Below are 57671 nucleotides of genomic sequence, written 5' to 3'. Positions count from 1 at the left end.
TCGAAATAACGATAATGGCAAAAACAATTGGGATAACGATTTGCAGAGCAATCCCCAAAATCTTATAAATCGCATAGGCGCCCATCCGGTTAAGATCCTTTTTCATATTGCCCGGTGAAAAGGAAAAACCATTAATCCCTACTGCAGCAAATACTAATATCGTAATAACGCCCGCATAAGAACCAATATGTTCGGAAAGCGGCAAAATATTTAAAAAACTGGGTCCCAATGCCAGACCCAGAAATCCCGCCAGCAAACTTGCAGGAATAAAACTTCGTTGAATAAATTTCAATTTTGCGCGCAGAAACATTCCTAATAAAATAAGAATACTTGCACACGCAAAATCTACTAATAATGTGTTTATCGTCATCTAGTCTCCCCTTTTCTTGGTTGTATTAAATCTTTAAAAAGTTAGTTGATCTTGTCCGCGTTGCCGGCGGCGCAAAGTCTATTTCTTCCTCCTGCAGCTGGAGTACATCTTCCGGACGTGCCCATGGCCGATTTTGAATAGCACTTGTTTCTTCATGTGTTAAGTAGCCTTTATAGGCTGTTAAGCTTCTTCTCAAAAAGCCGTCACGAATGCAGGCCTCCTTCACGCCATGGTTTAAAATAGAACGAATATGCGGAAGCACGGAAGCTGCATAAGCTACTGAGGTAGAATTCGCAATCGCTCCCGGAATATTACTTACACAATAATGCACCACACCATTTTCAACATACATCGGATCTTCATGTGTTGTTTCGCGGAAGGATTCAATGGCACCATCTTCATCATTACTAATATCTACAATAACAGAACCCTTTTCCATTAAGTGAAGCATCTCCCGGTCAATTAAATAATCTTTATTTTCTTTCGGCCACTTCACACAGTTAATCACCATATCAATTTCTGGGAGCAGTTTTTTAATATTCTGCTTTGTGGATAGTTGCGTATTTACCTTTTCGTTATATGTCCTGCCGATATCTCTAAGTACCCCGTAATTTACATCCATCACTGTACACCAGGCGCCTAAAGATTGCAGAACCTGCAGGGAAGACCTTCCAACTAGTCCGCCTCCCAGGATAAGTACCTTCATGCCGGGAGCGCCAGCTAGACCGCTGACAAATTTTCCTTTTCCGCCATTGATTGTCAGCATCGCATTTAACCCCATCAACGCACCCTGCTTTCCAGCTGCTTCACAATTGACGGAGCCAAAACGATGGGAATCCTCTGCAGTAAACGCAACACTCTTGCTGTCGAGAATAGCCTGTACTTGCTCCGGATGCGCCGCCGGATGAATACATGTATAAACAATCTGGTTTTCTCTTAATAATCCATACTCACTTTCTTCTATTTCTTTTACTTTGGCAAGAAAATCACAGCGCTTGTACATTTCTTCTATTGTATCTACCATCTCCGCACCTTCTTGCTCATACTGTTCATTCGTAAAGCCGGCTGAAAAACCAGCATCGTTTTGAACTAAAACGGTATGTCCATCTTCTTTAATGGCAGCCGCCTCAACAGGAGTTAACACCACACGGTATTCTCCTATTTTATTATCCTTTAACACACCAAAAATCATTTCTATTCCTCCAATATCTTTGTGAAGCATTTCTAACATATATATTAATCTAATTAGTATTCTACACATTTAGTCACTTAACAAAGTATAGAATATATTACATGAAATTTCAAAATTATTTTCATTACACATGAGCCCTTAAATTAAAAATACTTTTTATTTAAATTGCTTTATAGTTAAGATAACTTAATTATAAAGCGAGGTGTTTTATAGTGGACTCAAAAATAAAGCTTATTCAAAAAATCAATGCTTCACAAAATCAGCTGAATATCCAACTCGCCAGCAGATATGAGCATGAACTCGATAACCAGCTTACCGCAAAACAAGTGTTACTATTAGAATTGATTCAAAACGGAATTGCTTCCACCAAAGATTTATCCCAGCATTTAAACACTTCTATGAGCGCCGTTAGCCAGCTGCTGAATAAATTGGAAGCGAAGGAATATATCACGCGTCATATTAATAAAGAGAACCGTCGTGAAATCATTTTAAATTTGGCACCGAAGGCAGAATTGTATTTTGATAAACTGCAAGAGCTTAACGATGACATCAATTATCATGTTTATGGGCAGCTTCCTTTAGAGGATTTGCAACATTTAGATCGAATACTTAGCCATTTAAATACCATTGTAGAAGAGGTGTAGTTGATGAATGTGATTCAAAAAGGTAAGTATCTGTGGCTGCTGATACTCAGTCTCATTTTGGTCAGTAATTATATGCTGTATCAAACAGCGGTCGGAGCTGAGGTTTTACCGCCGGAGACTAATCCGGTTGTTTTAGGCTCGTTAATTGATTTAGTTATTATCGGGCCACTATTTTTCATGCTGTATAGAAAGAAATTCTCTATCAAGACAGCTGTTTTATTCGCAGCAGCAGGCTGTATAATAGCAAGACTTCTTATTCCCTCTCACTTGTTAGGCCCTTATGCAACAATTACTTGGGTCGGGATAGGTGCAGAAGCAGCATTGGTGCTTTTTGAGCTTTTATTTGTTATCGCTTTTTTCCGATACCTTCCTAACATCATACAAAAAGTGAAAACAAGCGCATTGCCAGTTATTTTTTCATTCCCAAAAGCAGTGGACCATTATGTAAAGAATAACCCGATTATCCATGTGATTTGCTCGGAGTTTTTGGTTTTTTACTATGCGCTTTTCACTTGGAAAAAGACACCGCCAAACGGGATAACACTCCATAAAAAATCAAACTTTATCGCCTTTCAGATTATGATGATTCATGCAATTATTGTGGAAACGCTCGCTATTCATTGGTGGCTTCACGAAAAGTCTATTGTTATTTCTATAATTTTATTGATTCTTAATATCTATTCGGTGATTTTTTTGATAGCGAGTATTCAATCCATCCGCCTGAATCCAATATATACAGATGAAAAGGCTCTCTATGTATCATTCGGAATATTAAAACGGGTCAAAATTAATTTTCAGGATATTGAGAGCATAGTAGAGGATCCTGTTGTTTTGAAAAGTAAATTAGAAAAGGATACCATTGATTTTATCGCAAAGGATTTTGAGCAGGTTTATCCAGATATGATTTTAAAAATGAAAAATCCAGTTAAAGCAACTTTATTTATGGGGATTCAAAAGGAATATTCCAAGATCGCCATTAAGTCAGATGATCCGGAAAAACTGAAGGCTGTTATTTTTGCTAAGTGACAATAATGATTGATTACGAAGATCTCCTCATTCCAACAATCTGTACCGAATTAGTGTAGGATTTTTTTAAATTGGGTATAGTAATTATGGACATCCTAGCAAGAGATGTAAACATGAAATACGGGTAATGTGACCTGAGTTTGATGATTGACCGGAAGCTCTGTTGCTGAAGGCAGCTTGTTGTTTTCATAATGGCAGACATCTATCATTCTCAGCTTACATTACAAAGTTTGTAAAGGAGATGAGATTGTGACTGTTAGTCATAACGGTTTTATTCTAAATGATGGTTCCGTACTTCCCTTCGTAGGACTAGGCACGATTGGTATTGACGGGGATCAGGGTACATTTGAAATTTTAAACGCCTTGAACCTGGGATACCGTTTAATCGATACTTCTACAAACTATAACAATGAAGGTATTGTCGGGGAAGCCGTGCGTCGATCTGCACTCCCAAGAGAAGAAATTTTAATCAGTGCGAAATTGCCCGGCTCGCACCATGAATACGATAAGGCATTTATCTTTATTCAGGAATCTCTGCGCCGCATGGGTCTAGAATATTTTGACAAGTATTTAATTCATTGGCCGAACCCTAAAGACGGCAAATATGTAGACGCTTGGAAGGCTTTAGTCGATGCTCAGAAACAAGGATTAATCAGAACCATCGGTGTTTCTAACTTTGAACCCGAACATTTAGATAACATTATCGAAGAAACAGGTGTGACGCCTGCTACAAATCAGGTAGAACGTCATCCGTATTTTCATAATAACCGCATGGTTGAAGAAAATGAAAAACGGGGCATTCTTACGGAAGCCTGGAGTCCTTTTGGCCGGGGTTATCTGAATGACGTGCTGGAAAATGCCACAATAAAAGAAATTGCGGATAGATACGATAAAACTCCGGCACAAATTATTGTGAATTGGAACTATCAGGCTGGCGTATTTACTATTCCAAAATCAAGCAATCCAATGCATCAAAAAGATAATATCAATAGCACCAACTTTGAATTATCTCCTGAGGATATGAAAACAATTGATTCGTTGGATAAAGGGGAAGACGGCCGTGTAGAAGGACAGGATCCCAACGAATATCACGAATATGTATAGACCGGCCATTTTTTGGCATTACAGCCTTTTAAATGAAGGGAAATTTCCTTTAGCGGGCATTTTTTGACGCATAAACATTTTCGATGGAGCGAGGAATCGTCCTATCGAAAAACGTTGTCTCAGACGTCTTGAGGACCTGTGTTCTGCAGGGGCAATCCAAACAGAGCCATTACCAATGAAAAAACTTTAAAAAACAGCCGTGCTTCCTTTTAACATGTAGGAGGCACGGCTGTTTTTGTTTCTTTTTAATTTCCGCTCCTGTTCTCGCCAAACTCTGTAACTTTTCTCCATAATTGCTATAATGAACAAGTAAGATGCTTAAAAGGGAGAGGAACAAAGCAATGAAATACGATGTAATATTTTTTGATTTGGATGATACATTATTTGACTTTGGCAAATCAGAGAAAGGGGCTTTACAAAAAACATTTGAAGCCTTTGGATTGCCGAATGGACTTATAGACTATCGGAGCAGCTACCGGGAAATCAGCAATGTGCTCTGGGGCGAATTGGAGCAAGGAAAGCTGTCGATAACAAAATTAGGGACAGAACGCTTTAGAAGATTATTTGAAAAGCATGGTCTTTCTTTGGATGGAACAGCATTTAACCATGCTTACCTTGAAAATTTAAGCAAAGAAATATACCTGGTGGATGGTGCTGACATCTTATTTGATTCGCTTCCTGAACAGCGTTCCGCGATTATCACGAACGGGTTTAAGCATGTGCAATTACCTAAGATTGGAAACTCACCGCTTCATAACACGTTTGAAGCGGTAATTATTTCAGAGGAAACAGGTTTTCAAAAACCGGATTATCGCATATTTGATTATGCTTTTTCCAAGCTTGGACTTACCGATAAAGCAAACGCATTAATGGTCGGAGATTCCTTAACCTCTGATATGCAGGGCGGTATAAACTATGGAATTGATACATGCTGGTTTAATCCCGACCATAAGGGAAACTTGACAGGAATGGAGCCTACATATGAAATCAATCATTTAACAGAGCTTATTCCGATTGCTAAATGATGGATAGCCAAAGAAGGAAGGTTCCGTATGAAACCTTCCTTCTTTGCTGTTTTTTTCTATTCAATCGGAGCTAGATTTGCTTCAATTTCAGCACGCTTTTCTTCTAAGAATGGCGGTAAATCAAGTTTTTCCCCCAAATGCTCCACATCCCCATCAACAGTGAATCCTGGACCATCTGTCGCGATTTCAAATAAAATACCATTGGATTCGCGGAAATATAAGCTTTTAAAGTAGAAACGGTCCACGATGCCCGATGAACGGAATCCGCGTTCCTTGACTTGTTCTTCCCAATATTGAAGCTCTTCATGGCTTTTTACACGAATCGCTACATGATGAACGCTGCCGCGACCTGGTCTTTCCGTAGGACCGTCTAAATATTTCACAACGATTTCTCCAAAAGCCTGGCCCGGAACAGATTGAAAAATAGCTTCCCGCTCGCTGCGGCTGACCTCTGTATAACCAAACATATCTGTCAATGTGGACGCCAGCTTATCCAGTCTTTTTACGGTTATCTCCACGGATCCCATACCTTGGATTTGATGTTCAGCAGGTACTTCTGATTTTTCCCAGGTTTCCCAATGGTCTGCTTTTTCTCCATTGGCAACAAGCAATACCATCTGCAGTCCTTCCGGGTCTTCGAATTTCATTGCAGTTCGATTGGCATAGGTTGTTATCCCGCCGTGTAAAACATTGTACGTATCAAAGCGTTCTTCCCAATAACGCAGACTCTCTTCCGATGGAACTAAGAGACCAATCCGAGTAATAGCATTCGTCCCCCGATGTGTGTGTCCAACCATCGGGATTTCGAAAAAGGTTAACTCCGTGCCTGGACTGCCTGTTTTATCCCCATAAAATAAGTGATACATGGAAGGATCATCTTGGTTCACTGTCATTTTCACACGACGTAAACCTAATACATCACGATAAAAACGATTATTTTCATTTGCATTTTTTGTAACCATCGAAATATGATGGTGTCCTGGAATGGTATACATAACCAATTCCTCCTTTATCAGTTTACTAGTCAAGTTATAATAAAAAAATAATAGACGTATTATTTTTTTAATTTGCTTTCTGTATGCTTTTGCAGTTTCGACATCAGCGTATATAATGTTCGCTGTTCTTCTTCTGTTAAACAGTCATCCACTACAGATGTTTGAAAAGCCAGCTGATTTTCAAAAACTTCCTCTATCTTGGTTTCTCCCTTTGACGTCAAACTTATCCATTTTGTTTTCCAATCCTGCTTACGCTGAATGTATCCTTCCTGCTCCAGCCGGGCAAGCATACGTGAAATGCCTCCCTCTGACACGGTCACTCGGGCAGCAAGCTCACTCTGCGTAAGAGGTTGATAAGACCAGACTTGGTTTAATACATCAAATTGGGCAACGGTAATATCAAATTGCTTTAGAAAGTCATTGGACAGCTGATTGCTCTGATGCATGAAGCGGACAATCCGAAGCCAAATCAAGGAACCAAGGGTATTCTTTTTCATTCGCCTCATATCCTTTCTATATCTTCATTTTACTACTCAAGTGATAATAATGCAACAAAAATATATTTAATTAAAGATATTTTTTCGTATTAAAAGAAGGCTACCCTTGATATGGATAACCTTCCTTTCATGTACATTAAGCATGAATCCGTTTATTCAACGAAACCATTTCCAATAAACCTAACGCTGCTTCTCCACCCTTATTCCCTGCTTTTGTACCAGCTCTCTCCAATGCCTGCTCAATCGTTTCTGTTGTCAGCACACCAAACATTACTGGAATTTCTGCGTTCAATCCGATTTGCGCGATGCCTTTGGCTACTTCATTACTGACAAGTTCATAATGTGTGGTTGCGCCGCGAATAACTGCTCCCAGTGTAATAATTCCATCGTACTTTTTTGTCTTTTCCACCTGCTTTGTCACATATGGAAGCTCAAAAGCACCCGGCACCCAGAAAATATCGATATCTTCTTCGCTTACCCCATGCCTTTTCAAAATATCCTTGGCACCTTCCAATAATTTAGATGTAATCAACTCATTAAACCTGGAAACCGTGATAGCTACTTTTAATTGCTCTCCTTGAAACATTCCTTCATATACAGTCATAATCATTCTCCTTCTACAGATAATAAATGGTGAAATTTATCTTTTTTTATTTTTAAATAGTGTTTATTTTCATGATAAACAGTTGTTTCTAATGGCACCCTTTGAGCCACCTCAATACCGTATTGCTGTAATTCCTTTACTTTATCCGGATTATTCGTCAGCAAACGGATTTTTGATATCCCTTCCTTTTTCAAGAGCCATGCGGCGATATCATAATGGCGCTCATCCGGAAGAAAGCCGAGAGAAACATTCGCTTCATAGGTGTCTGCACCCTGCTCCTGTAATTCATATGTCTTTAATTTATTGAGCAGTCCAATTCCTCTTCCTTCCTGCCTTAGGTATAGAATGGCACCGCGCCCTGCATCGGCAATCATTTGCATGGCTCTTTCCAGCTGTTCCCCGCAATCACAGCGATGGGAACCGAAAATATCTCCGGTTAAGCACTCTGAATGCACTCTGACTAAGATCGGCTCCTCAGTGTCCTTGATTTCTCCCATCGATAAGACGAGCTGATCTTTGCCTTCTTTGTCCTGATAAAGGGACAAGTCAAAGTCTCCATGCTTGGTCGGAAGCTTCACTTTAGCATTTGCCTGGATATTGGAATAAGCCAAATAAGTTGCAAGCTCTTCGATGGTTACCAGCGGCATACCCCACTCTGCCGCAAGCTGTTTTAAATCCTGCAGCCGGGCCATCTCTCCGTCTTCCTTTAAAATCTCGCAAATATAGGCTGCTTCGCTGTCTCCTGCCAGTTTTGCTAAATCGACCGCAGCCTCTGTATGTCCCCTGCGTTCCAGTACTCCGCCGTTCTTTGCTATTAACGGAAAAATATGACCTGGTCTGTTGAAATCAGCCGCTTGGCTACTTCTATTTGCCAATTCCTGAATTGTCTTTGCCCGTTCAAATGCAGATATCCCTGTGGTTGTTTCTTTATGGTCCACGCTGATAGTAAATGCTGTTTGATACTCGTCTGTATTTTCACTGGTCATTTCCCATAAATTTAAGTTCTTGGCAATGTTTTCGGAAACTGGCGCACAAATCAATCCCCGGGCATGCTTTGTCATAAAATTGATTGTTTCCGCAGTTGCTTTGCTGGAAAGCCCAACTAAATCACCCTCTGATTCCCGCTCCTCATCATCCGCAACAATAATCAGCCGTCCTTGTTTCAATGCAGTAACTGCAGCTTCGATATGGTTTATCATCTTTATTTCCCCTCTATTCTCCAGCGTATTTACTTAACATTTGATTCTTTCCTGTGCCTATCATGGCTTTGATATATTTTCCGAGTATGTCCGTCTCTACATTCACGAATTCACCTTGTTTTAACTGTCCCAGATTGGTGTGATTCATTGAATAAGGAATGAGTGAAATACTAAATGATCCTGGTGTGACAGCTGACACGGTCAAGCTTGTCCCATTAACCGCAACCGAACCTTGGGCCACGATTTCTCCTTGTATTTCCGGTGGATAATAGAACGTGAGAACAATGGAATTCTCCTTTTTTACTTTTTTAATCAATCGTGTGGTGATATCTGCATGACCTGAAACAATATGCCCCTCTAAGCGTCCATTCGCAGGCATCGCCCGTTCCAGATTCACCGCCGCATGTACATGCACATCAGAGAATGTTGTTTTATGAAATGTTTCCGGCATAATGTCTACGGTAAAATCTGAATCGGTCACTTCGATGGCAGTTAAGCACACTCCATTGATTGCCATACTGTCTCCAATTTGATAATCCTGTAGAAATTCGCTGGAGGCCGTGCATGTCAATTCAATATGCCGGCTTGCTTTTCTGATTTTCTTGACTGTCCCTACTTCCTGAATCAACCCTGTAAACATCCTTCTTCCCCCTCCTGCTTACGATTCGTATATCTTCACCAACGGCTTCCACACTCTGTAAAGCTAAAGGCATTACTGACGAAACCTTTCTATCACTGTAAAAAGCGGGCACTCCATTGCCGCCAATCAGCTTAGGCGAGATGTACGTAATCACTTCTTCAAATTTATTTTCTGCCAGGAATGCATCATGAATTTTGCTTCCGCCTTCCACATAAACCGATTGAATCCCCTCTTTCTGCAGGTAATCAACTACTTTTGGGATGGTCCAGTACTGGTCTGGTATTAACCGGACATGCTCCGGCGTATTCGCGATGGAATCGTTTTTTGTAAACACCCAGACTGGAACAGCTTCTTGATAAATCTGGTACTTTTCAAAATCCAGTGCTTGTCCTCTCCGGTCTAAAATAATGCGAACTGGCGGAAAATCAGTGATTACATTTGGTAATAGCTTGGGATCATCCGCTAAAATGGTTCGGCTCCCTGTCAAAATAGCCTGGTAATATTGCCGCTCTTCACGTACTTTTTTATAGGTTTCCTCTCCAGTGAGATACGTCCGCTGAGACGGATCAATAGAGAGCTTCCCATCCAGGCTGACAGCTTGCTTTAATACAATATACGGCCGCTTTCTCCTATGAAAATAGTTATAATGCTTGTTTAACGCTTCCGCCTTTTCCTGCAATATACCGGAAACGACTTGTATCCCTTGTGATTCTAAATAAGCTTTTCCTTTGCCTGCTACCACAGGGTTGGGGTCAAGCTGTGCAATCACAACCTTGGAAATACCGCTGTCTATAATCATTTGGGTACAAGGGGGCTGTTTTTCGGTATGATTACAGGGCTCCAGCGTCACATATATCGTTGCATCAATCATCTCTTCGGGCGATTCACATTGGTCGACAGCCATTTTTTCTGCATGCTTGTCACCGTATTTCGAATGATAGCCGGTCGCTAAAATGACACCGTCTTTCACGATTACTGCACCGACTAATGGATTAGTATATGTCTTTCCTCTTCCTAAACCAGCAAGCTCTATGGCTTGCTCCATGTACCGTTCGTCCATGCGTTCCCTCCTTTCTTAAACACGAAAAAGCCCCGTGAAAAAATCACGGGGCGTCCTTAAATAAACTATATCCAATACACCTGAACAGTTTTTATGTACGCAAAAAAGAGTACACTACACCCATTCATGTGTTGACTTACTTTTCTTCTCCCATCCAGACTATTACTGTCGGCTCTAGAATCTCACTAGATCCACCGCTAAACGCGGGTCACGGACTTCAAACTCGATATGTTTGTCACCGCCGGTCGGGAATTACACCCTGCCCCGAAGAATAATATTAAATTTTGTTATTAGCTTTTGTTACCTTTAATGCTCTCACATAGCTTGTTATATGGCTTATCACTATATTAATTAAATTTCCAATATCCTATTATATCCTTAAAAACCTACCAAAATCCTACCAAGAATCTTAATTCAAATTCTGACATGTTAAAAATGATAATATCAGTTAAAAGTGTAAAATGCAAGACATTATTTTTATCACGAGTTAATGTTCATTGAAAACAAAGACGATTCTTTATTATTGTTTATTTCACTCTTTAAATTTCCAAAAAATAATTAATAAACCATCCTAATTCACCACCTATAATAAGCCCTCACACCGGTTACCCTCCCCATATAAGCCCTATCCCGCCTAAGAACACGGCACACCAAAAGTAAAATTAAAAAGCAATATAATACGAGATAAAGCAGTCATTTCAAGTTCTATTCCAGAGATACTTATGTAACATTGACGTACGCTAAAGAGAATATGACATGTTTTTCATAGTATTATGACGGGTATAGTGAAGTTCAATATTTTTTATTTCATTTCTACTTGGAAATCCTCTTAAAATTTTATGAAAAGGAGTTTATCTATGTCCTTACAAATTGTCGGTTTTGCTGTTATTATACTAGCCGCTCTGCTCGTAATCGGGAAGCTTATCCGATTGAAAATCCCCATCCTTCAAAAACTCTTCTTACCTACGTCTTTGATAGGTGGTTTCTTAGCACTCTTATTGGGGCCGGAAGTATTAGGCCGGCTAACTACAGATGGTTTTCTTGATGCTGGCTTCTTTACTGAAGATATGGTAGAAGTTTGGGCGGGTTTACCTGAGCTATTGATTAATATTGTTTTTGCATGTTTATTTATTGGATTTATCTTACCAAAGCCAAGAAAGATGTGGAGGGTTGGCGGACCGCAAATAGCCTTAGGCTACACAATATCCTGGGCTCAATACGTAGTAGGTATATTACTAACGCTTACCGTATTAACCCCCTTTTTTGGACTTAGTCCTGCAGCAGGAGCACTGATTGAAATTAGCTTTGTTGGCGGCCATGGCACTGCTGCCGGCTTACAAAGTACATTTGAAGAACTCGGATTCTCTGAAGGTTATGACCTTGCTATTGGTTTAGCAACGGTAGGAATACTGTCCGGCGTAGTAATTGGTATGATTATGGTGAATTGGGCTGCACGAAAAGGGAAATCGCAGACGTTACGTCATCCCGATGAAATTTCTTTTGAACAACGAACGGGCATTATCAATAAAGAACACCGTAAATCGGCAGGTACGAAAACTACCTCTCCGCTATCAATTGAACCATTTGCATTTCACTTAGGTCTAATTGGTATTTCTATATTCATTGGTTATGTACTATTAGAAGCGTTTGTTTGGTTAGAAGATGCAACGTATGGAAGCGCACTGGATATTTATTTATTTGAATATGTTCCTTTGTTTCCATTTGCAATGATTGGCGGGATAATTGTCCAAATCTTTCTATCCCGCTTTGATTATCATGAACTAGTTGATCGGGATACGATTAACACAATACAAGGAGTAGCACTGGATTTTCTAATCATTAGTGCCATGGCTTCACTAAGCTTGCAAGTAATTGGAGCTAATATCATTCCATTTATTTTACTTTCCATTGTCGGTATAGCTCTTAATATCTTCCTCTTCCTATATCTCGGACCTAAGATGATTCCGAGTTACTGGTTTGAACGAGGAATTGGAGATTTTGGTCAAAGTACCGGAGTTGCAGCGACAGGAATAATGCTTATGCGTATTGTGGATCCAGAGAATAAATCGCCTGCACTCAATGCGTTTGGTTATAAACAAATATTATTTGAACCAATGGTTGGTGGCGGCCTTGTAACTGCTGCTTCCGTACCATTTATCATCCAATTTGGAGCAATTCCTGTATTAATAGCAGTGATTTTATTAACCACTGCATTTTGGTTATTAGGTACCCTATACTTTGGAAAAAGGAAAGAATTCGATTAGCATATGAGCAACAGCATGAGTACTATTTCATGTTGTTGCTTTTTAACTCTGAAGCACCAGAAAATAATACCCCTAACGAGAATTACCAAGATACTGCAACATTTGCTGAATCTGGGGCTTCTTTTAATAATCCATCAATAGACAAAGCGTCAGGCTGATAGGCCGTAGTCATTGTACTTGAAGTACCAGCTCCTGCAATTATTTCACCAGTTGCAATAACTTTTATCGTTGACTTGTTTCTAATGTTATTTCTTCTACATCTTCTTTAACCAATAATTATTTTGCAAAAAAAGAGATAATTTCAAATAAGGATGTATGATTGACAATCTGATTAAAGTGATTTAGGGTATAGAACGGTGGAATTATACTTCCGTTGCTGGAGTATGATTCCACTTTTTATTTTTCTGCGTTTCTGTTGCCTATTTCATGATAATAAAAGAACATGTCGGGGCTTTTTCGCATTTCCCCTCGTAAAAAAAGTATATACTCATTAAATAGAAATTGGGATTCGGAGGAAGAATAAATGGATAGAATAATTAACAAACTGGAGGAAAAGAAGTAATGCAAGCTTCAAATAAAAAGAAGAACTCTTTAGATTTACCTACATTTCTGATAAGTGGCGGTGCGCTTATCCTATTTGTCATAGCCGCGCTGGTTAACGCAGACTTTGTTGCAAATATGGTGGACACTTTATTTGGCTGGTCAGCTACTTATTTTGGAATCATTTATCAGATCGTTATACTTGGAACGTTTTTTATAGCTTTAATATTAGCCTTTTCGAAATATGGAAAAATCCGTTTGGGGAATATTGATAAACCGGAAATGAGTACATTTAAATGGATTTCTATAATTATGTGTACTTTATTAGCTGGAGGCGGTGTGTTTTGGGCAGCCGCAGAACCTTTGAGTCATTTTCTGGAGGTTCCTCCTCATTTTTCAGGAATTGAAAATGCATCACCGGAGGCCGTTGTACCTGCGCTTGCAATGAGCTTTGTTGATTGGGGATTCCTCTCATGGGCGATTTTAGGGACACTTGGCACGATTGTGTTGATGTATTCCCATTATCATAAAGGAATGCCATTAAAGCCAAGATCCCTTCTCTATCCAATCTTTGGAGAAAAAGTTATTTATAAAAGTGCATTTGGAACCATTGTCGATTCCTTTGCAATTATTTCTGTTGCAGCTGGAACGATTGGTCCGATTGGATTTTTAGGATTGCAGGCAGGCTACGGATTGAGCGCCATTACAAACATTCCGGATACACTAGCCGTTCATATTACCATTATTATTTTACTCGTTGTCGCCGCAGCTATTTCTGCTGTATCCGGCCTTCATCGGGGGATTCAGCTTTTAAGCAGCTTTAATGTTATTTTGGCGGTAGCATTAATTATTGGCGTATTGATACTTGGCCCAGGATATTTTATTTTCAATCATTATCTTGAAGCGTTCGGGCTCTATGTGAATGAACTTATTCCATTCAGCACTTATCGCGGTGATGAAGGATGGCTCAACTTATGGACTGTATTTTTCTTTGCATGGTTTATCGGCTACGGCCCAATGATGGCTGTTTTTTCTGCCCGCATTTCGCGTGGACGGACCATTCGCGAGCTTATTGTAGCTGTTGCAATTATAGCTCCTGTCGTTTCGACTATCTGGTTTGCTGTTATCGGCGGCACCGGGATTTTCCAGGAATTAGAACTTCCAGGATCGATATCGACCGCCTTGAATGAATCCGGGCAGCCTGCTGCCATGATGGCGATTACGGAACAATTACCGCTAGGTACCATTTTCAGTTTCTTGTTTCTATTAGCCACAATCATCTTTGTATTAACAACAACAGATTCTATGTCACTAACAATATCCATGGCTATCTCCGGTAACGGGCATCCGCCAAGATGGTTAAGAGCCTTCTTTGCGATGGTTATGGGCTTAGTAGCTATTGTCCTTGTATCCGTTGGTGAAAACAGTGTCAATTCATTACAGTCGTTTATCGTTGTTACTGCTGTCCCAGTTGTGTTCTTATTGTTGACTACCTTCTGGACAGCTCCGAAAGCATGTAAAGACTTGTATGAGAATCATAAAAAAGAGACGTTATCATAATCCTTCCTTCATTTCTTGAAGTGGAGGTCTTATAGCCAGCTATACTGTGCTGAATCATAACGGAACCAGCCTTTCTCTAATTTTGAAGGAAGGCTGGTTTTTATATAGGCTAAACATACATTATTAGACAATCCATTATAACATAATATTCCCAATATTATGTTATAATGGATTTCGGATACAGGACCAACTGGTGCAACAAAAGAAATCACACCGCTGCCGTACCCTCTATTTAATTTTCATACAGATAATATTGATCAGGCTTATCAGCATATTAAAAAATTACAATATGAGATCGTATCGGAAATCGTAGAATTTGTTGATTTTGCTTATTTTAATATAAGCGACCCTGATGGCAATATAATTATGATATGCACTGGATAAGCAGCAGCCGCTTTGTAATTATCAAGCTTGATGCTTTGTTATCCTCACACCTAAATCCTCCAATAACGCAAAATATGGTGGAAATGTTTTAGAAACACAGCCGGGATCGTTTAACTCGATTCCTTCTGCTCTTGCTCCGATCAAGGCCAATGCCATCGCAACCCGGTGATCATCATAGGTGTTTAATAAGGCTGGTTTCGGCTTGCCAGGATAAACTTTTAACCCGTCGTTAAATTCTTCTGTTATGATCCCCAGCTGGGTTAATGCTTTACAGATAACACTTATCCGGTCAGATTCGTGATGGCGGATATGTGCAACACCTTTAATCGTTATTGGACCATCTGCGAAAGGCGCGATTGCCGCTAAAGTCAATGCCTGATCAGACATCTCTTTCATGGATATCTCAAAATCGCCTTTTAGTTTCATTGTGCCCTCTAATTCAATAAAATCAGCGCCCTTCGTAACCCGACAGCCCATTTGTTCAAAGACCTCCAGCATCTGAATATCCGGCTGTTTGGTTTTCTCTGTCAAACCATTTATCCGTATCCTTCCGTTTGTCACCGCCGCCAGCGCCAAAAAGTAGCAGGCCGCAGAGGCATCTGGCTCCAGTTGGATATCTTCCGCTTTGTACCCTTGAGGATTTATAACGATTTGCTGGAGCGCATGATCATCTTGTACATCTGCACCATACTCCTTCATTAAATCCAGGGTTAAATAAACATAGGCATGCTGCACAATTTCGTCCTTGATGGTTACTGTCGTGGTTTCATTGAAACACGGTGCAGCAATCAATATCCCGCTGATAAATTGACTGGATATTGCACCTGAAAGGCTGACTTCTCCACCTTTCATTTCAGTTCCTTTAATCCGCAATGGATAATAATCTTTCGCAGCTAAATAATCGATTTCAGCACCAAGCTCTTTTAAAGCGTCAATAAGCGGTGCAACCGGTCTTTTACGCATGCTTTGACTCGCCTCCAGCTCCCACTCTCCTTCATGACACGCAGCCAAGACTCCTGGCAGAAATCTTGCAATGGTTCCAGCTGAACCTATATATAAATCAGCAGAATTCCACCAACCTCTGTTTCCATTGACATACGCTGTATTACCCTGAAGCTTGATATTCACTCCTAATTTTTTTAATGCCTCGATACACCAATAGGAATCATCACTTTTTAAGATGCCGCTTATTTGGGATTTACCGTCTGCTAAAGCGCTCATGATAAGCGCTCTGTTTGTCAGACTTTTACTTCCTGGAATAGTGATAGAATCCTCTATTCTATGCTTCCCAGGCGAAACAGTTATCCTTTCAATCCCTTGCAAAGAGGTCCAGGGACTTCTGGCTTTGCTGTCAAACATAAGATTTTCCTCCATCTTTATCTCCCCTTCTAACCGATGCTGTTTGTTCTTCATTATAATTTGGATTATGATATAAATGAAATTGTTATTTTTAATAAGAGCTATAGGTGGTGTCTATATCATAAATACAGACTTATATCGTGTATTTTACATAACAGCTATTGAAAAGAACTTTAGTAAAGCCGCACATCGTCTTTTTATTACGCAGCCAAGTGTGAGTCATTCCATTAAACAGCTGGAGAACGAACTGGGTATGCAGCTATTCACCAGAACATCAAAGGGAGTTCTGCTGACAAAGGAAGGGGACGTGTTATTTGATTATCTCAAACAAGCGTTTGATTTAATTCATCATGCAGAACAAAAAATGACAGAAATGAAAAATCTACAAAACGGGTCTGTTACCGTTGGAGGGAGTGATTCCACATGCAAGCATTATCTTCTTCCCTATATACAAACCTTTCAAGAGTTATATCCCGACATCCAAATCAGGTTACAGCATGGCTCGACACCACAGATTCTAGAAAAACTGGAAAATGGACTGATTGATATTGGCATTGTTCATCTGCCAGTGCATCAAAATAATATTTCTATAACGGAGTTTTTAAGTCTTCACACTACATTTGTTGCCGGGAAGAAGTTTCAGCACTTATCGAAAGAAAGACTTTCTCTGTCAGCAATCCAAGAATATCCGCTTATTTCTTTTTCCGAAGCAAGCAGCTCCAGGAAATTTCTAAATCAGCTTTTTCTTACACGAGAATTGGAAGTGCAGTCTGATATAGAAGTTGGCAGCGTGGAATTATTAATCGAATGTGCAAAAATTGGTATGGGTATTGCGTTTGTTGCGAAAGAGCTTGTACAAAAAGAATTAGCTGAAAAAGAGTTATTTGAAGTAAACATAGACGAGGTTATTGATTTGAGAAAAATTGGATTAGCTACGAAAAAAGGTAATTCCTTATCTCTGGCAGCTGAAACATTTTTTAATCATTTGTTAGCATGACTTGGCTGTATACTATAATAAATAGATATAAGTTAGCGGCTGTGTCATCTAACTTATATCCGCTTATTATTTATACAGCTTTCTATTCTCGTTCATGCTCAGGACGTAAAAATAGCGATTGGTCAATAGCCAGTGACATGTCTATTTGCGGATATTCGCGTTGTACAAGCTGATAAACATCCTGAATGACACTTTCCAATTCTCTAACAGAAGACGCTGGATTGTTTAGAAAAACATCCTCCAAGTTCATGATACCGTATTCCTCCATCCTGTTTCTTTTCTATTAAACATAAAGATCAAACATATTAATATCGTAACCAAGCTGCTTTAAATAGTTAAAGAATTGTCCCCGATGATGGAATAGGTGAGAAACTTCTTCCACGAGCCAATGCGCCTGTGTTTCACCTTTTTCCAGGTAAAAGGGTTTCGTCTTTTTCGTTAAAAAATCGTCAGCTGACAAGGAAAGCATGTAATTTTTGTACAATTGCAAGCCACGATTCATCGCTTCAATCAGTTCCTCGGAAGATTCCAGCTTCTCATATTTTGATTCTAACTGTTGAATTGTCTCCTGATCCTTTTCCTGCCAAAGATTCAAGTCTACTTCTGGTATCGATGCAATGTGTTGCGCCAACTCCCTGAGGCTGCGCATATTTTCTGCCGGCTGGTAACTCCAATCCTTCTCCTCCACCTTTTTTAACAATCCTTCCATAGACCGGATACCAAGATCCAACTCTGCTAATAACTCGTCTCTTAAAATAGTTGCAGCATTCATTACGCTCATCCTTTCATTGTTTTTTCTACCCTATCATGGAATCATGACAAATCCTGTCATCATTGATAAAAATAGTTGAAAAATTAATGGTATTTCTCCAGCAAATCTTTTAACTTTCTTTTCATAAGGGTTATTGCTTCTTCCGGTTCTATAATTTGCGCTTCCCTGCCAAAATTCCAGGCCAGATCAACAAAGTATGTCAGCTCGGTCTTTGGTATGTTCATTTCCACCCACCCAGTTCCGTTCTGCCGCTTCTGAACATGCCTTTCTAAATCCATTTCTGACATCGCCCGCCGTACTCCTTCTCGTGTCAATTCCACTGTAAACGGAATCGGGTCAGAAACCTCAGATTCTGACAGCTCAATCCAGTCCATCACTGATGAATAAGGCAATTCCTGCCCTTTTTCATTAGTAAGCTCCGCTTTTTTTATTCGATCTGCACGAAATAAACGAATATCCTCACGCAGAAAACAATAGGCCGGACAATACCAGAAACCATTATGACTGTACAAGCCGATGGGCTGAATCAGTCTCTCTTTTGTTTCCTTTTGACTGTCATATTGAATCGTAAGCGTAGATTGATCTACCGCTGCATTTAATAATATATCCAGTTCATTTGCGGTTTGTACACGACTTGGATTCCAAAAAACAATCCGATCCTTCATCGTATCAATACGCATTTTCGCGTCATTTGGCAGGTAGCTATATAATTTCTTTAAAACATAGCCTGTTTCCGCTTCAAAAGGCAAAGAGCCAATAAATTGCAGGGATTGAAATGCAAAATAAAGCGCAATGGCTTTTGACTCTTTTAATTAAACCGGAGGCAGCATCCGCTCATTCAATACGTAATAGCCGCCATCTGCGCCAACTTCTGAATAAAGCGGCACTCCCAGCTCACTTAATTCATCCAAATCTCTGAGAATCGTCCGGTAAGAAACATTAAATTCCTCTGCCAGCTCTCTCGCTGTGAATTTGCGTTTTGCATTTACTGTCATCATTAGCTCAATTAAACGTTTGGTTTTCGACATGGCATTTCCTCCAATCACATGAAAAGTAGGGCATGGAAATCGGTGAAGCTTCCCAGCTCTCTTTCAACTATTTTTCAGAAAAGCTTTCTCCACCCAAAATCATATTTACCTGTTTCAAACTATCTACCACAAATGTGGGCTTCTCACCATTTAACTCTTCCAATGAACCGTATCCGTATGTAACACCGATGGAATCTATGCCAGTTTGATTGGCTCCGATAATATCATGCTTTCTATCACCAATCATGATAAATTCTTCCAATCTATATTCGGGATAATTATCTATAATGTACTGGATAATCTCTGCTTTTGCAGATCTCGTCCCATCCAAATTGCTTCCTACAATAATTTCAAAATACTTACTTATTTGGAAGTGCTCCAGTATTTGCTCTGCGAAAACAGTCGGCTTTGACGTAGCGACTGCTAAAATAAACCCTTGTTCCTTCAGTATTTGTAATAATCCTGTCGTATCAGGGTATAACGTATTCTCATACATCCCTTTTTCTTTAAATCTTTCCCTATATAACTGGATTGCTTTTTGCGTATTCGCTTCATTAAAATGGTGATATTCAGTAAAAGACACTTGTAGAGGGGGACCAATAAAGCATTCCAGCTTATCCAGACTGGATTCCACAATATTCATTTTATTTAATGCATATTGAACAGATTTGGTTATGCCTTCTTTTGGGTCAGAAAGTGTTCCATCTAAATCAAATAGGATGATTTTATATTTTCCCATTAGAATCTACCTCCCTCATAAATTAACTTTATATCTTTTTTTATTTTACCATTTATTTTATCACGGAAAACCGTCCGAAAAACTCCCGCTGAGTGAAGTTTCGTTATATATTCAGATGTTTCTATAAAATAATGCAGCATTTCATTCAGTCTGATTATGCTATACAATATAGCCAGATAAAAAAGGGCGTGATACATATGATAGAGTTCGAAGACAGATTAATAGCGATTCTCCAACAAGACAGCTATATCCTATCGATTTTACAAACAGTGGACAGATTACAACTGAGTGATTGCTGGGTTGCTGCTGGATTAATCAGAAGTAAAGTTTGGGATACCTTATATGATTATCATACAAAAATAAATGATATTGATGTTATTTATTTTGACCAAACGGATATTTCCGAAGATACAGAAAAAAAACTAGAAGCGAAATTAGAAAAATGGATGCCTGGACAGCCATGGTCTGTGAAAAATCAAGCGAGGATGCATTTAAAGAATAACAACCTCCCTTATACCTCTTCCTTTGATGGTGTTTCTCAATTTCCTGAGACACCCACTGCCGTTGCTGCACAGATGTATCGTCATGAAATTAAAATAATGGCTCCTCATGGCTTAGACGATTTATTTCAAGGCATTGTCAAACCAACGCCGTATTATGTAAAAGGTACAGAGCTCCATTCTATTTATAGAGAGCGGATGCGTAATAAAAAATGGGATTCAGCCTGGAAAAATTTAATTATAGAATATTAATGCGATACATTAAAAAAACTTATCCTTATCTTATTAATAAAAAACAGAACATTACATATTATTTACATTCTATTCATCCTCAGTTAAAGTCTTTCACCTACAATGAGGTTAAGTTCAATTTCGAAGGAGGATGATGGAATGTTAAAAAAGCTTGGAGTGGCAGCGTTAAGCGCCGGAATTATTTTTTCAGGAGTAAGCACCACAGCAGCTAGTGCAGACGGAAACAGCCAATTGAATAACAGCAGGGGGAACGGAGAGAAGACGGAAAATATCATTTATATGATTCCCGATGGCTTTAACGCAGATTATGCAACCAATTATCGGCATTATAAAGGAGAGCCTGCAGTATGGGATACCCATTTGCGAGGAATGTATACTACATATTCCGCTGATTCCAATATTACCGACTCCGCTGCAGCAGGTACAGCTATGGCAACAGGTGTCAAAACGAATAATGGCGTTATTGGATTGGACCCAGAGGGTAACCCGCAGCAGACGATTTTAGAAGCATCACAGAACAAAGATATGTCCACGGGACTTGTTGCTACCTCCACTATTACACATGCAACTCCGGCAGCTTTTGGAGCACATGTAGATGACCGGAATAAGGAAACAGAGATTGCCCAACAATTAATAGATAACGAGATTGATGTTTTACTAGGCGGCGGGAAAAATAATTTCCTTCCAGAATCAGAAGGGGGAAATCAGGCAGAAGCTAATGTGCTCCAGCAAGCAGAAGAGCAAGGATATCAGCTTATTGAAAATCGCAATCAATTATTGGAAGCAGATATTGATTTAGAAAATGAGAATTTACTGGGATTATTCGCAGATGATGCTATGTCACCGGAATTGCATCGCGATACGGAGGAAGAACCTAGCCTTGCAGAAATGACGCAAACCGCCATTGATACCCTAAACAAAGATGAAGACGGCTTTTTTCTGATGGTAGAAGGAAGCCAGATTGACTGGGCAGGTCACGCGAATGATGCAGCATGGGCGATGACAGATGTAGGTGCCTTTGAAGCAGCAGTCCAAGAAGCGATTGATTTTGCTGAAGAAGATGGTAATACGCTGGTTATTGTCGGAGGAGACCATGAAACAGGCGGCATGACTGTAGGTGCCAATGGTTCAGGCACAGCAAATCCAGAGCTGCTTCAAAGTGTAACGGCAACCGGTGAGAATATCGCAGCAGAGCTAAATGATGATCGCTCTAATGCTGGTGAAGTAGTAAATAAATATACAGATATGGAATTGTCAGAAGAAGAAATTCAATCGATTCAGAAAGCTGAAGATCCAATAATGGCAATCAATACAGTCATCAGTTCGAAGGCCAATGTCGGATGGACAAGTACAAATCACACAGGAGTGGATATCCCAGTCTACGCATATGGTCCAGGAGCTGATAAATTTTCAGGAGCCCATGATAATACAGATTTACCAAAAATCATCGCTAACGCTGCAGGAATTGAATTTGGTGGGAAAACCAGCCAAAATCAGTCTGAAGGAACCGTCTATACTGTAAAGTCTGGGGATACACTATTTGAAATTGGTCTGAAATATAATTATTTATGGACTACGCTGCAGGAGATTAATCAATTTCCAAATCCACATTTGATTTATCCGGGAGACGAAGTGTATTTTAAATAAGTATTTAGCCAAAGGATAATTACAACTTATAAACCCTTTTGAAAAATCCCTGTGAATACGAGTTTTATCAATACTCGGTTATTCACAGGGATTTTTGGATATCTTAAACTCCCAGGAAAGGAATTAAATTTTTATTTTACTCAGACAAAATCCCCACAGTAAATCCACCAGGGGCTTTCACATAAAAAGTATATCCATGAGATTCAATGGAAGAATTTACTTCATAACCACCTTCTTTCAACTGTTTATTTATTTGATCCACTTTCTCTCTGCTTTCTTGCGGGAATCCAATGTGAAAGGTTTTCGGATATCGAACATCTTTCCCTTTCATCAGCGTCAAAACGAATTGATTATCGTCAAACATAGCTGCAAATCCTTTTCCACGACTGTTCACACATGTCATTTCAACGTATTTCTCCAGAAACTCCCGCGAAGCTTCCACGTCGTTTACTGTTAGGTTTAAATGTTTTAATTGTATACGATCCCCATACCGGCAAAAAAAACCGTCCAAATAATGCCTAAAATAAGCCATCCTCTATTGACCAGCAAATAAATGCTCCTCTCTGCTCTGTTATTCTTTGTACAAATAAAAAAGAATCAAGAATTGTCGGTTTACATCCATTCCTGATTCTCCATATCCTTCTCCTGCTTACTGCTACACTCGTAACATCCCCCGGAACCCACGGGAACCATAATAAGATTCCGCGCCATTATGATATACGAAAACATGCCCAAAACGGAAATCACAAAAAAGTGCTCCGCCTCGTTCTCTAATATCCGTCGGTGTCTTTACCCAGGTTGATGTTTTCGCATCAAAAGTTCCAAGCTTTTGGAGTTCGCGGTATTGGTCTTCTGTTAACATTTCAATGCCCATATCCGTTGCCATATCTATCGCACTATTTTCCGGTTTGTGCTTCTTTCTTGATTCTAATGCAGCCCGGTCATAGCACACACTTCTGCGTCCTTTAGGACTTTCTTTCGAGCAGTCTACAAAGATATATTCTTCCCTTTCCTCATCATATCCAATTACATCCGGCTCGCCTTCCGTTCTCTCCATTTCAAATAAGGAGATTAATTTTTCGGAATTCCCCTCCAGCTTGGCTTGAATCGGTTCCCATTCCAGACCCTGATGACGCTCCGTATTCTTTTCAAAACGCGTCTTTAATTTCCCCAGTAATTCTTCCTGTTCCGCTTGAGAAAGCTCTTTTTTATTTTCTGCTGTCATATTTAGTCTCCTTACGTTTTAGATTATTTCATCTAATCTTATTATATCCATTTAGGAAGGTTATTTCATTTTTTATCCTGAATTTTATTTCCCCGAACAATGATTTAGTTTAGATTACACAAGAAATTAAGAATCAGGATTCATTTTATAAATATGCTCTCTTAATTGCTTCTCCCACAGCTCCCGATTTTCCCTTTCTGCCAAATTATGTACATAATCAACTATTTCTATAAATCCCGCTTCATTCGGGTTCAGTCCGCCGACTCTAGTCGTGGAATCTGTTAAATGGACGTCGACATAATAAAAGCTCCCATCAACGGAGTCATCATCTGATACATCTTCGGGAAGCTGCCAGAAGTTATCTTCTATCAGACTTTTAATCTTTTCCACTTCTTCTTCAGAAACACTTGTTTCATATACTGGAGCATCTTCACCTATTTTTATATCACCTGTCTGTTCTGTATGCAGTGTCAGCTTCCCGTTTTCATAAACAGCATAGTTTACCGGGTAAAAATGTCTGTATTCATCTGGCCCGGTGGAAATAGAAGTTACTGTGATAAAAGGGCCGTCTGTTTCATAGTCTCTTTTTTCATTGCAGCCAGTTAGAATAATGAGGTAAACCAGGATGCTCAGAGTAAGATATATACCTTTCTTCATTTTTTCTTCACCACTTTTATACAGAATAATTTTAATTCATATTCGTTTTTCTAAGTATAAAACAAAACTTCATTCAGCGGAAATTTTTCTTTTCTCCCGCTGAATGAGCCTGATTGAGTCAAGGAGTCAGTTCACCTGATTTCCTATCTAAATTAATATATTTTCCTTTTTTATACAGGGTGTGGAATTTTATGGGCGTTTCCCTGTGATAAAAGTTAATTATCCCAAATAGCGGTGATAGATATTTTTTGCTTCCATCTGGTCCATCGTCCCATGAACCAATGCTCTCCCGTCCTGAAACAGCACAATACGGAAGGAGTCCACTTCAAACGAAAGCAGATAAGGATTTTGAAACAGCTTGATCTGGTTATTCTTCTGCAGCTCTTTGGCTACTTCATTCAAATCTGTTTGTTTACGCTGCGGACGGAGCTGGACGGTATTTCTGCCGCATAACACAGCGGTTTTCAAATGAGAATCGTAAGCAAGGTTTGGATAGCTTCTTTTCTCTGAGCATGATGGACAATCCGCTTTGCGTAAGGAAGCTACCTCTATTTCCACATGCTCATTGTTCCAAAGATCAAAGGAAATGATTTTTCCTGATAAAGCCGCTTCGTTACCCGTCAATAGCTTTAACGCTTCTGTTATCTGCTGGGAGACCACCTTTTGCACAACCGGCTGAATAACGCCGACGCTGTCACAGGTAGCGCCATTAACTGGAATGTATTCCTGCAAGCATTGTAGACAGGGAGTTTTTTTAGGAACCACCGTGAAAGTAACTCCATAGCTTGCTACAATCGCTCCATAAATCCATGGTTTCTGATACTTTTGCGCCATATCATTCAGCAAAAGTCTTGTCTCAAAATTATCCGTCGCGTCGATGATAAGATCTGCTTCAGGCACTATTTTCCGCAATATATCCACCTCAGCATCTCCAACAATCGCATCTATTTTGACATGGCTATTCACTTCAGAAAGCCGTTGTCTGGCAGCAATGGCTTTGGGCATTTTCTGTTCCATATCCTTTTCACTAAACAGCTGCTGCCGCTGCAGATTACTTTCTTCTACATAATCCCGGTCAATTAATGTTATGTGGCCAACGCCCGCACGCGTCAAAGCTTCCGCACTGCTCGACCCCAGAGCGCCTGCACCGATAATCAGCACATGGCTTTGGCTCAGCTTCTCCTGGCCAGACTCGCCGATTGGCGCAAATAATATCTGACGATGATAACGATTAGTTTCCAACGCTGATCCCTTCCTCCGGGCTGCTGGCTACAGCATAATCTTTCATCGCAATCCTTCCCGCTTCATACCCCAGTCTCCCTGCTTCTATTGCATATTTCATTGCCTCTGCCATTTTTACAGGGTCATGTGCTCCGGAAACAGCTGTATTCAGTAAAACACCTTCTGCGCCCAATTCCATGGCATACGCTGCATCAGCAGGCGATCCAATCCCTGCGTCGACAATGACAGGCACTTTTGACTGCTCGATAATAAAAGAAAGATTTAATGGATTGATGATTCCTTGCCCGCTTCCAATGGGAGAAGCTCCAGGCATCACGGCGTGGGCTCCTGCTTCCTCCAGTTTTTTTGCTAATACCACATCATCTGAGGTGTAAGGAAGCACTGTAAAACCTTCTGCCACCAGTTCTTCTGTTGCTTTCAATGTCTCTACCGGATCAGGCAGCAACGTTTTATCACAGCCAATGATTTCCACCTTGACCATATCACATCGTCCTGAAGCGGCCGCTAATTTAGCAATTCGCACCGCTTCCTTCGCATCCTTTGCCCCTGCTGTATTTGGTAAAAACGTATAGCGGTCCACATCGATTTTTTCTAAAAAATTGGGCAGGGAAGGATCATAAATATTCATCCTTCTGACAGAAAAAGTGAGTACCTCTGTCTCTGATTTATCTACCGCCTGTTTTTGAATATCAAAATCCGGATATTTACCTGTCCCTAAGAATAAACGTGATTTAAATTGATAGTTTCCAACTGTAAGCATTTGCTTAACCTCCTCCAACAAAATGTACGATTTCTACCTTGTCTCCATTTTCCAACACCGCTTTTTCATGCTCTTCCTTCTGTAATATCTGCTGATTATGCTCGATAATCAAAGGTTTATCTTCCAATCCCAGAAAGTCGATTAAGCCTTTGACATGCTTTACCTCTTCCTGCACTTCTAATCCGTTGCCATTCACTGTGATTTTCATGTTGATTCACCTGCCTTTTCCAATTTTTTATTTTGACGGTCCGCATGAAAGCAATCATAATAAAGCGGGGAAACCGGCTTATTTTCTATTAAATCTGCCATATAAATTCCCGTGATAGGCGATAGTAAGATGCCATTTCGATAATGTCCCTTTGCCGCATATAGGCCTGGGATTCCCGGAATCTCGCCCAAGTATGGCAGTTCGTCAGCTGTAGATGGTCTGATGCCTGCCCACATTTTTCTTATCCTCGCCTCTGCCAGCTCCGGAACCATTTTCTGCGCTCGTGACAGCAGTCTCTGGACGCTTGCGGCATGGACATGCTTATCCATTTTTCCTGGTATGGAGGAGGCTCCAACAATCACCTTTTTTCCCTGCTTCGGAACAAGGTAACAGCCATCCATCCAAAGTGTTGATTGAAATAGCTTCTGGTCCAGTTCTAACAGCAGACATTCGCCCTTCACCGGAATCGCAGCATAATCTGCAGGCAGCAATTCATCTCCGAAAGCTCCTGTTGCAACAATAACCTGGACCGCTTCATAGATTGCCTCTGTTGTCCGGACACCATAAACCGTTTCATTTTCTATCAACAGCTCATTAACGCTTTCCTGCTCATGCAACACCGCACCATAATGAGATGCAGCCAGAGAGAAGGCTTTGGTCAGATGACGGGCGGAAACCTGACCATCATCCGGCAAATACAGGACAGCACGAAGATTCTCCGTCAGGCTTGGCTCCATTTTTTTCGCTTCTTCTACTGACAGTAAATACGCAGGGTTCCCCGCTTCCCGCTGGAAGGACGCGACGCTTTGCAGCTTGCTGTATTGCTGCTGATGAAAAGCAAGCTTCATGATTCCTTTATGAATATATTGAATATCTACTCCTGACGCTTCCTTCAGTTCCTCTGATAAATTTTTGAATAGCGCTCTGCTCTCATGTGCAAACCGAAAAAGCGGACTGTCTTCTGTAAACTCTCCTTGAGCGCCTAACATACCTGCTGCGGCACTGGAAGCCTCGCAGCCGATTTGATTCCTTTCAATGACCAGCACCCGATTGCCTCTTTTGGCCAGCTGATAAGCAATAGAGCAGCCAATAACTCCGCCGCCTACAATAATTTGATCAAACTGTTTATTCATCTTCTCCCTCCTTTTCATATATTCAACGCTTGCCGGTAAGCTCTGACAGTTTGGACCGGATCCTCTGCCTGCCAAATACCAGACATGACCGCGATGCCGCCTGCTCCTGCGGCAGTTACTTCTTTCGCCCGCTCAGGAGTAATCCCGCCAATAGCATATACCGGCACAGACAGCGCGTTAGTCATTTCCTGTAGTTCCGTTAATCCTCTGGGCTGCTGATTGGCTTTGGACTTGCTGGAATAAATATGGCCATACAGCACATAATCAGCTCCCTCCTGCTGCGCCTGCTCTGCCTCAGCTAAAGAATGAACAGACTTTCCTGCCTTCAATTCAGGGAAGCTTTCTTTTACAAGTGGAATGGAAGGACTGTGAAACGCCAGCTGAATACCTGCGCACTGCTTTATCACAGCAATATCTACTCTGTCATTCACTATTATTTTCTCTAATGGCAATCCGATATTTTCTAATGCACCGATGATTTCCAGAATGTCCTTCGCTGTCTTGTTCTTCTCTCTGATATGCAAATAATCAATCTCAGCCTGAATCCGCTTCACTATTTGCAAATGCTGCTCGGAAAAACTGCCATCACTGATCAAGTGCAGATGCCTGTCCATCTTCTTCTCCCCTTTCTTCCATTTTCTTGTTTCAGGATTGGCAGAAGAACGAAAAAGACCACTAATCCAGCTGAGGGATAAGTGGTCTTGATTATATACAAATTCATTGTTCGAATGATATATCGTCATGTTCCTGCCACTTCCCTACGCTAGTGTTAACCAGATCAGGTTCAAAGGGTCCGAGTATTCGTCTCAGCCAAAGGCTCCCCTAGTGTTGCTTATTTAATTTTCAGATTACAAATAAAGAATAACATATAATTTTTTATTTTCAAAGATATTCTTTCAAAAGTGTTTAGCGATTTATCAAGGAAATGTTATTTTACTTTCAAATGAGTTCTCTTACCCAATTACCTGAACAACATTTCCTTCATTATCTTTGATGTATGTTTTAACAATTTTTACAGCCAGCTGTTCAAACGAGAATAGTTCCGCCACACCTTCTTTAGGAATCAGCTTCTCACTCAACTCGATTGTACTCTGCTCATCTAAAATTAGACGCACCTTATCCTTCTCCATTGCATATTCTGACTTTTCCCCGGGCTCTATAGCAATGACAATATCAGGACCTGCCAATGTCAGAGCCTTTCCTTTCAAGAGACGCCCTCGCAGCACTTTACTTATGGTTTCGGTTTGTTTTGCCCCCAGAGTCAGCATTGCTGGTTTTTTTCTGAATAAGCCCTTTTTTTCTGGAGTCCACGATAAATTATCGTTAAATAGAAATCCTGTATTGGATCCTTCCCGTTCTCTTCCTTCATCAACTTTTTGGGAGACATCTGCATGATTTAGTAAAGAATCTCTTTTTAAATCGGTAATAAACGCGGGCATATATGGGGAACTGGCAGAGAGAACACCTCGTGTATTCCACGTCTGCATTGCTTCGAGCTCATCATTTGTGATACCAACCATCTGCAGAAATTGCACTTGACCATTTTCTGTTTCTATTGTACCAAGCTCAGAATCCGTAATAAATGCCAATGCAGTTAATGCCGTATCTGATTCCAAACAGATAGGACCATTTGCATCCATATAGTCTCCATTTTTAAAAACATTACCGCTGTTAAAAACATATCTTCCCAAATTCTGAAGCAGATTAAGCGCCCAGGCTGGCGGTTCCTCTTCCCCTTCTTCTTTTTTCAATCTGAACGTTAATTCAAACCCAAAACCGCTTACTTCTGGATTATCGGTTTCTTTTTCGTAAATCTCTGAAAATCCATATGTAACTATATGCCAGTGCAAGCCTGGCGTTTCTGATTGATAAGCGCTGATTCCATCTAATGGATCCGGTCCGCCCAGCGAATAAGAGATCACTGTTCCATAATGCTTCGGTTCCTGCTTCCCATAAATTGCTTCCATTGCATTATCAATTGCATCCCAGCCGGCTGCTTTTACTTCTTCACTCATTAAATTCCTCCTCTGTTTCCCTTTCCAAAAAGACGATTTTTTCTTTCTAAAACACTACCCCTTTGTCGAAATACAAAACATCTCTGCAAAATCAGTGACGATGGTTTTTTTAGGATTACGCTTCACATCATATCTCATTTTCTCTAACCCTTCTTGGTAATCCTGATCATCAATCAACGTTAATATGGATATGTCTCTATTCTCTGCATACCCCAGATAATCCGACACCCTGATTTTTTCTAATCGATATGTCATCTGCAGTTCTGTGTTAAACCCTCTTATTGAAAGCTCATCAAAAATAACTTCCTTTTCCCAAAACCTTTTTACGTCCTCTTCATATGCTGTTGGAAAATAATGATATACCCACCATTTTCTCATATCATGGATAGCAATATTATGCAGCTTGTATACACCGTTTTTCTTCAAGACACGATATATTTCATCAAGCGCTGCTTCCTTCTTTAAAAAATGATGAAAAGCATAATTATTGGAGATATAATCAAACTTTTCATTCTCGTAGGGCATATCTTCAGCTAAACCATGCACGAGTGAGACATTTTTTAATTTGTTCTTCGCCTTTTTCAACATATCCTCTGAAGCATCAAGCCCGTACCAGCTCATGTTTCGACTATCAAAACAGGTTTATTTGAGTATTAAGATAAATACCTGTCCCGCATGCTAAATCTAACACGTGATACATTGGTTTAGGGTATCTATATTGATACTCCTTTAAATCCTTATCAAATTGCATTTCATCTAATCGATATGTATTGCTCTCATATTTATCAGCAATTTGCGAGTAATCAGTTATTTTCACATTGTTTTTCTTTGCCTTTTAATTATTAGGAGGAATTTAAATGCGGTATAAAGCCATTATACTTGTTTTCTCTATGTTTTTAAAAACTTACTATTCTCCTAATTCATGAAGCAACGTCTCACTGCTTTCCGGATATACAAAAAAAGACAGCACCATTCCAAATGAAAGGTGCCATCTTTTCTAATAGCATGAATTATTGATTTCCTTTTTTAACCCATTCAGCAGCTGTCACTGTACGTTGTGCCTGATGCTTAACTGTCGCTTCCACATCTTCCACCATTTTTCCGTCTTGATCAACAGTGACACTTGTACCATAAGGATTTCCGCCAGCTGCAAATACAGATTCATCCGAGTAGCCTGGAGGTACAATGATAGCTCCCCAGTGCATCATGCTCGTGTACAACGACAGGATCGTCGCTTCCTGACCGCCATGCGGATTCTGTGCAGAAGACATCGCACTGACTACTTTGTTCACTGTTTTTCCGCTAGCCCAAAGTCCGCCTTGGATATCTAAGAATTGCTTCATTTGAGAAGGCACATTACCAAAACGCGTTGGCGTGCTGAAGATAAGTGCATCTGCCCATTCAATATCTTCTGAAGATGCAACAGGAACATCCTTGGTTGCTTCTACGGTTGCTTTCCATGCCGGATTTCCTTCAATAGCAGATTCTGGAGCTAATTCCTGCACTTTCAATACTCTTACTTCTGCGCCATTTGCTTCCGCCGCTTCTGCTGCCCATTTTGCCATTTGGTAGTTCGTACCGCCCATACTATAAAAAATAACTGCTACTTTTGTTTTTGTCATCGTTTCTATCTCCTTTGATTCATTTGATTTTCCAAATAATTTATTTAAAAATCCCATTTCTTACACCTCTTTAAAATAGCTCTCTTTTTCTTCGCCAGAACCATCTCCTTTATTGGAGCGCTGCATCCCAATATCTAACTGTTCTTTTTATGCCTCATTTCAGCTTTTTTATACTTAGTGAAAAAATAACCGCTTTTTGAGACCATTCTGCTTCCAACTGTGTTTCATTTAGTTACCTATCATCACCCTTCTTTCTGAATTTATATTTAATCAAACTATAATTAATTAATTTATTTTTAATTCAATATAAATTATATGATGTACTTTTTATTTTGTCAACACATTATTTAAATCATTAGATAAACGATTAAAAAATAGGAAATGAATCAACAGATGAAAATACCCGTATAATTTCATAGAAATCAGAGAAAATACCAATAAGATACCTTAAATAACAATAAAGTAATCGGGGGTGCTCTAGATGAGCCAGCCATATCAATGTCCCAGATGTAAAACAAACCGGTCGCGTTTCAATGTCATTGAACAAGTAGCGAATCCGGTCAAATTAGATGCCAGCACAGGAGAAGTATTAAATGATTACACGCAGGAGCCGCTGGAAGTATTTCACATCGCCTATAATGGGCCTGAGAGAAGAATACAGTGCGGAGCATGCGGCTTAATCGAGGATGAAAATACGTTTGTAAATACAAAAGCACAATAACTACACGACGGAGGTTGAATATAAATGACGAAAAACCGAAAAGGACCAAAACAGCAGGAACAACCTAATTTGCCGCAAAGTCCAAAGCAGCCTTATGGCGAACCATTGGCAGGTTCTCATAAAGTGAAGAATAAAAATCATTCCAGACAAAAAAATAATGCATCGCATGATATGTGACGCATGAATGGTTTATACCATATACAAAACAAACATTGTAAAGACTGTAAGGGTCAATTGCTTTGTATATGGTAGAGAACTTTCATATCTTTGCCTCTTTAACTTTACATTGACCCCATTATTTACTTCATTATCTTACTTTATCACCATTAGCTTTTGTTACCCCTGTTAACTTTATAACATTAATTTTTATTGCCTATTAAAGATAGTAATGTTTCTTCCAGCCCATTTTGAAAAGGAGTTGCTGGAATGGGGCCAATCCGTCTTTCATATTTATCTCCACTCAAAATAAATCCTTCTTTGGTAAGGTACATGATTTCAACAATTTCTCTCATAAATGCATCAAACAAACCCATACACCGGATAACATTTTTAGTCAGAGGAATAACCACCTTCTGATTTCCTGTTACTTTCCGAGCAATTCGAATAATCTCTTTACCTGAAATCAATCCAGCACCTGGTATGTTCCAATTCTCTCCATAGGAATCGTCTTTATCTGCTATATTCACAATCATCTTAGCAGCATCTGGCAAATAAACATATTCACGGGGCGTTTGTAAATTACCAATAAAAATGGACATTTTACCTGCAGCCATTCCATCAAGTGTAGGCTGCAAGTAAGAATTTTGTGAAGTTGGGCCATAATAATCTGGCAACCTGACAATTAAAGCTTTTGCTCTTTTCCATTTTCCGCTGAATATCAATTGTTCGAAAGCTACTCTAAGTTTACCTTTTTTTGTATGTGGATGTTGAGGATGGTTTTCATCTCCTTTCGCAACTTGGTGTCCATATACATAAATGCCATCAACAATCACGATTCTTTTTCCCAAAATATCTGCTGCTTTCATCACACTTTCTCCCAGCGGCATCAATTTTTCCGCCATTTCCTGATATGGAATATTAGCACACTGAAAGATAACATCTGCATCTTTAGCAGCTTCCACAATCGTTTGACAATCAAATATGTCTCCCAGCTGATAGGTAAGATTCAAATGATGATTGTGTTCTGCCATTAATGCTTCCAATTTATTTTGAGAGCGTCCGAAGGCAATGACCTCTCTTCCTCTGTCTAATAGTTCTGAAACCATAACTTGACCAGTACCCCCGGTTGCGCCTAATACAATTGCTTTTTTCATTTTCAATACTCCCTTCTTTTGATTATTGATTAATCAATAACTAAAAAACAAAAATAATTTCCATGTTACATCTTTTACGCCTATTAAGGTATTACCTTCAATATAAGCTTGATAAATAAAAGAATTAATCCCAATATGTGAACAATACAATCACAGCGACAGCAATGCCTAATCCGACAGATAAAGTGGAAACAGCATGTTCCTTTTTATTTTTCACCATCATTTTTTCAACCACCTTTTAATTATTGATTAGCAACTAATTAATCCAACCAGCTGATGAGACAAACAGCAATAATTCCAATAAAAACATAATCTACCTTACGTAATTTCACATTCTCACCCCCTAAATTATTTATTGATTAATCAATCACTTCTTTGCAAAAATAAATAATCAACTTTCATTGATTATTTATTTTGTTTTCTCATCAATAAGCTCGGGAAGGTCTAAGAAATAAGAAATATTACATAGCATTCCTCTTGCTAAAAACGTACTGGCTTCCCTTTCTGCATCCTTTATTCCGGCAGACTTGAATCTTTCTAAAGTATAGCTTCTGATGTCAGATAATCCTTTTTTTGCAGTACGCTGTATCGATTTTTCTGTTACGGAAATTCCTATTACCTGCAAAGCAATCTCATTAGGATATAATTCGGACAGTTCTTCATAGGCTTCAATCATTTTTTCAACGAGCTGTTCCGGGCTTGCTTCCACATTTTTAAACGTTTGCAGAATCCTTTCAAATGCCCGATCTAAGGCAGCAATGAATAACTCTTCCTTTGTTTTATAGAATCGAAAAACATACGGCTGAGAGATAGCAGCTTTTTCTGCAACATGAGCGGTAGTTGCATTATAATAGCCTTTCTTTGCAAATACTTCTAATCCAGCCTCTAGAATTTCTTCTTTCCGATTTTCCTTCTTTGATTTTACCATCATAGTGCACCTGCCCAAAAATTAAGTGATTAATCAATTACAAATAAATCCTAACGTTATTTTTAGATTCATGCAAGTACTTTGTAATAATTTTTAATGAAAAATGTTAAAACCATCCCCTCTCCCATTACTCATTTTCTATTCCAGCAGGCGTTTTTTTTCAGATAGCTCATTTATATTTTTATAATCAAGTTCATTGGGAAACGGGCAGCAATATTATTTACGCCCTTTTGAGCTTCCCGATTGAAGCTTCATTCACCTAAAATACTGCAGCATCTTCCTCAGAGACCTCATAGGAACCTTTCACTTCTCCGCTTGCAGCTCAAAATGGCGCATCCTGTATGCATTCATTGCTGTTTCTCCAAGCGTGTCCATCAGATTATGATTTGCATATGCACCTACAATTGCACCAACCCCCGGAACGAGCTGTAGCATTTTCACCAAATCAATATAATCGCGATACTCCTGCTGGAAAACATGCCAATCCATATCAGCCAGCTGCTCCTTCTCCTGCTCCCAATTTTCGATTATATAAAACGTATCCTTCCGTTTTTCATCGCTGGAAAATGCAAGTTGGAAAACATGGAGGATAAATAGCCGTTCCTCATATTCATTTGCATCATAGCCATAGACTGCTGCCAATTCAAACAAAAATTTCATCTTGATTGACAGCAGCAGCGGAAAATCTGCAAGTCCAAGGAAAATACCTCCTGCCCCTGTTCCAGCTCCTTCAACTACTGCTGTTTTACGATAAGAAACTAGCTTTTCTTTGGCTATTTGATCCCTTTCAAACAAGGAAAGTTCGGTTGGTTCAGGTTTCTTCGTTGTCATATTGGATCCGGCCAATGTCGCTTTCACCATATTTTTAATGCTGCCTGTAATGATCTGGTGCGCCTTCTCAGGAATCATGCTATTTATTTTCTTTTGCGCTTTTTTCGATAACTGATTAAAAAGACTGGATTTTTTCAAAACTTTATTACGCCAAACTCGAAGCTCTTCATACACGATTGTTTCATAATCCATATTCTAAAACCTGCCTTTTCTTTTCTATACTTTATTCATACGTTTTAATCAGAAAAGAGTTTCATTTATGGGTTGAATGAAGATTTTAACCAGCAAAGATGCAATAAAATATCACTGAATTACATGATTCAGCCTGAAGGAAAGAATAAAAAAAGAGGCTGGGACAAAACCCAGTAAAAACAGAAAAAGTGACTTTCTACTAAGGCAAGTAGGAAGTCACTTTTTTAATTGGATAAAAAAAATGAAATAAATGTACAAAAAAAGGATACCTTCTGATAAAGTTAAAGTACCACTACAAAAACAGAATCGAGGTATCCTTATGTATAAATATTATAACGTAAATCAAATCGTTTTGCCATTAGATTTCGAGATGAAATTACAAGAAAATGATATAGCTTATACAGTCCATGAATTTATTGAACAGATTCCAGAAGAAGCTTTCACCGGTTTTATCCGTCAGACAGGCTGTCCAGCCTATCATCCGCGTATGATGATGAAAATTATTTTATGTGCTTATACCCAGTCAGTGTTCTCTGGCCGAAAAATCGAAGGATTATTAAAAGACAGTGTGCGGATGATGTGGCTTGCGCAAGGATATGAGCCCAGCTATCGTACCATCAACCGTTTTCGTGTGAATCCGGAAGTAAAAGAACTATTGCGTCAGTGCTTCGTTCAGTTTCGTTGTCAGCTGGTGGAAAAAGAGTTGATTGATGCAGAGGCTATCTTTATCGATGGAACCAAAATCGAAGCCAATGCCAATAAATTCACGTTTGTCTGGCGAAAATCGATTGAACGCTATCAAGCAAACCTTATCAAGAAATCGAATGCACTCTATGAAGAACTGGTAGAAAAAGAAATTATTCCAGAAATCGAACGGGAAAGCCCTGAGGCTCTAACGACAAAGGAACTTCAACAGATGGCAACGGATTTGGATAAGTCTGTCCAAACCTATACGGAACAAATCGAATCAAGGGAAGAAGCACAAGACCGAAAAGTTTTGCGTTCGGAACGAAAGCAACCAAAACAAGCCTTAAAAAAGGTACACGATTTCATTCGCCGTAAAGAAAAATATGAAGAAGCATTGGAGATTTTAGAAGAACGTAACAGCTATTCTAAGACGGATCATGACGCCACCTTTATGCGGTTGAAAGATGATCATATGAAGAATGGGCAGTTGAAAGCTGCTTATAATGTGCAATTGGCAACGGAAGGACGTTACGCATTAGCCTATGATATTTTTCCGAACCCTACGGACACACGAACATGGATTCCTTTTTTAGATCGGATAGAAAAGGATTATTTTGCGTTGCCTGATTTCCTCGTAGCAGATGCAGCTTATGGAAGTGAACAGAATATAGAAAATGTCACCCTGGAACGATTACGAACTGCCCTTATCACTTACAATATGTATCGTAAGGAGAAGAAGAAAAAATATAAAAACAATCCTTTTAACACCGCCAACTGGGATTATGATGCCAAACAAGATGCCTTTACTTGTCCAAACGGACAAGCTGTTACCTATCGTTATGATGCCAAGCGGACAGATAAGTATGGTTACCAGCGACAATTTAAGGTCTATGAATGTGAAGATTGTACAGGCTGTCCTTTACGAGAGCAATGTACCAAAGCAAAGGAAGGCAACAACCGAAAAATATTTTATAATGAAAAATGGGAAGCACAAAAGAAGACGATACGAGAACAGCTTTCAGATGAAGAAATGGGCAAGCTTTACGGAAAACGTAAAATAGATGTAGAGCCTTTCTTTGGATTCTTGAAGGCTAATTTGGGTTTCACTCGTTTCTCTGTACGAGGAAAACCCAAAGTGGAAAATGAATTGGGATTCGCCTTAATGGCAGTGAATCTGAGAAGATACGCTGCCTCTAGCCGCTTTTTATGTACCTACCTATCAATGATTTCAAAAAAAGATGGATTTCACATTAAAATCCGATGTGAAATCCATCTGTTCATTATTTTTGGCTAGTTATGTCCCAGCCTCTTTCGTCTGTCATTTTTTTCTGCCCACTCACCAGCTAATATCTCCATCTCAATCTGCGTCCAATATTCATCTCCCATTTTTGCCACATCCTGCAAGATTCTTTCTCTCCGGAATCCCGCTGCTTCATAGCATTTAATGGCTGATACATTAAAATCAAACACACCCAAAGTAACCTTATGTAAGTTCAATTTTTCAAATGCAAATGTTAATGCTGCATGTATAATCTGAGCTCCATACCCTTTTCCTCTGCTGTCAGCAGCACCAACTAATACCTTGCCGATCCTTGCTGAATGATTATTTCTATCCACTTTCCCCAGCGAAACATGTCCTACGACTTCATTCGTCCCATTATCAATCACTTTAAATATGTATTTAGAAGCCTCTGGTTCATTCGCTCCTTCCAAATACGTTGCAAGCTGCTCGTTCGTCAAAGGATAACGGAATGTCGGACCGCTCCACTGTACAATAAAGGAAGCATCAGGCACCCAATCAATTAATTGCTGGAAATCTTCTTTTGAAAAGTATTCTAATCGAATCAAGGCAAAAGCTCCCTTTCATATCATTAATCTATTCTTCCACAGGGTTTTCCGGTCCGTTAAGCTCTAATTGATAAAACGCTAAATCTCTCCATTGCTTAAATTTAAAGCCAGCTTTTTTTATCGTGCCCGCATGTTCAAAACCAAATTTCTCATGCAAAGCAATACTTTTCTTATTCGCAGCATCAATGCCGGCAATCATTGTCATATATTCTCTTTCCCGGGCGACAGCGATAATTTCTTGCATCAATAAGCTGGCAATTCCTTTTTTCCGATAGCTCTTGTCCACATACACAGAATGTTCAACGGAATATTTATAAGCCGGCCAATCTCTGAAAGGCCCGAATGTAGCAAATCCCGCCACGTTTCCATCCTGTTCACAAACAAATATGGGATAACCCGCATCCTTTTTCTGCTTAAACCATACTTCTCTGTTCTCCAATGTTTGCGGTTTATAAGAATAAACAGCGGCAGTATGCACGATGGCGTCATTATAAATCTCTAAAATGGCTGATAAATCATTTGTCGTTGCTTCTCTTATCATTTTATTCTTCCTTTCAAAGCAGTTTTCTCAGCAGCACTACGCATTTTATTAAAAATGTGTTCATGTAAGCTACCAATGAAGGTTAAGTAATTTCTTTTCAATATAATATTCACTTGATAACTACTAATCTTATCACATATCATCTAAATACAAATAGCAATAAAAAAGAAACCTTGCTGTATGTAAAGTGGTATTCTAAATACAAATGAACTTTAAATCACAAGGAGGTTTTGTAATGCAGAGAGATAAGCCGGAAATGATAACCGTGGAGACAACCGTTCATGCACCTGTTGATAACGTATGGACTTATTGGACAGAGCCAGAGCATATCACAAAGTGGTATGTTGCTTCTAAAGAGTGGCATGCACCAAAGGCAGAGAATGATTTAAGAGCCGACGATAAATTCATTACTCGAATGGAAGCAAAGGATGGGAGTTTTGGATTTGATTTTGGCGGTATATATGACGAGGTAATCCTCCATGATACCATTGCTTATACACTGAATGATGGAAGAAAGGTGACAATTGCTTTCACGTCTCAAGGCAACACAACAAAGATCACAGAGGTCTTTGAAGGGGAATTTGAAAACTCCATCGAGATGCAAAGAAATGGCTGGCAGGCGATATTAGACAATTTTAAAACGTATAGTGAACAGGCAGATCAGGGTATAACCTTAGTATAAAACGAAACTGCATTCAGCGGGAATGTTACAGGCATTTCTTCATGTTGAAGCCGCTTAAAGTGATAATAAGCGGCTCTTTTTCTTTGTCGTTTTTTACGCTTTATCCTCTTCCTCATTCTCTACCAAATACTTCAGCATAGACAATTTATTATCCCAGAATCGTTCAAAATAGGAAAGCCAATCTTTTATTTCTGTCAGCGGCTCTGCATGCAAGTAATAGATTTTCTCTCTGCCAACCTTTTCTCCTGAAACAAGCTTCGCCTCAGAAAGTATAGTAAGGTGCTTTACTACTGCTGTTCGGGTAATAGAAAAATGGGAAGTGATTTCTGAGATAGCTAGCCTTTGATCTGACAGTAAATATAGAATTTCCCTTCTGGTCGGATCCGCAATGGCTTGGAAAACATCATGTTTCTTTACAGCTGTCATTTAAACTTCAACAACCTTTCTCAGTCTTTCCCTCACAATATTCTCCCATCCTTTATTCATTCTCTCTCTGATAACAGAGCTCTTCTCATTCGGTTTGGTAATTACTGCTTCTGCTTCTTTCCAGCCTCCATGGATAAGTGTGAATTCTGTACGATTTCCTAAATCCTTCAAAATGAAGGAAACAACCCATCCATCTGTATCCCACGCAAAAGATATTTTATTGGGTTTGTCTACTTCTAATACCTTGCAAGGTGATGGCCCAAATGGTGATTGGATGGTAAATTCATGCCCTGCTTCCGCTTCAAAATCATTTGGCATAAACCAAGCGGCTATTCCTTCTGAGGTGGACACCTTTTCCCAGACCTTTTCAATTGGAGCATTAAAAATAATTGTCTGTTCAATATCTTTAAGTTTTTCCATATTCATCTAGCCTCTTTTCCCACTTCATATAACACCTTTTGGTTTTATTTTCATTATAACACCAAAAGGTTTCATGTCAATAATTTTTAATGTTATAATCCACTTCTTTACTTGGTTAACCGATTTCTGCAATAAAAAATCCTGTAATCACAGGATTTTCATCGAACTGTTTCATTGATAGGTGAACTGTTTCATCCATCAAAAGGTATTCCCTGCTGTACTTAATCAGAACATTTCCCCCTGATAAAAGGAGCTTGGCATTGCTTCAAAATCATATTCTCGCAGCTCTTCCAAGGTGACATTGGCATGAGCTCCTTCATGCACCATCAAGTTACTGTCCTCGCCTACATGAACTGCAATAAACGGTTTATTCGTTCCATAGGCGTAACCTAATTCAAATGCTGTTCCGCTATCTGAATAATTCCCATGATAAACGCCAACAACGATTTCCGCCCAATCAATAAACTTTTTATCATTGGTAAATGTTGCAATCGACCAATGCCGGCTCCCTTCCTCCAAATGATCCATTTGGTTTTTCCGCGGTGAAAAAACATCCAATCCTTTTGCTTCTAAAATTTGTTCCGCTTCTTTTAAAGGCTCCATCTCTTTTTCATTAAAGAATGGGCTTGCTAAATAGACTCTCATATTTTGACCTCCATATGTATAATAAATACCATTCAGTTAAAAACGGCATGCATGTTTAAGTATATCCTTATTATCCGGCTTACTCAAAATTGGATGCTGTTATCCTTCCATCGGTGACTTGAGAATGAACATTTATTAAACAATTTAGTTTGCAAGCTGAGATACATCCCATATAATACAACTAATACGCACAGATTTAATCAACAGATTCTACATGAGGAGGAAGCATCATGGAACAATATGTAAAAGATAGCTGGAATGCAGATTTATACGATGGGAATCATTCCTTTGTATCATCATTTGGAAATCATTTATTAGAGCTTTTATCTCCCGTAGAAGGTGAACAGATTCTTGATGTCGGATGTGGCACAGGAGATTTAGCCCATCAAATCAATCAGCATGGCGCCGCTGTAACCGGCGTAGATAAATCAGAAAATATGGTGCACAAGGCAAACGATAAATATCCCGATATAATGTTTATGCCAAAAGATGTTTTAGAACTCGAATACAACAATGATTTTGATGCCGTTTTCTCTAATGCAACACTTCATTGGGTAAAGCAGCCCAAAGAAGCACTTCAGCACATCTATAACAGCTTGAAACCCGGCGGTAGATTTGTTGCAGAGTTTGGCGGTAAAAGCAATGTTCAAACGATTACAAATGAAATCATCCATCAGGTTAAAAAAGCTGGAATTCCCTATACACCGGAACAGTTCCCATGGTACTTCCCAAGCATAGGAGAGTATGCAGCATTAATGGAGGAAACGGGATTTAACGTAACCTTTGCCCAGCATTTCAATCGGCCGACACCCTTAGAGGGAGACAACGGGCTGAGAAATTGGATGGAAATGTTCTGCGGAAATATCTTTGAAAATCATCCGGAAGCTATCAAAGAGCGTGTGATGATACAGGTAGAAAATAACTTAAAGGATGCCCTGTACCAAGAAGGGCAGTGGATTGCAGATTATAAACGACTTCGTGTCGTCGGAATAAAGCAAGGCGGCATACCTGCTAAATAAGTTTTGATTAAATAGACAGAACAGGAATCTATAAAAAGAGGGCCATATAGATTCCTGCCTCCCCTTATACTTCTCACCAATCCTCTATTCAACGAAACGAAAATGATTCTATCGTCTCTTTTCCCGAAAGCATATCCTTCACGTTAAACTGATTCTTCCTGACTTCCTCATCGCCAATGATAATCACGTTTCGTATGTTTTCTTTATTCGCCCTGTCAAGCGCCTTACCGACCTTTTTATTGCCTAATTCCACATCTACGTTATATCCTTTATCCCGGAAATATGTTGACACAGACAATGATTCTTTTTGTCTTCCCAGAGGAATAATATAATAATCCACCTCTCTTCCAGCAGGTTCGATTCCTCCTGCAGCAGCCATCGCTGTATAAATCACATCCAGCCCAAAAGAGATTCCAACGGTAGAGAAAATTTCATCTGTTCCTATCAGTCCGCCGATTGCATTATCATATCTTCCGCCGCTTCCAATGCTTGACTTCATCGAATCATCCGCTAAAAACATTTCATAAACGGTACCTGTATATATTTCTAGCCCCCGTGCCAGAAACGGATTAAATATACATTGGTCGCTAATATCCAAATAATCAAGATACGATTTCAGCTCTTTTAGTTCCTGCAATCCCTGTCTGACTTGTTCATTTTGATTAGATAATGATTCAAAGCGGATAAAGTCCGTATGATCGTCATCTGTCAAAAATTGTTTAATGGAGCGGGCCGCATCATCTGACACCCCTAGTTCAGCAAGCTCGGCTATAACTGCGTCCACCCCTACCTTCTCCAGCTTATCCAAAATCAGCACCACTTTATTGATTTTCGCATCCGCTACACCAAACACTTCCAATGCTCCGGTTAATAATTTCCTATTATTATATTGAATATTCACCTGCATTCCGAGCTTGTCAAAGCCATCCAGCGCCATCATCATTAATTCCGCTTCAGCTATTTGTGAATCTGCGCCGACAATATCCACATCACACTGGGTAAATTCACGCAATCTTCCTGTTTTTATTGGCCCATCCCGAAATACTTTACCAATTTCATACCGCTTAAATGGCAGCTTCAATGTCGGATTCATTGCAGCCACCTTGGCAAAAGGTATCGTAAGGTCATAGCGCAGAGCTAAATCCCTTTCTCCTCTATCTGTTAAAGTGTACATCTCCTCTAATATTTCCGCACCGCCGCCATATTTAGAAGCAAGCAATTCCGTATAATTTAAGATAGGTGTTTCCAGCGGCTGACATCCATATTGGATAAATACATCCTCTAATGTTCTCCGGATATTTCTCCGTACGCTTTCTGACTCCGGTAAATAATCTTGTGTTCCTTTTACATTTTGATAATCTATCTTCTTCATTTTCCTTACCTCCTGTTTTTGAATACAAAAAAAATCGCACTCTGAGTTAAGTGATTTACTTAATTCGGGATGCGATTTCATGAATAATAGCCTTCCTCATTCGATTTTTTAAAAGTTAAATCGATAAAGCAAGGCTAGTTGATATGATGAGGGAATTGTGAGAAGGAATCATTTATTTTAACGAAAACCATTTTGCTCACCTCTGATTTTGGATCAGTTTATCATAGCCGTTTGGTAATTTCAAAGGAAAAAACCTGTACCCATTCAAGTGCAGGTTTTTCAATGCGCTATTCTTTAACCTCTTTCAAATCCCGATTATTTCGCAGGAACATATAGAAGGATGCACCGAATATGGCCAGATAGCCAAGGATACTCCATATGTCTGGGATTTGGCCAAAGAGCGCAATACTGATAATACCGGAATATACAACGGTCGAGTAGAAAAAGATGGATATTTCTTTTGCTGGAGCAAATTTGTAAGCAACGGTAATCCCAAACTGTCCCACCGTAGCGAACACTCCTGCTGCAAGTAAGTACAACCACTGCAGCCCGCTCATCGGCTGATAAAACAAGATAACAGGCGGTAATAAAATCACAGTGGAAAAGAACGAGAAGTAAAATACAACCGTATAAAATTGTTCTTTATTCCCAAGCACCCGTAAAACGGTGTACGCTCCTCCTGCAAAAACTGCGGATAAAATCCCTGCTGCATATGGAACCATATCTAGATTGAAGACCGGTTTGATAATAAATAACGTTCCAAGAAATGCGATAATAACAGAGACCACCTGAAACCGCATCACGTATTCCTTTAAGAAAACCGCAGCAAAAATAATGGTTATAAATGGACTCATTTTATTCAGCATATCCGCATCGGAAAGCACTAGATGATCGATGGCATAGAAATTAAGCAATACCCCAGTCATCCCCAGAGCAGAGCGCAGAAGTAAATATTTTTGATTTTCCTTTTTCCCAAAAAGCCGTTCTCTATGATAAAGAACAAAACCCAACGCAATAACCATTGAGATTCCATTGCGAAATAATGTTTTTTGTATTGTAGGCACATCTCCTGACAGCTTTACAAACATGGCCATCAAAGAAAATCCTAACGCTGATAATAATAACAATAAAATGCCTTTATTTCTGTCACTCATGAAATGTTTACTTCCTCCTCTTTGATTGTTCCTTTATTTTTAATAAAACATTTAAAAATGCTGCTTCCTTCGTTAATAACATAGTTGTACTACCGCAGTGCGGTACTGATAAGCTTACGATTATTATTTTCTAAAACAAAGCAATCATACTATGAAAAAGCCAGATAACCCATGAAAAGAACCCATATTTGAAAATATCATAATGGGTTCTTTTCTACAAGTTGCTATTATAAGGACAGAAAATACTTTATGGAATGTAAAATTTATAACCAGCAAACTTCGTCAATCTCATAATCATTCGAGGAATCCGTGTCTCCCGTTAAACAGGTGAAACAGCTATTGATAAACAAGTGCACTTCCAATTGCTCATATACTTTCTCTGCAAGTCACTTCAGTTTTCTTATCTTGAACTGCCTGTTTTAACCTCTTTCTAATTTGCTGCCGGGTTATTTTTACAATAGTCTATTATAAACTGCTCCATTTTAATAGGTACCATTTCAAATTCAAATCCTCTTTCTATATAATTTCTATTTCTATCTTAAATGAAAAGGGGTGGTACATCTAATTTTTGCTGCGTATCTATGAAACGCACCTTTTTATACGGATATTTTTCGGACGAATTCCAATGATAAATCCGGATGTCAATACTCTATAAACACAAATTCACCATGACCCAATAAAGTGGGTTATCAACGTGTATCATTAAAATAACCACCCCTCTGCCCTGGTAAGCAGTTGGGTGGCTATAAAAAAATTTGTATGGTTAATCACATGCGTGCAAAGTTCTATTCCATCCAATTACACTCTCTTTTTATAAAAAGAAGAGAAAAAGAACAATACTACACCTAGCAACACAGCAATCCCGCCAATAATTCCAAAGTAGAGAATCTCGGTTTCCGGGCTGTATAGTTTAACAATTTGCGCATTAATTGCCTGTGCCGATGCATTAGACAAGAACCAAAGACTCATTGTTTGGGCAGAGAATGCAGCAGGAGCCATTCTTGTTGTAGCTGCTAAACCGACTGGTGATAAACATAGCTCACCAAATACTACAATCAGAAAGCTGAGCACAAGCCATATTGGACTTACCAGCGTATCAGGACCTGCGTAAATTGCTGGAATGATCATGTTCAAGAAAGATAGACCAGCAAAAACCAGACCTAGTGAGAATTTTTTATGCGTAGATGGCTGTCTTTTGCCAAGCTTCATCCAAAGTGCTGCAAATACCGGCGCTAACAGAACAATAAATAATGGATTGAATGATTGGAACCAAGATGATTGTAAGGAAAAACCGGCAAATGATAATCTTGTCCGCTCATCGGCATATTGTGCCAAAATAACCGCTCCTTGTTCTTGGATCGCCCAGAACACCATTGCTGCAAGGAACAGCGGAATATAAGCAAGTAAACTCTTTTGCTCCTGACTGGTTGTTTTCTTACTGAAATACATGACTAAAAAGTAAATAGTCGGAATAATTATCCCTAATATACTGACTAACATGATAAATCCATCAATGGTTAAAATACCGTTAGAAATCAGAATAGCGCCTGCGATGATAACCACAATCGCGCTGATTCCCATTTTTAAAAATACAGATTTCTTTTCCTCCGGTGATAGAGGATTTGGTACATAAGAGCCAGCAAGACCTAAATATTTCTTTCTTGTAGCCAAGAAAATAATCAGCCCGACTAACATACCAAGAGCTGCTACTCCAAATCCTAAATGGAAATTATATTTTTGCCCGAGTGTTCCGACAATAAATGGTGCAATTAAACCACCAAGGTTAATCCCCATATAGAATATACTAAATCCGGCATCAGTACGCGGATCTTCTTTATCATATAAATCCCCGACGATATTAGATACATTCGGTTTTAACAGCCCTGTTCCAATAACAATTAAGCCCATTGATACGAATAGAGCTGTAACTCCTCCCGGAAAGGATAAGGCAATATGACCTGCCATAATCAATATGCCGCCATAAAAGACGGTGCGTTTCGTACCAAGCAAACGGTCAGCAATCCAGCCGCCGATAATCCCTGACATATAAACAAGCGAGCCATAAATAGCCATGATGGAAGCAGCGGTTCCTTTATCCAGATTCAGTCCGCCATCTTTAATCGCATAATACATATAGTAAAGTAAGATTGCTCTCATACCATAGTATGAAAATCTCTCCCAAAACTCTGTGAAAAATAATGTAAACAACCCTTTAGGATGTCCGAAAAAACCTTTTTGCGGAATACTCTTAAGGATCTCTTGTGGGTTCTTCGATGTCATAAGCTTTCTGTCCCTTTCTATTTATATTAATTTGTTTTTGCCATATATAGGCTTCCATATATTACGGAGCATCCATTCCAGCTAAATTGCTGCTCTTACGTAAATATTCAAACAATTAAAAAATACCCCGCCGTTTGGTTTCTAGATTACTGGAATCGTAAAACCGCCAAACAGAAGAGGTACCTGTAATTGATGAGCCTATAAGCAAATGCTGCATGAAATCAACTCAACTTTAAAAGAAATAAACGGATAAACCATTCATGTCATGCAAGTATGACAATGTCTTTCTTGCATTGCTTCGCTGTTATTTTCAAATATACCGCTAATCACTGTTTTGAAAATAAAGCCGTTTTTATACTTATTTTGGGTTCGTCAGGGTACTACTTCTTTTGTTTATTCCCGTGTATAAAAGTTGAATACTATATATCATACCACTCTGGAAGTTCGATGTAAATAAACTGGTAAATGGTTATTTTTACAATTTTTCTTCAAGCATGCATATAGCGCGAAAAAATTTCTATAAAAAGTATCAAATTACATCTACTTTTCTCTGTTTGACTTGTATTTTTAGAAAGGATAAAATTATCTTAATTAACAAATGTTCTTAATTTTTGTTTTCTTTAATCATATACAAGGGAGGGCTTACATGATTTCCATACAAAACAATGTAAACGCTGACATAAGTATCTCTTTAAACCATTACATCATTAACTCCATCCATCTCTTTAAATATAATCAATCTGATCTTTACAATTATATACAGAATAAATACAATGAAAATCCGTTGATTTGCATATATGAAGACAAAATCCCAATGTCCTATATCTCTAAAAAGCAGACTGATTCTCAACATATAATCGATGACATTCTAACCCATTTCCGCTGTATTCTTTATGCACAGGATCAGTTAACGATGGAGTTCATTCTTCATTCTCTCAATACCAAAGGTTTCTTAGAAGAAGACCCATATAAAATTTCTATTTATACTAAAACGCCAATAAATAGAGTGAAACAGTTGATTAACCAATTACAAACTTATGAAAATAAAGGCATCGGAACGCGGAATATGATAGATTTTATAAAATTCCAGTTAAAAAATAAGGATTTTTATAACGAAAAGCTATTTGATCTATTCTCAACTAACCTGGAGGAAATCCATCAAAATTCATTTAGTTTTCTAAAAGATTCGCATGTGGAAGAAACTGAATTCAAAAAATACATAGATTTAATTACTGCTCATTGTAATTTAACCCCTTTAGATGCTGAAGAAACATTAAATATTTCTCCTGATGCTTCCATTGTATATGGAAAGAATGGATTACAGGTTATCATTCATGATTATCTTACTGGAGGCATTTCTTATGAACCGATATTAATCGACTGTAATAACCATCCATTCAACGCTGAGTTGGAAAAGTTTAAAACGGAATACGAAGAACTTATTTCTATTTTGAATGCAAGGAAAATATACTTAACTCAAGTAATTTCTATCATTGCAAATGTCCAATACGATTATTTAACCGGGAGAAGTGACTTTTTGAATGCTTTAGATCAAACAGATTTAGTTGAACAGACCAAACTGAGCCCCGCTACCATCAGCAGGTTACTCTGTAATAAATATATTGCTACACCTAGAGGAATCTTTTCAGTAAAAGCATTGTTGTCTAAAAAGAGTTATAAGAACCTATCTGTTAGTTATATAAAATACGTAATTCAAGATATAGATGGCTTTGAAACACTTTCAGATAATAAAATCTCGAAATGTTTAGCTGAGATGGGGATCTTTATTTCCAGAAGAACCGTAAACAAATATAAAAATCAAATACTGGGAAATATTAAAAGGACTAGTCCAAAACGTAAGGACTAATCCTTTTTAATTTGTTGGATAATTTTAATCGAGTTTCTCCATAAGCTCTTTCAGCTTTGTAATCTCTTCCTCAGTAAGTCCTAATCTGGGCTTTCTTGATGGCCCGCCATTTAACCCTTTCAACTCCATCGCCTTCTTCACTATTTGAACATACTTCCCGGAGTCCTCCAGAAATTCACATAGCGGCAATAAATCCTTATAAAGCTCCTTTGCCCCGTCATAATTCTTCGCTTTCACCAGCTCATACAGTCTTCCTGCACTATTCGGTACGATATTAGCTGCCACTGAAATCCAGCCAGTCGCTCCAAGGACAAATGATTCTAATGCAAGATCATCAGCACCGCAGAACAGAACAAGATCTGTATTGTCGGCCACCGCTCTAACCTTTCTTATATCTCCGCTCGACTCTTTAATATACTGCACGTTATCCAGTTCTTTATCAATTTTATAAATCGTTTCATTTTCCAAATTCACATTAGCCGTAAATGGATTGTTGTACATCATAATCGGTGTGGAAACTTGATCGTTCACTTCTTTAAATTGTTCAAATGCCTCTTCTTCTGTCGGTGTCATATAGTATGAGTTGATTAGTAACAGTCCATCTGCATGGTTTGCCTCGGCATGTTTTGCATATTCTAACACTTTGTCTGTGCGTTCATCGGCGATACCGACCAATAAATCTGTCTCTGTATCTTTTACTACTTCACCAGCAATTTTGACGATTTCCTTCTTTTCTGCTTCATCCAATGATGCAAATTCTCCTGTACTTCCAACTACCACTATTCCAGGGACTTTTTGATCCAAATAGTACTGGATATTTTCTTTTAACCCTTCATAGTTCACGCTGTAATCCTCATTCATTGGTGTAATTAATACTGGAAATGCTCCTTCAAATTGTTTTTTCATGCTCCTCATCCCTTTCTTTTTCATAATCATCTTTATCTAAAATAAATAATCCAAAATAACCATAAATTAAGTTAATGATAATAACTAAAAATCCATACCAGAAGAATGGCAAATATGCGAGTGTTGAGACACCCAGCGTTGTTGCCATAAAAACCCCTCCATCTGACCATGGAACCATCGGCGTTGTAATCGTACCGCCTGCCTCTACATTTCTTGATAACAAGGATCTGCTTATTTTTTTCCTGTCATAATTAGCTTCTGTAATTTTCGTGCCTGTTAACATTGAAACGTAAGCTGCTCCGCCAAAAAATATTCCAAAGAATGCTGCGATCATAGTCGTTAATGTCAGATTACCTGTATTCGTTGCCCATTTAGCAAAAAGCTCCCCGATTACCGTAAAGGCACCAATGGACTGTAACAATCCGCCGACACCTAAAGCTAGAAGAATCAACAAAATAACCTCAAGCATGAAAGTAATACCACCACGATCTAAAAGGTTATCAATGAAATCAATTCCTGTAGTAACTCCACTTCCTGAATACAATGTCTCAATCGCTTCAATAAATCCATATCCTTGGAACCAAACTGCCCACACGCTTCCTAGTAATGCTCCAAATATAATTACCGGTATGGATGGTAGTTTAAATGCCAGCATGACGACAACCACTACTGCCGGAATCAGCATGACCCAGGATATATGAAATGTATCCTGCAGGCTGGCCATTGTATTCTCTGCAATTGACAGATCACCGCTGCCATCTTGCATGATTAAACCTACAATCCAATAAGCAATTGCCGCAATCACGAAAGCCGGTAAAGATACATATGACATCGATCTTATATGTCTGAATAAATCAACTCTTGACAAGGAAGCTGTCATAACTGTTGTATCAGATAATGGCGACATTTTATCTCCAACGTAACACCCTGAAATAACTGCCCCAGCAACCAAATATGTTGGCAGCCCAAAGCTCTCCCCGATACCCATCATCGCTATGCCGGCTGTGCCTGCTGAACCAAATGATGTTCCTGTTGAAATAGATGTAATCGCACAGATAATCATTGCTGCCATCAAAAAGATACTCGGGCTAATGATACTCAAACCATAATAGATCATCGTCGGTACAATACCTCCAGCAATCCAAGAGCCGATAAGTGCACCTACAGCGATTAAAACAAGCGTCGCTCCTAAACCTTCATAAATTCCTTTTAAAAGTCCTTTTTCCATTTCTATATACGTATTACCTAAATATAATCCAAACCCCATAATTACAAACCAGATTGCGAGCAAAGCTAATTGGATAGGCAGTTCTAAAATAACAATAAAACCAAACATTATTACTACAAACAAAACCAAAATGAGCAATAATACTGGTATACTTGGCAGTTTCTTTTCTCTAACCATATATTTCCGCCCCTTGTTTTATTTAATGATAAATCCTTTAGCGTAGATGTCGCTATGCTCAATATAAAATTGTGAATTAGATATCAAATAATAATTGAATTGCATATCTTCAGCATGTATTTTTAATCCTGTGAAAGAGGTGATAATTTCCTGAGAGAACTCCTTTGCACATACAGCAACGACTTCAATAATTGGATAAGCTAAGATATCTCCTTTTTTATTTGCAACGACTTGTTTTTCTCCTTGTTTAAGCACCAGATAATCACTATTTCCATCTTGCTTAGAGTGAATATACGCTTTAATAGCTGTTATATTTTTAATTTCTAATTCCATGTCAACTTCATAGACTTTTATCTTCTTATCGTTGACTAAATACATATTTTGTTTTTTCTCTACTTCTGGTAATTTTTCTGTCGTCAGACATCCATGCTGAAATTCATACATTTGGCCATTATTTCTTACTAAATAGCTTTCTTTTGAGTTTATTCTCCCACGATCCACAAGAGAGGAAATGCACCCTTTTAATAAAATACGAATATTGTCAACGCTTTCATTTGGGTGTAATTCTACATCTAAAACATCATCACTCCATTGAAAGATAAGTAAACGAACATATTTGCTCCCTCTCGGCTCATTCCGCATTAATGCCTTATTCTCATAGTCTTGTAATACCGTCTCCAGCTCGTTTTTCTCAATAATTCGTAATTGTTGTCCATTTATATGAATATCATAACTGTTGATTACTTTTGAAATCATAAAATCACCTCCTTATATTTCTGGAATCAATAGATATCCCTGATTTAAAGGATCATCGGGATCAAAATAAAAATCATGTCTCCCCATAATCCATGCTGTTCCTGTAATAGCAACCCTATTATAAATTATATTTCCTTTCACACTCGCGTGGATTACCTGGGCTTTAAATTGAGATCCTGTGATACTTTCGTGGATAAAGACTTCATTTAGATCAAGGTCGCCTTCTTTATAAAGTGTTGATACTTTTGCGCATGTCCCTGTACCACATGGCGATCTGTCAATGCCTCCCGGAGGTACAATTACTGTGTTTTTAACAACATCACCTGTTTCATAGAATTCCATATGAGTCAGCTTATTAATAAATGGATAATCAGGATGTTTCACCTCATGCCGACGATTAATTTCATCTCTGATTGCCATGGCAATTTCGACGATTTCTTCTGACCTCGATACATGAAGGGATAAACCTAAATCGCCCGCTTTCATAATCCCATAGAAATTCCCACCATATGCTATATCGCACTTTATATTCTTGAAATCTTTATAATCGATATAAACCGTCTTTAGGTGAAAGGAATCGGTACTAATAAATGTTACTTCTTGCACTTTGCCCTCTTTCATTTTGCAGCTGGCTTCTACCACACCAGCTGGGGTATCTAGGACTACCGAAGTATAAGGCTCTTTGACTTCGACATAACCGAGTTCTACTAATGCTGTACATGTACCAATAGTGTCATGTCCGCACATCGGCAGATACCCACCGGTCTCTATAAAAATCACACTAAAATCTGCTTCTTCTTTTAAAGGCGGCAGTAGTATCGTGCCGCTCATTACATCATGTCCCCTGGGTGGAAAAACTAGAAATTTTCGAATGTAATCATGGTTTTCCTTCATATCCAGCATTTTTTCTTGAATCGTTTCTCCTTTTAATTTAGGCATACCGGATAAAACCGTTCTTGTCGGGTTTCCCCCAGTGTGTGTATCCACAGTAACAAGTAGTTTTGAATTTATCTTCATATTGCCTCCTCCTGAAATCTTTCCATACTTAGCGGACTAATGTCATCCTCGAGTGTATCTGTCACCATCTGAGCCATCCAATAACCTGTTACCGCAGACAATCCAATTCCATCTCCCTCATGACCAGCGGCTACATAATAATTAGGAACAGTAGTCTCTGAAATAATTGGCAAGTGATCCGGCGTCCACGGCCGGAGACCTGCATAACTACGAATAATATTCATATCCTTCATTTTTGGGAAAAATTCTATCGCCCTTTTGGCAATCAGTTGAACAACTTGATGATTGACGGTTGTGTCAAAACCAATAAATTCCCGGCTGCTTCCTATCAGGAAATTTTGACTCTCTGTCGGTTCATGCACCAATGCAATTCCATAATCATTCATTATTTTATCTGCTTTTCTCTCTTTGCCAAACTTCGTCATCAAGTATCCAAACTCTTGAATTTTCCTTGTGCCCATCAATTCTGCACGTGATGAAACCAGGATATGACCTTTTCTTGGTTTAATTGGTAAAGGTACACCGAGATGTTTACTCACTTCCGGTGCAAAAACACCAGCTGCATTAATTACTTTATTGGCTTTAAATACACGATCATGAGAATGTACTTTAAATCCTTTTGTTCTATGTTCCTCCATAAATGTTACGGGCGTTTTTTCGAAAAGCTCAAGATCATTCTTTTTCGCTGCGTGAATGAACGAAAATGTTAACATGTACGGGTTTACCGTCGAATCATTTGTGCATTCAATGCCGCCAACCAAATGATCAGCAAAATATTTGGAATCATTTTTCAAATCTTCTTTGGTTAATTTATTAAAAAATTGATATTCGCCATTTGCCCTGTTATGCTGATCGACCCAGTCATATGCCTGCTCCAATTCTTCTTCATTTGCACAAAGGAAAATACTTCCCGGATGCCTGTATTCAAATTTCATTTCTAATTCTTTTGATAAGCTTTTGATTAATGCCTGGCTCTTTATCGCCATATTGCTATCAAATCCCGGCTCTTTATCAATCAATAAAACATTGCCATCACATTTTGAGCTTGTACCAGAAGCAACTGTATCCCTTTCCAACATCCCTACTTTTAAACCTTTTTCAGAAGTAAAATAAGCAATGCTTGCACCGATAATACCTCCACCAATTATCAATACATCATAAGATGGCGTTGTCAAAATTGCTCCCTCCTTCCTTTATAAAATACTAAGAAAAAAACGTGCCAACTTCACCCATCGTAAAATAAATAAAATTTGAAATAATGTGTAAAGAAAAATATAATTATTATTATAAATTTAACACTAAAGGGGATTATACATATGTTAGAACATTCTATTATTGAAGAGCTGATTAATTTTTATAACCATTCTTTTACGATTATTGATAAACACGAAAAAGTCATTTACTGGAGCGACAGAGCTTCAGAAATATTTAACATGGAGAAAAGCGAGGTGATTGGAAAGGATATTAAAGAAATTTTCGCAGAAGACAAATTGGCGATTTTACAAACATTACGAAACAATGAAGTCATTGAGAAGAAGCAGCACATGGCTACGAAAAGTATTTATGTGAATCTCAAATCTGTTCCGATTATTATTGAAGGCAAAGTTGAAGGTGCCATTGTTTCAGAAATTGATGTGACAGAACAAAAACGCCAGGAGGAAGAAATCGAACAACTCAAAAATCAGGTAAGCTTCCTTACCGATAATGTCAAACAATTGAAGAATGAGGAACATTTTAAAAATATTATTTTTAAAAGCTCGATCATGGAAAATTTAAAAAACCAGATAAAACGGGCTGCAAAGACAAATGCCAATATTTTAATTACTGGAGAAACTGGTGTAGGTAAAGAACTATTTGCACAATCTATTCATAACAGCAGTGAAACTTCCGGTGAATTTATTCCTATTAACTGTGGTGCAATTCCGAAGCATTTATTTGAGGCAGAATTATTTGGTTACGAAAAAGGAGCTTTTACAGGAGCAAATAAAGAAGGAAACAAGGGGAAGCTCGAACTTGCCAAAGACGGCACACTTTTTCTTGATGAAATCGGGGATATGCCGTTGGACATGCAAGTGAAATTTCTGCGGGTATTACAAGAAAGAAAATACTTCAGATTAGGCGGTAAAAAAGAAGTTTCCACCCATTTCCGGTTGGTTTCAGCTACAAACAAATCAATTTCTGAGTTACTGAATTCTGATGATTTCCGTTCCGATTTGCTGTACCGGATTAATGTCCTTAATATCCACATACCTCCTTTAAGAGAACGGCCGGATGACATTGAATCCTTATTCTATTATTATCTTTATCACTTATCGAAGAAATACCAGACAGAGCTCCGTTATGCAGATCATTCACTTTTAAACAACCTAAGAAGCTATCACTGGCCTGGAAATGTTAGAGAATTAATCAATGTTGCTGAACGATTAGTTATTTTTTCTAATGAGGATCAATTAAATAATAATATCTTTGACCAGTATTTGGTGGAAGTAGGGCAGTCAGATAAGACCCTGTCTGTACCAAATCTATCAGAGAATTTAAATCTGAAAGACTATATCCATAAGGTGGAAGCAGAATATATTAAATATATCGTCGATCAAAATGATCATAACATTGAAAAATCCAGTCATGATCTCGGTATCAGCAGACCTACGTTATATTCAAAAATGCGTAAATTCCAATTCTAAATTGGCACACTTTTTTCTTGTTTATAAACAAATATCCTTTGAGGTGATTCGAATGAAAAAACAAGATGATTTTATAGTATGTCGCTGTGAAAATATATACTACTCCGAAATGCTTGAAATATTAGAGAAAGGAGCAGCAAACTCGAGAGAATTAAAACTGAAATCCCGAGCTGGTATGGGCTTTTGTAACTCCAGGACATGCGGACATTTTTTAGATCAGCTGACTCAGGATAAAAATACACAGACTCCTTCTTATATCAACCTGAAATCCCAGTCTCCTATTCGGACTGTTTCGTTTGAGGAAATTTCAGGGGGTGTGGAATCGTGACAGGAAGAATTACAGATCATAAAATCTTAGAAAAAAAAGAGCAGACACTAATTCCTTTTCAATGGAACGGTCAAACGTATTATGGAGCTGAGGGGGAAAGTATCACAGCAGCGCTTCTCGCTAATAATATCAGAACGCTCAGATACCATGAAAAAGATGGCAAACCACGGGGACTGTACTGTAATATCGGACACTGCTCCGAATGCAGGGTAATTGTGGAAGGGAAACGTAATCAACGGGCCTGCCTCACTCCAATCCATAAAGATATGGTGATTGAACAGCAGAAGGAATTGCCTCACCTGGTCAAAGGAGGGCATTCCCATGAATCACTTTGATACTATTATTATCGGTGCCGGCCCTGCCGGATTAACGGCTGCCCAAGTCCTGCAAGAAAAGCAAAATGTACTCCTTATCGATGAATATTATCATTATGGCGGCAGATTGCTTGGGCAGCTATATGAGGAAACAAAAGGAGAATGGTGGAATGGAATGGAAGTTGCCCGGAAACTTTATAATGAAGTCTCTGAAAAGGTGAACTTTAAGCTTGGAACATCAGTGTATAACGTAGAACATAGTAATCAAGGCTTCGATATCTATACAACGTCCGGCCATTTCCAATCAGAGCACCTGATTGTTGCGACCGGCGGAAAAGAAAAATCGACTCCGCTTCCAGGCTGGGATTTGCCAGGAGTAATGACGGTAGGTGCTGCTCAGGTGCTGACAAACTTCCAGCGTGTGAAACCGGGAAATAAGGGAGTTATTATCGGTATTAATCCATTGTCCATGGTCATCGCGCTAGAGCTTGGTTACGCATATGTTGATGTTGCTAAAATTTGTCTTCCTCCAGTTAATCTAATCAACAAAGCAACACCAAAGGAAGCATTGGAAACGCTGATATCTTTAGGAAATTCTGCTCCATCTACATTCTTTTCAACAGGTTCAAAAATAGCTGGAAAAGTGACTCCACTCCAGCAGCTGGCATTACAATTTTTCCCTAAAAAAGGAGTCCATGCGCTTGGATTACCTATCTCCATCAAAGAAAGGGTAATAAGAATAAACGGGCAGCATGAAGTGGAATCCGTAACCATTCAAAAAACGAATGCCTCGGGTGTGCTTATAGAGGGGACAGAAAAAGAAATAGCATGTGATTTTGTATGCATCTCTGACGGTTTATCGCCAGTCAATGAAGTAACATCCTTATTGAATCTGAAACATATTTATATGGAGTCGTTAGGCGGATATGTACCTCTGCATAACGAAACGATGGAAACAGAAATAGAGAATTTGTATGTTGCCGGTAATATTACTGGCATTGAGAATGCTAAAATTGCCATGCTGCAGGGAAAAATGGCTGCAAATCAGATTATAAAAGACACTATTTCATCTAAAAAAACATTGGAAGCCATAACATACGAAAGGCAGCATGCAAAAGTAACCTTCCATAAAGATTTGCACCAAGGGAGAAAAAACTTACAGCGCTTGTGGACACAATATGTATAAAAAACGCTCTTCTCAAAATTTGAGAAGAGCGTTTTTTCATTTAGTGGATGAGACGAGAAGCAGCTTCGTCGTCTCATCTGTAGCATTATACCAATGATGTGCCATACTAGAATCTATATGGATAGACTCATTGCTATACAGCGTTTCTTTGACACCTTCAATTTCAACTTCTAACTGGCCGGATAATACATATACAAATTCTTGTCCGCTATGCGTATAAGGGATTTGTTGATATTCCCCTGCTTCCAAGTCAATCCGTGCAGGAATGAAATCCGGATGTTTCATTTTTCCAACTAAGCTTTTATAGGAAAAGTTACCAGTATTTTTATACGAGGTTTTCTCTTTTTTTACAAAGCTGGAATCTCCATTATCGAAAAAGAAATTCACATTGACATCTAATGCCTCACAGATTTTTTTAAGGGATGTAAATGTAAGTGTTCGCAGTCCCCTTTCTATCTGGGATAAAAAGCTCACAGACAGACCACTTCGGTCACTCAATTGTTGTAAGGTCAGCTGCCTGCTCTTACGTACTTTTTTTAGTTCACTGCCTAATAACTCATCCATCCACGTCACCTCTTAGTTATTATTGCTTCATATTAACAAAGATACTTTTCACTTCTACATAGTTGGAGATGCCGTAATCTCCACCCATCTCTCGGCCTATACCGGAATGTTTGTAACCGCCAAACGGCATGGTTTCCAATTCAAGACCAAAATCATTCACCCAGACAGTTCCTGATTCTAACTTAGAAGCAATATAATGCCCTTTTTTAATATTTTCCGTCCATACACTTGCAGCTAAACCATACTCACTATCATTAGCCCGCTGGATCACTTCTTCCACTTCATCGAAGACAAATACTGACATAACAGGGCCAAATATTTCTTC

General features: G+C 38.9%; 62 protein-coding genes and 2 riboswitches (2 of these 64 running past the window's edge). Of the genes, 19 read left to right on the top strand and 43 right to left on the bottom strand.

Annotated elements, in window-relative coordinates:
- A protein-coding gene (locus BN997_RS08230; RefSeq protein ID WP_042531272.1) for a sodium/glutamate symporter crosses the window boundary here: on the bottom strand, positions 1 to 370 show its 5' end (the start). It extends 1013 nt beyond the left edge of the window; 370 of the gene's 1383 nt are visible here — the first part of the coding sequence; the start codon lies at positions 368 to 370; its stop codon lies beyond the left edge, outside the window.
- Positions 371 to 395: 25 nt separating this feature from the next.
- Entirely contained in the window at positions 396 to 1562 is a 1167-nt protein-coding gene (locus BN997_RS08225; RefSeq protein WP_042531270.1) for an alanine dehydrogenase, read from the bottom strand.
- Between the two features lie 212 nt (positions 1563 to 1774).
- On the opposite strand from BN997_RS08225, the gene BN997_RS08220 reads away from it, so the two are divergent.
- From BN997_RS08220 to BN997_RS08205, 4 genes are all read left to right on the top strand, one after another.
- Positions 1775 to 2206, top strand: a complete 432-nt coding sequence (locus tag BN997_RS08220; protein WP_244882355.1) for a MarR family winged helix-turn-helix transcriptional regulator — start codon at positions 1775 to 1777, stop codon at positions 2204 to 2206.
- Positions 2207 to 2209: 3 nt separating this feature from the next.
- Positions 2210 to 3232, top strand: a complete 1023-nt coding sequence (locus BN997_RS08215) for a hypothetical protein (protein WP_042531268.1) — start codon at positions 2210 to 2212, stop codon at positions 3230 to 3232.
- Between the two features lie 249 nt (positions 3233 to 3481).
- Entirely contained in the window at positions 3482 to 4336 is an 855-nt protein-coding gene (locus BN997_RS08210; protein WP_042531266.1) for an aldo/keto reductase, read from the top strand.
- 341 nt (positions 4337 to 4677) lie between these two features.
- Complete coding sequence (locus BN997_RS08205) at positions 4678 to 5361, top strand: YjjG family noncanonical pyrimidine nucleotidase (protein WP_042531264.1); 684 nt, start codon at positions 4678 to 4680, stop codon at positions 5359 to 5361.
- Positions 5362 to 5417: 56 nt separating this feature from the next.
- Here the strand turns inward: BN997_RS08205 and BN997_RS08200 are convergent, their stop codons facing one another.
- The 6 genes from BN997_RS08200 to ribD all read right to left on the bottom strand — a co-directional run bounded on the left by BN997_RS08200 (position 5418) and on the right by ribD (position 10356).
- Positions 5418 to 6356: a ring-cleaving dioxygenase gene (locus BN997_RS08200; RefSeq protein WP_042531262.1), complete on the bottom strand. Its 939-nt coding sequence runs from the start codon at positions 6354 to 6356 to the stop codon at positions 5418 to 5420.
- A gap of 59 nt (positions 6357 to 6415) precedes the next feature.
- Entirely contained in the window at positions 6416 to 6853 is a 438-nt protein-coding gene (locus tag BN997_RS08195) for a MarR family winged helix-turn-helix transcriptional regulator (RefSeq protein WP_042531260.1), read from the bottom strand.
- A gap of 136 nt (positions 6854 to 6989) precedes the next feature.
- Positions 6990 to 7457 (bottom strand): 6,7-dimethyl-8-ribityllumazine synthase, encoded by a 468-nt coding sequence (ribH, locus tag BN997_RS08190; RefSeq protein WP_042531258.1) that lies wholly within the window; start codon positions 7455 to 7457, stop codon positions 6990 to 6992.
- 2 nt (positions 7458 to 7459) lie between these two features.
- The gene (locus BN997_RS08185) at positions 7460 to 8656 is read right to left on the bottom strand and encodes a bifunctional 3,4-dihydroxy-2-butanone-4-phosphate synthase/GTP cyclohydrolase II (protein WP_042531256.1); all 1197 of its coding nucleotides are present in this window, start codon (positions 8654 to 8656) and stop codon (positions 7460 to 7462) included.
- 13 nt (positions 8657 to 8669) lie between these two features.
- Positions 8670 to 9296, bottom strand: coding sequence for a riboflavin synthase (locus tag BN997_RS08180; RefSeq protein ID WP_042531253.1), 627 nt, complete (start codon positions 9294 to 9296; stop codon positions 8670 to 8672).
- On the bottom strand, positions 9229 to 10356 hold the full coding sequence (gene ribD / locus BN997_RS08175) for a bifunctional diaminohydroxyphosphoribosylaminopyrimidine deaminase/5-amino-6-(5-phosphoribosylamino)uracil reductase RibD (RefSeq protein WP_042531251.1): 1128 nt from the start codon (positions 10354 to 10356) through the stop codon (positions 9229 to 9231). Before ribD ends, BN997_RS08180 begins: the two co-directional genes overlap by 68 nt.
- A 138-nt stretch (positions 10357 to 10494) precedes the next feature.
- Positions 10495 to 10632, bottom strand: a riboswitch (FMN riboswitch).
- Positions 10633 to 11213: 581 nt separating this feature from the next.
- On the opposite strand from ribD, the gene BN997_RS08170 reads away from it, so the two are divergent.
- The 3 genes from BN997_RS08170 (at position 11214) to BN997_RS23750 (ending at position 15104) form a co-directional block, all read left to right on the top strand.
- A complete protein-coding gene (locus BN997_RS08170; RefSeq protein WP_042531249.1) occupies positions 11214 to 12620 on the top strand; it encodes a sodium/glutamate symporter in 1407 nt (468 codons plus the stop codon).
- 561 nt (positions 12621 to 13181) lie between these two features.
- Complete coding sequence (locus BN997_RS08165; protein WP_042531247.1) at positions 13182 to 14720, top strand: BCCT family transporter; 1539 nt, start codon at positions 13182 to 13184, stop codon at positions 14718 to 14720.
- Positions 14721 to 14891: 171 nt separating this feature from the next.
- Positions 14892 to 15104 (top strand): VOC family protein, encoded by a 213-nt coding sequence (locus BN997_RS23750; protein WP_084613019.1) that lies wholly within the window; start codon positions 14892 to 14894, stop codon positions 15102 to 15104.
- 21 nt (positions 15105 to 15125) lie between these two features.
- On the opposite strand, the gene aroA is transcribed toward BN997_RS23750, so the two are convergent.
- Complete coding sequence (aroA, locus tag BN997_RS08160; RefSeq protein ID WP_042535911.1) at positions 15126 to 16463, bottom strand: 3-phosphoshikimate 1-carboxyvinyltransferase; 1338 nt, start codon at positions 16461 to 16463, stop codon at positions 15126 to 15128.
- A 76-nt stretch (positions 16464 to 16539) separates the two neighbouring features.
- Between aroA and BN997_RS08155 the strand changes: the two genes are divergently transcribed.
- The gene (locus BN997_RS08155; RefSeq protein ID WP_244882354.1) at positions 16540 to 17460 is read left to right on the top strand and encodes a LysR family transcriptional regulator; all 921 of its coding nucleotides are present in this window, start codon (positions 16540 to 16542) and stop codon (positions 17458 to 17460) included.
- Between the two features lie 82 nt (positions 17461 to 17542).
- Here BN997_RS08155 and BN997_RS23165 read toward each other — a convergent pair whose 3' ends face one another.
- From BN997_RS23165 to BN997_RS08140, 5 genes are all read right to left on the bottom strand, one after another.
- Positions 17543 to 17710 carry a hypothetical protein gene (locus tag BN997_RS23165; RefSeq protein ID WP_175297022.1) on the bottom strand — a complete coding sequence of 56 codons (168 nt, stop codon included), beginning with the start codon at positions 17708 to 17710 and terminating at the stop codon, positions 17543 to 17545.
- Positions 17711 to 17743: 33 nt separating this feature from the next.
- A complete protein-coding gene (locus BN997_RS08150; RefSeq protein ID WP_042531245.1) occupies positions 17744 to 18232 on the bottom strand; it encodes a DinB family protein in 489 nt (162 codons plus the stop codon).
- Between the two features lie 83 nt (positions 18233 to 18315).
- Positions 18316 to 18981, bottom strand: a complete 666-nt coding sequence (locus BN997_RS08145; RefSeq protein WP_244882353.1) for a helix-turn-helix transcriptional regulator — start codon at positions 18979 to 18981, stop codon at positions 18316 to 18318.
- A 63-nt stretch (positions 18982 to 19044) separates the two neighbouring features.
- Positions 19045 to 19260: a helix-turn-helix transcriptional regulator gene (locus tag BN997_RS23475; protein WP_244882352.1), complete on the bottom strand. Its 216-nt coding sequence runs from the start codon at positions 19258 to 19260 to the stop codon at positions 19045 to 19047.
- 67 nt (positions 19261 to 19327) lie between these two features.
- Positions 19328 to 19999 (bottom strand): HAD family hydrolase, encoded by a 672-nt coding sequence (locus BN997_RS08140; protein WP_042531243.1) that lies wholly within the window; start codon positions 19997 to 19999, stop codon positions 19328 to 19330.
- Between the two features lie 197 nt (positions 20000 to 20196).
- Here BN997_RS08140 and BN997_RS08130 point away from each other — a divergent pair, with 197 nt between their 5' ends.
- Positions 20197 to 20751: a nucleotidyltransferase family protein gene (locus BN997_RS08130; RefSeq protein ID WP_042531238.1), complete on the top strand. Its 555-nt coding sequence runs from the start codon at positions 20197 to 20199 to the stop codon at positions 20749 to 20751.
- Positions 20752 to 20889: 138 nt separating this feature from the next.
- The gene (locus BN997_RS08125) at positions 20890 to 22398 is read left to right on the top strand and encodes an alkaline phosphatase (protein WP_084612886.1); all 1509 of its coding nucleotides are present in this window, start codon (positions 20890 to 20892) and stop codon (positions 22396 to 22398) included.
- Positions 22399 to 22534: 136 nt separating this feature from the next.
- On the opposite strand, the gene BN997_RS08120 is transcribed toward BN997_RS08125, so the two are convergent.
- The 11 genes from BN997_RS08120 to wrbA form a co-directional block, all read right to left on the bottom strand.
- Positions 22535 to 22876: a VOC family protein gene (locus BN997_RS08120; protein WP_042535905.1), complete on the bottom strand. Its 342-nt coding sequence runs from the start codon at positions 22874 to 22876 to the stop codon at positions 22535 to 22537.
- Positions 22877 to 23053: 177 nt separating this feature from the next.
- Entirely contained in the window at positions 23054 to 23623 is a 570-nt protein-coding gene (locus BN997_RS08115) for a DUF4256 domain-containing protein (protein WP_042531235.1), read from the bottom strand.
- Between the two features lie 126 nt (positions 23624 to 23749).
- Positions 23750 to 24280: a hypothetical protein gene (locus BN997_RS08110; protein ID WP_042531233.1), complete on the bottom strand. Its 531-nt coding sequence runs from the start codon at positions 24278 to 24280 to the stop codon at positions 23750 to 23752.
- A gap of 219 nt (positions 24281 to 24499) precedes the next feature.
- Positions 24500 to 25522 carry a ThiF family adenylyltransferase gene (locus tag BN997_RS08105; protein WP_042531231.1) on the bottom strand — a complete coding sequence of 341 codons (1023 nt, stop codon included), beginning with the start codon at positions 25520 to 25522 and terminating at the stop codon, positions 24500 to 24502.
- Entirely contained in the window at positions 25512 to 26282 is a 771-nt protein-coding gene (locus BN997_RS08100) for a thiazole synthase (RefSeq protein WP_042531229.1), read from the bottom strand. The genes BN997_RS08105 and BN997_RS08100 overlap by 11 nt, the downstream gene beginning before the upstream one ends.
- A 4-nt stretch (positions 26283 to 26286) precedes the next feature.
- Entirely contained in the window at positions 26287 to 26490 is a 204-nt protein-coding gene (gene thiS / locus BN997_RS08095; RefSeq protein WP_042531226.1) for a sulfur carrier protein ThiS, read from the bottom strand.
- Positions 26487 to 27623, bottom strand: coding sequence for a glycine oxidase ThiO (gene thiO / locus BN997_RS08090; RefSeq protein WP_042531224.1), 1137 nt, complete (start codon positions 27621 to 27623; stop codon positions 26487 to 26489). The genes thiS and thiO overlap by 4 nt, the downstream gene beginning before the upstream one ends.
- Positions 27624 to 27637: 14 nt before the next feature.
- Positions 27638 to 28366, bottom strand: coding sequence for a thiamine phosphate synthase (locus tag BN997_RS08085; RefSeq protein WP_244882351.1), 729 nt, complete (start codon positions 28364 to 28366; stop codon positions 27638 to 27640).
- Positions 28362 to 28457: riboswitch (TPP riboswitch) on the bottom strand. It overlaps the preceding gene by 5 nt.
- Positions 28458 to 28576: 119 nt before the next feature.
- Complete coding sequence (locus BN997_RS08080) at positions 28577 to 29638, bottom strand: suppressor of fused domain protein (protein WP_042531222.1); 1062 nt, start codon at positions 29636 to 29638, stop codon at positions 28577 to 28579.
- Between the two features lie 54 nt (positions 29639 to 29692).
- Entirely contained in the window at positions 29693 to 30259 is a 567-nt protein-coding gene (locus BN997_RS22165; protein WP_244882350.1) for a class I SAM-dependent methyltransferase, read from the bottom strand.
- A gap of 389 nt (positions 30260 to 30648) precedes the next feature.
- Positions 30649 to 31260, bottom strand: a complete 612-nt coding sequence (wrbA, locus tag BN997_RS08070; protein WP_042535902.1) for an NAD(P)H:quinone oxidoreductase type IV — start codon at positions 31258 to 31260, stop codon at positions 30649 to 30651.
- Positions 31261 to 31741: 481 nt separating this feature from the next.
- On the opposite strand from wrbA, the gene BN997_RS08065 reads away from it, so the two are divergent.
- Positions 31742 to 31981: a hypothetical protein gene (locus BN997_RS08065; RefSeq protein WP_042531220.1), complete on the top strand. Its 240-nt coding sequence runs from the start codon at positions 31742 to 31744 to the stop codon at positions 31979 to 31981.
- A gap of 24 nt (positions 31982 to 32005) precedes the next feature.
- Positions 32006 to 32158, top strand: coding sequence for a small acid-soluble spore protein P (locus BN997_RS08060; RefSeq protein WP_040979436.1), 153 nt, complete (start codon positions 32006 to 32008; stop codon positions 32156 to 32158).
- Positions 32159 to 32340: 182 nt separating this feature from the next.
- Here BN997_RS08060 and BN997_RS08055 read toward each other — a convergent pair whose 3' ends face one another.
- The 3 genes from BN997_RS08055 to BN997_RS08045 all read right to left on the bottom strand — a co-directional run bounded on the left by BN997_RS08055 (position 32341) and on the right by BN997_RS08045 (position 35245).
- Positions 32341 to 33294, bottom strand: coding sequence for an SDR family oxidoreductase (locus BN997_RS08055; RefSeq protein WP_042531218.1), 954 nt, complete (start codon positions 33292 to 33294; stop codon positions 32341 to 32343).
- A gap of 409 nt (positions 33295 to 33703) precedes the next feature.
- Positions 33704 to 34222: a TetR/AcrR family transcriptional regulator gene (locus BN997_RS08050; RefSeq protein WP_042531216.1), complete on the bottom strand. Its 519-nt coding sequence runs from the start codon at positions 34220 to 34222 to the stop codon at positions 33704 to 33706.
- A gap of 303 nt (positions 34223 to 34525) precedes the next feature.
- On the bottom strand, positions 34526 to 35245 hold the full coding sequence (locus tag BN997_RS08045) for an EcsC family protein (protein WP_042531213.1): 720 nt from the start codon (positions 35243 to 35245) through the stop codon (positions 34526 to 34528).
- Between the two features lie 319 nt (positions 35246 to 35564).
- Here BN997_RS08045 and BN997_RS08040 point away from each other — a divergent pair, with 319 nt between their 5' ends.
- Complete coding sequence (locus BN997_RS08040) at positions 35565 to 37226, top strand: IS1182 family transposase (RefSeq protein ID WP_084612884.1); 1662 nt, start codon at positions 35565 to 35567, stop codon at positions 37224 to 37226.
- Here the strand turns inward: BN997_RS08040 and BN997_RS08035 are convergent.
- Together BN997_RS08035 and BN997_RS08030 are read right to left on the bottom strand one after the other, a co-directional pair.
- Positions 37223 to 37780 carry a GNAT family N-acetyltransferase gene (locus BN997_RS08035; protein ID WP_042531211.1) on the bottom strand — a complete coding sequence of 186 codons (558 nt, stop codon included), beginning with the start codon at positions 37778 to 37780 and terminating at the stop codon, positions 37223 to 37225. The two genes, BN997_RS08040 and BN997_RS08035, sit on opposite strands and share 4 nt — an antisense overlap.
- Positions 37781 to 37808: 28 nt before the next feature.
- Positions 37809 to 38321 (bottom strand): GNAT family N-acetyltransferase, encoded by a 513-nt coding sequence (locus tag BN997_RS08030; RefSeq protein ID WP_042531209.1) that lies wholly within the window; start codon positions 38319 to 38321, stop codon positions 37809 to 37811.
- 235 nt (positions 38322 to 38556) lie between these two features.
- Between BN997_RS08030 and BN997_RS08025 the strand changes: the two genes are divergently transcribed.
- Positions 38557 to 39003, top strand: a complete 447-nt coding sequence (locus tag BN997_RS08025; protein WP_042531207.1) for an SRPBCC family protein — start codon at positions 38557 to 38559, stop codon at positions 39001 to 39003.
- A gap of 93 nt (positions 39004 to 39096) precedes the next feature.
- Here BN997_RS08025 and BN997_RS08020 read toward each other — a convergent pair whose 3' ends face one another.
- From BN997_RS08020 to BN997_RS08010, 3 genes are all read right to left on the bottom strand, one after another.
- Positions 39097 to 39429 (bottom strand): ArsR/SmtB family transcription factor, encoded by a 333-nt coding sequence (locus tag BN997_RS08020; protein WP_042531205.1) that lies wholly within the window; start codon positions 39427 to 39429, stop codon positions 39097 to 39099.
- Complete coding sequence (locus BN997_RS08015; RefSeq protein WP_042531203.1) at positions 39430 to 39849, bottom strand: SRPBCC family protein; 420 nt, start codon at positions 39847 to 39849, stop codon at positions 39430 to 39432. It lies immediately after the preceding gene.
- A gap of 225 nt (positions 39850 to 40074) precedes the next feature.
- Positions 40075 to 40494: a nucleoside 2-deoxyribosyltransferase gene (locus tag BN997_RS08010; protein ID WP_042531201.1), complete on the bottom strand. Its 420-nt coding sequence runs from the start codon at positions 40492 to 40494 to the stop codon at positions 40075 to 40077.
- Between the two features lie 230 nt (positions 40495 to 40724).
- Here BN997_RS08010 and BN997_RS08005 point away from each other — a divergent pair, with 230 nt between their 5' ends.
- Positions 40725 to 41513: a class I SAM-dependent methyltransferase gene (locus BN997_RS08005; protein WP_042531199.1), complete on the top strand. Its 789-nt coding sequence runs from the start codon at positions 40725 to 40727 to the stop codon at positions 41511 to 41513.
- An 88-nt stretch (positions 41514 to 41601) separates the two neighbouring features.
- On the opposite strand, the gene BN997_RS08000 is transcribed toward BN997_RS08005, so the two are convergent.
- The 3 genes from BN997_RS08000 to BN997_RS07990 form a co-directional block, all read right to left on the bottom strand.
- The gene (locus BN997_RS08000; RefSeq protein ID WP_042531198.1) at positions 41602 to 42885 is read right to left on the bottom strand and encodes a histidine--tRNA ligase; all 1284 of its coding nucleotides are present in this window, start codon (positions 42883 to 42885) and stop codon (positions 41602 to 41604) included.
- Positions 42886 to 43172: 287 nt separating this feature from the next.
- Positions 43173 to 44039: a DMT family transporter gene (locus tag BN997_RS07995; RefSeq protein ID WP_042531196.1), complete on the bottom strand. Its 867-nt coding sequence runs from the start codon at positions 44037 to 44039 to the stop codon at positions 43173 to 43175.
- Between the two features lie 798 nt (positions 44040 to 44837).
- A complete protein-coding gene (locus BN997_RS07990; RefSeq protein WP_042531193.1) occupies positions 44838 to 46319 on the bottom strand; it encodes a peptide MFS transporter in 1482 nt (493 codons plus the stop codon).
- 646 nt (positions 46320 to 46965) lie between these two features.
- On the opposite strand from BN997_RS07990, the gene BN997_RS07985 reads away from it, so the two are divergent.
- On the top strand, positions 46966 to 48186 hold the full coding sequence (locus tag BN997_RS07985) for an RNA polymerase factor sigma-54 (protein ID WP_042531191.1): 1221 nt from the start codon (positions 46966 to 46968) through the stop codon (positions 48184 to 48186).
- Positions 48187 to 48210: 24 nt separating this feature from the next.
- Here BN997_RS07985 and BN997_RS07980 read toward each other — a convergent pair whose 3' ends face one another.
- The 5 genes from BN997_RS07980 to BN997_RS07960 are packed head-to-tail and all read right to left on the bottom strand — an operon-like array spanning position 48211 to position 53445.
- Positions 48211 to 49092, bottom strand: a complete 882-nt coding sequence (locus tag BN997_RS07980) for a dihydrodipicolinate synthase family protein (RefSeq protein WP_042531189.1) — start codon at positions 49090 to 49092, stop codon at positions 48211 to 48213.
- Positions 49076 to 50497, bottom strand: a complete 1422-nt coding sequence (nhaC, locus tag BN997_RS07975; protein ID WP_042531187.1) for a Na+/H+ antiporter NhaC — start codon at positions 50495 to 50497, stop codon at positions 49076 to 49078. The genes BN997_RS07980 and nhaC overlap by 17 nt, the downstream gene beginning before the upstream one ends.
- An 18-nt stretch (positions 50498 to 50515) precedes the next feature.
- A complete protein-coding gene (locus BN997_RS07970; RefSeq protein WP_042531185.1) occupies positions 50516 to 51253 on the bottom strand; it encodes a hypothetical protein in 738 nt (245 codons plus the stop codon).
- A 12-nt stretch (positions 51254 to 51265) separates the two neighbouring features.
- Entirely contained in the window at positions 51266 to 52270 is a 1005-nt protein-coding gene (locus BN997_RS07965; RefSeq protein WP_042531182.1) for a proline racemase family protein, read from the bottom strand.
- Positions 52267 to 53445, bottom strand: a complete 1179-nt coding sequence (locus tag BN997_RS07960) for an NAD(P)/FAD-dependent oxidoreductase (RefSeq protein ID WP_042531180.1) — start codon at positions 53443 to 53445, stop codon at positions 52267 to 52269. The genes BN997_RS07965 and BN997_RS07960 overlap by 4 nt, the downstream gene beginning before the upstream one ends.
- A gap of 141 nt (positions 53446 to 53586) precedes the next feature.
- On the opposite strand from BN997_RS07960, the gene BN997_RS07955 reads away from it, so the two are divergent.
- From BN997_RS07955 to BN997_RS07940, 3 genes are all read left to right on the top strand, one after another.
- Entirely contained in the window at positions 53587 to 54954 is a 1368-nt protein-coding gene (locus BN997_RS07955) for a sigma-54 interaction domain-containing protein (RefSeq protein WP_042531178.1), read from the top strand.
- Between the two features lie 324 nt (positions 54955 to 55278).
- Positions 55279 to 55617 (top strand): (2Fe-2S)-binding protein, encoded by a 339-nt coding sequence (locus tag BN997_RS07945; protein ID WP_042531174.1) that lies wholly within the window; start codon positions 55279 to 55281, stop codon positions 55615 to 55617.
- A complete protein-coding gene (locus tag BN997_RS07940; protein ID WP_042531172.1) occupies positions 55604 to 56782 on the top strand; it encodes an NAD(P)/FAD-dependent oxidoreductase in 1179 nt (392 codons plus the stop codon). Before BN997_RS07945 ends, BN997_RS07940 begins: the two co-directional genes overlap by 14 nt.
- 36 nt (positions 56783 to 56818) lie before the next feature.
- On the opposite strand, the gene BN997_RS07935 is transcribed toward BN997_RS07940, so the two are convergent.
- Together BN997_RS07935 and BN997_RS07930 are read right to left on the bottom strand one after the other, a co-directional pair.
- Positions 56819 to 57346 carry a helix-turn-helix domain-containing protein gene (locus tag BN997_RS07935; RefSeq protein ID WP_042531170.1) on the bottom strand — a complete coding sequence of 176 codons (528 nt, stop codon included), beginning with the start codon at positions 57344 to 57346 and terminating at the stop codon, positions 56819 to 56821.
- A gap of 19 nt (positions 57347 to 57365) precedes the next feature.
- A protein-coding gene (locus tag BN997_RS07930; protein WP_042531168.1) for an aldehyde dehydrogenase family protein crosses the window boundary here: on the bottom strand, positions 57366 to 57671 show its end. It continues 1179 nt past the right edge of the window; 306 of the gene's 1485 nt are visible here — the last part of the coding sequence; its start codon lies beyond the right edge, outside the window — the gene reads right to left on this strand; it ends in the stop codon at positions 57366 to 57368.

Origin of the sequence: Oceanobacillus oncorhynchi, from assembly GCF_000821065.1 — a bacterium.
Classification (GTDB): Bacteria; Bacillota; Bacilli; order Bacillales; family Amphibacillaceae; genus Oceanobacillus; species Oceanobacillus oncorhynchi.
Note: the sequence above shows the minus strand (reverse complement) of the source record. Positions and strands in the feature narration are given on the sequence as shown.

Excerpts from the sequence above, each read along its gene's own strand:
- BN997_RS08225 (WP_042531270.1), bottom strand. The coding sequence starts at position 1,562 with ATGATTTTTGGTGTGTTAAAGGATAATAAAATAGGAGAATACCGTGTG.
- BN997_RS08215 (WP_042531268.1), top strand. The coding sequence starts at position 2,210 with ATGAATGTGATTCAAAAAGGTAAGTATCTGTGGCTGCTGATACTCAGT.
- BN997_RS08205 (WP_042531264.1), top strand. The coding sequence starts at position 4,678 with ATGAAATACGATGTAATATTTTTTGATTTGGATGATACATTATTTGAC.
- BN997_RS08200 (WP_042531262.1), bottom strand. The coding sequence starts at position 6,356 with ATGTATACCATTCCAGGACACCATCATATTTCGATGGTTACAAAAAAT.
- BN997_RS08195 (WP_042531260.1), bottom strand. The coding sequence starts at position 6,853 with ATGAAAAAGAATACCCTTGGTTCCTTGATTTGGCTTCGGATTGTCCGC.
- ribH (WP_042531258.1), bottom strand. The coding sequence starts at position 7,457 with ATGACTGTATATGAAGGAATGTTTCAAGGAGAGCAATTAAAAGTAGCT.
- BN997_RS08185 (WP_042531256.1), bottom strand. The coding sequence starts at position 8,656 with ATGATAAACCATATCGAAGCTGCAGTTACTGCATTGAAACAAGGACGG.
- BN997_RS08180 (WP_042531253.1), bottom strand. The coding sequence starts at position 9,296 with ATGTTTACAGGGTTGATTCAGGAAGTAGGGACAGTCAAGAAAATCAGA.
- ribD (WP_042531251.1), bottom strand. The coding sequence starts at position 10,356 with ATGGACGAACGGTACATGGAGCAAGCCATAGAGCTTGCTGGTTTAGGA.
- BN997_RS08170 (WP_042531249.1), top strand. The coding sequence starts at position 11,214 with ATGTCCTTACAAATTGTCGGTTTTGCTGTTATTATACTAGCCGCTCTG.
- BN997_RS08165 (WP_042531247.1), top strand. The coding sequence starts at position 13,182 with ATGCAAGCTTCAAATAAAAAGAAGAACTCTTTAGATTTACCTACATTT.
- aroA (WP_042535911.1), bottom strand. The coding sequence starts at position 16,463 with ATGTTTGACAGCAAAGCCAGAAGTCCCTGGACCTCTTTGCAAGGGATT.
- BN997_RS08155 (WP_244882354.1), top strand. The coding sequence starts at position 16,540 with ATGAAATTGTTATTTTTAATAAGAGCTATAGGTGGTGTCTATATCATA.
- BN997_RS23165 (WP_175297022.1), bottom strand. The coding sequence starts at position 17,710 with ATGAACTTGGAGGATGTTTTTCTAAACAATCCAGCGTCTTCTGTTAGA.
- BN997_RS08150 (WP_042531245.1), bottom strand. The coding sequence starts at position 18,232 with ATGAATGCTGCAACTATTTTAAGAGACGAGTTATTAGCAGAGTTGGAT.
- BN997_RS23475 (WP_244882352.1), bottom strand. The coding sequence starts at position 19,260 with ATGTCGAAAACCAAACGTTTAATTGAGCTAATGATGACAGTAAATGCA.
- BN997_RS08140 (WP_042531243.1), bottom strand. The coding sequence starts at position 19,999 with ATGGGAAAATATAAAATCATCCTATTTGATTTAGATGGAACACTTTCT.
- BN997_RS08130 (WP_042531238.1), top strand. The coding sequence starts at position 20,197 with ATGATAGAGTTCGAAGACAGATTAATAGCGATTCTCCAACAAGACAGC.
- BN997_RS08125 (WP_084612886.1), top strand. The coding sequence starts at position 20,890 with ATGTTAAAAAAGCTTGGAGTGGCAGCGTTAAGCGCCGGAATTATTTTT.
- BN997_RS08115 (WP_042531235.1), bottom strand. The coding sequence starts at position 23,623 with ATGACAGCAGAAAATAAAAAAGAGCTTTCTCAAGCGGAACAGGAAGAA.
- BN997_RS08110 (WP_042531233.1), bottom strand. The coding sequence starts at position 24,280 with ATGAAGAAAGGTATATATCTTACTCTGAGCATCCTGGTTTACCTCATT.
- BN997_RS08100 (WP_042531229.1), bottom strand. The coding sequence starts at position 26,282 with ATGCTTACAGTTGGAAACTATCAATTTAAATCACGTTTATTCTTAGGG.
- thiS (WP_042531226.1), bottom strand. The coding sequence starts at position 26,490 with ATGAAAATCACAGTGAATGGCAACGGATTAGAAGTGCAGGAAGAGGTA.
- thiO (WP_042531224.1), bottom strand. The coding sequence starts at position 27,623 with ATGAATAAACAGTTTGATCAAATTATTGTAGGCGGCGGAGTTATTGGC.
- BN997_RS08085 (WP_244882351.1), bottom strand. The coding sequence starts at position 28,366 with ATGACGATATATCATTCGAACAATGAATTTGTATATAATCAAGACCAC.
- BN997_RS08080 (WP_042531222.1), bottom strand. The coding sequence starts at position 29,638 with ATGAGTGAAGAAGTAAAAGCAGCCGGCTGGGATGCAATTGATAATGCA.
- BN997_RS22165 (WP_244882350.1), bottom strand. The coding sequence starts at position 30,259 with ATGAGCTGGTACGGGCTTGATGCTTCAGAGGATATGTTGAAAAAGGCG.
- wrbA (WP_042535902.1), bottom strand. The coding sequence starts at position 31,260 with ATGACAAAAACAAAAGTAGCAGTTATTTTTTATAGTATGGGCGGTACG.
- BN997_RS08065 (WP_042531220.1), top strand. The coding sequence starts at position 31,742 with ATGAGCCAGCCATATCAATGTCCCAGATGTAAAACAAACCGGTCGCGT.
- BN997_RS08060 (WP_040979436.1), top strand. The coding sequence starts at position 32,006 with ATGACGAAAAACCGAAAAGGACCAAAACAGCAGGAACAACCTAATTTG.
- BN997_RS08055 (WP_042531218.1), bottom strand. The coding sequence starts at position 33,294 with ATGAAAAAAGCAATTGTATTAGGCGCAACCGGGGGTACTGGTCAAGTT.
- BN997_RS08050 (WP_042531216.1), bottom strand. The coding sequence starts at position 34,222 with ATGGTAAAATCAAAGAAGGAAAATCGGAAAGAAGAAATTCTAGAGGCT.
- BN997_RS08045 (WP_042531213.1), bottom strand. The coding sequence starts at position 35,245 with ATGGATTATGAAACAATCGTGTATGAAGAGCTTCGAGTTTGGCGTAAT.
- BN997_RS08040 (WP_084612884.1), top strand. The coding sequence starts at position 35,565 with ATGTATAAATATTATAACGTAAATCAAATCGTTTTGCCATTAGATTTC.
- BN997_RS08030 (WP_042531209.1), bottom strand. The coding sequence starts at position 38,321 with ATGATAAGAGAAGCAACGACAAATGATTTATCAGCCATTTTAGAGATT.
- BN997_RS08025 (WP_042531207.1), top strand. The coding sequence starts at position 38,557 with ATGCAGAGAGATAAGCCGGAAATGATAACCGTGGAGACAACCGTTCAT.
- BN997_RS08020 (WP_042531205.1), bottom strand. The coding sequence starts at position 39,429 with ATGACAGCTGTAAAGAAACATGATGTTTTCCAAGCCATTGCGGATCCG.
- BN997_RS08015 (WP_042531203.1), bottom strand. The coding sequence starts at position 39,849 with ATGGAAAAACTTAAAGATATTGAACAGACAATTATTTTTAATGCTCCA.
- BN997_RS08010 (WP_042531201.1), bottom strand. The coding sequence starts at position 40,494 with ATGAGAGTCTATTTAGCAAGCCCATTCTTTAATGAAAAAGAGATGGAG.
- BN997_RS08005 (WP_042531199.1), top strand. The coding sequence starts at position 40,725 with ATGGAACAATATGTAAAAGATAGCTGGAATGCAGATTTATACGATGGG.
- BN997_RS08000 (WP_042531198.1), bottom strand. The coding sequence starts at position 42,885 with ATGAAGAAGATAGATTATCAAAATGTAAAAGGAACACAAGATTATTTA.
- BN997_RS07995 (WP_042531196.1), bottom strand. The coding sequence starts at position 44,039 with ATGAGTGACAGAAATAAAGGCATTTTATTGTTATTATTATCAGCGTTA.
- BN997_RS07990 (WP_042531193.1), bottom strand. The coding sequence starts at position 46,319 with ATGACATCGAAGAACCCACAAGAGATCCTTAAGAGTATTCCGCAAAAA.
- BN997_RS07985 (WP_042531191.1), top strand. The coding sequence starts at position 46,966 with ATGATTTCCATACAAAACAATGTAAACGCTGACATAAGTATCTCTTTA.
- BN997_RS07980 (WP_042531189.1), bottom strand. The coding sequence starts at position 49,092 with ATGAAAAAACAATTTGAAGGAGCATTTCCAGTATTAATTACACCAATG.
- nhaC (WP_042531187.1), bottom strand. The coding sequence starts at position 50,497 with ATGGTTAGAGAAAAGAAACTGCCAAGTATACCAGTATTATTGCTCATT.
- BN997_RS07970 (WP_042531185.1), bottom strand. The coding sequence starts at position 51,253 with ATGATTTCAAAAGTAATCAACAGTTATGATATTCATATAAATGGACAA.
- BN997_RS07965 (WP_042531182.1), bottom strand. The coding sequence starts at position 52,270 with ATGAAGATAAATTCAAAACTACTTGTTACTGTGGATACACACACTGGG.
- BN997_RS07955 (WP_042531178.1), top strand. The coding sequence starts at position 53,587 with ATGTTAGAACATTCTATTATTGAAGAGCTGATTAATTTTTATAACCAT.
- BN997_RS07940 (WP_042531172.1), top strand. The coding sequence starts at position 55,604 with ATGAATCACTTTGATACTATTATTATCGGTGCCGGCCCTGCCGGATTA.
- BN997_RS07935 (WP_042531170.1), bottom strand. The coding sequence starts at position 57,346 with ATGGATGAGTTATTAGGCAGTGAACTAAAAAAAGTACGTAAGAGCAGG.